The organism is Micromonospora sp. NPDC049240, from assembly GCF_040647835.1.
Lineage (GTDB): Bacteria > Actinomycetota > Actinomycetes > Mycobacteriales > Micromonosporaceae > Micromonospora.
In genome coordinates this window covers 1-56,454 of record NZ_JBEZCX010000018.1, presented here as the reverse complement: position 1 = coordinate 56,454, position 56,454 = coordinate 1, and the positions used below count along the sequence as shown (strand labels likewise).

Sequence of the window (56,454 nt, the reverse complement as noted above, 5' to 3'; positions counted from 1 at the left end):
GGCGAACCCATGGAAACCCGAATCAACCTGTTCGAGAACCCGATTTCCGCCAAGTTCTTCAAGCGGTTCGCCAACGCGGGTCTGGTGATCCAACAGTCGTCGCTGCCGCACTCCGTTCAGGAGTTGGTGTCGCTGCGGGCCAGCCAGATCAACGGCTGCGGCTGGTGCATCGACATGCACACCAAGGAGGCCACCGCCGCCGGGGAGAGCGCGGTCCGGCTGCACCTGGTTGCCGCCTGGCGCGAGTCGACCGTCTTCACCGATGCCGAACGCGCCGCCCTGGCGTTCGCCGAGGAGGGCACCCGGCTGGCCGACGCCCACCAGGGGGTCTCCGACGAGACGTGGGCGCAGGTGCGCAAGCACTTCGACGACGACCAGCTCGCGGCGCTGGTCTGCCAGGTCGGGCTGATCAACGCGGCGAACCGGGTCGCGGTGATCGCGCACCAGCCGGGCGGCTCGTACGAGGCCGGCATGTTCGCCGCCGCGCTCGGCTGAAGAACGGGGGATCGGCCCGGTCCGGGGATCGTCTCCGGGCCGGGCCGCTACCGGTCGCTGCCGGGGTGCGGCGAGCCGTCCAGGCGAGGAACCGCTCGAACAACTCGACCGGCGACGGCCCCGGGTTGTCATTGAGTTTCATCAGGTCGGCGGTGGCATCGAACAGGCAGCCGGCCATGTACATCGACAAGGCCTCGCCCAACTAGGGTACGCCCTAGTGAGGGAGTGTCTAGCGTCCCGAGCATGGGACGCCGTCTGATGGGTGCGTACGAGATCCGTACCCGGCTGGGCGTCAGCCGTGAGCGCGTGGAGCAGTTGATGAAGCGCCCGGACTGGCCGGAGCCGTACGAGACGCTCGCGACGGGGCGCGTGTGGCGCACCGAGGACATCGAAGCCTGGATCCGCGAGTACCGGCCACACCTCGACGAGCAGGAGTAAGGAGCCCCGGAACCCCAGTGAGGTCCGGGGCACTGTCGGTTTGCGGTCAGTGCGACAGCCTGGCGTGGTCCGAATCGGATTCGTACCCTGATCCGGGACGTCTCGGTCGACGGTGGGGAGGGCTGGCGCTGCTGTCCAACCGGAGCCTCGCCGACGTCCCCACCGATCGCGTCGTCGCCCTGCCCGACGCGGAGACCGACGCGCTGGCCATGCTGATCGCCCGCGACCATCCGGACCTGGCCGCCGTAGTGCACCGCCCGGCCACTCGACCCGTCATGCCGGCGGACGTCGTGCACGCCGCGCTGGACCGGCTCGAACAGGTCGCCGTCGAGTTGCTGCCGGCCTGGCTGCCCGAGATCGCCGAGGGGGTCCGCCCGGACACGGCCGGGCTGGCGGCGGTCCGGGCCGCGGCCACCGCGCGGGCCCGCCGCGAGCGGTATCCCGGCACGTTCCTGCCCGACCTGGCCCGCTACGCGGTGACCGGCCGACGGGCCACCACCAACACCACCACGCCGCTTCCGGTGCGTACCCGGGCGGCGGCGCTGGCCCGCCTCGTCGCCGGCGCGTTCGGGCGGCGGCGGGTGGTGCTGCTCGTCGAACCGGCGGCCGCCGACGGCGCGGTGGTCGCGGCCGGGGCCACCTGGCTCGGGCAGCACGGCGGTCCGGCCGTCTGGCTGGTGGGGGCCGGCGCGGCCGGGCCGGAAGGGTTGCCGGCGTTCCGGCTCGCGCCACCGCGCGCCCTGCTCCCCGGCGGCCCGGCGGTGGGGAAGCCACATCCGGGCAGCGACGTCGAGAAACGGCTGGAGGCGGCACTCGCGGCCGAGAGCTGGGCGGCCGGACGACGGTGGAACCAGAGCTTTCAGTCGCACGGCTTGGCCACGCCGGTGCGACTCGATCTACTGTGGCCGGACGAACGGTGCGTGGTGGAGATCGACGGGCCGGAGCACTGCCGTCCGGTCCACTACGAGGCGGACCGGCAGCGCGACGTCCAGCTCCAACTGGACGGCTACACGGTCCTGCGCTTCACGAACGCCCGGGTGATCCACGACGTCGGCGCCGTGGTCCAGCAGATCGGCACGTATCTGCGGGCCCGTCGCCGGGACATGGCGGAAGGACGGCAGCATGGCCGGCGATGAGCTGACCGCATCCGAGAGCGCGATCCTCGTCGTGCTCATGGCCGAGGCGCGGGAGGTGTTGAACACCGAACTCCGCGACCGTTACCAGCTTGACGTACGTAAGCCGCAGCGGGACAAGCTCACCCGTCTGCAGTACGTCGCCAGCCGCCGGAGCGGGTCGACGTACGCCCTCCAGCTCGACGACAAGGGCTGGGTACGCATGCAGACCGACCTCGACTTCACGCTGCGCGGCGCGTCCGCGCTCGGTGCCGCGTTGGCCGCCCTCCAGACCAACCTGCGTGAACGCGTCCTGGCGCGGAGCGGCTGCGCCACGCTGGCCGAGCTGTTCGCCTTGACCGACGTGCGCGCTCCGGCATCCGCTCCGGCGGCCGGGCCGACCAGGTCGATGGAGGCGCGCGTGGTCAGCGCCTACCGGGCGCTCGCCGACGAGCCGGGGGCCTGGGTGAGCCTGCGCCGGCTGCGCCCGTTCTTCGCCGACGTGTCGCGGGAGCACCTGGACGAGGCGCTGCGCGGGCTCAGCCGGAGCGACGGCGTGAGCATCGCACCGGAGTCGAACCAGAAGACGCTCACCGAGGCGGACCACGCGGCGGCGCTGCGACTCGGCGGGCAGGAGAACCACCTGTTGGCGATCGGCGTGTGATGGACGAGGCGGAACGGGCCGCGCTGGCAGCGCTGCGGTTCGACTGGGCGCCGGTGCCCGACGACGTGTGGCGACCGCTGCCCTTCCACGTCGACGGCCTGCACCTCCCGGTCGTCCGGGACGTCCTCGCCGGCGTGGACGAGGCCGCGTCGAACCCACACGGCAGCCCGCTCGGCCTGGTCGTCCAGGGTCAGCGGGGGTCCGGCAAGACCCACCTGCTGGGCGTGATCCGTGAACGGGTGCAGCAGCGGGGCGGCTACTTCTTCCTGGTCGGTCTGCTCGACGCCGAAAGCTTCTGGGACGGGGTGCTCGCCGCGATGCTGGACGGCCTGGCCCGGCCGGTGCCCGGCAGCCCGGAGACGCAGCTCAAGCTGCTGCTGCGGCGGCTGTCGGCGCTGGTGGGCGCGCCCCGGACGGCCCGCCGGGCGGTGATGGGCGACACCGAGCTCACCCGCGCCGCACTCGACGCGTTCCTGGAAGGGCTGGGCGACTTCGACCGGCACGCGGCCCGTACCTGCCAGGAGACGGCGCGGGCGCTCGCGCTGAGCGCCTCCGAGAACATCTCCCACCGGGACGTCGCGGAGAACTACTTCCTCTCCGGCGAGGAGATGACGCCCGGCGAACGCGCGGCCTGGGGGATGCGTCGGGTGCCGCGCCCGGCCCAGCAGATCGTGCAGGACCTGTCCTGGCTGCTGGCGCTCACCGGCCCGTCCGTGGTGGCGATCGACCAGATCGACACGCTGATCGCCCAGTTGGCGATCCAGAGCGACCCGGCCGTGGTGGGCGCCGCGATGAGCCCGGAGCAGGCGCTGACGCTGGCCCGGATGGCGGACGGCCTGATGTCGCTGCGCCAGACGACGCGGCGCACGCTGACCGTGCTCGCCTGCATCCCGAACTCGTGGACCATCATCCGGTCCACCGCCGCCGACACGGTGGCCGACCGGTTCCGGGAGACGCCGATGCTGCGCCGCATCGACGACGCCGACCTGGGCCGGGCGATCGTCGAGAAGCGGTTCGCGCTGCGCTACCAGGGGGTCGGGTTCTCCCCGCCGTACCCCTCGTGGCCGGTGTCCCCGGGCGCCTTCGCCGGGGCCGGATCGTTCACCCCGCGCCAGTTGCTGATCGAGATCGACGGGCACATCCGGGCCTGCCTCGCCGACGACGAGGTCCGGGAGATGACCGGCCTGGGCGAGCCCTCCGCCGCGCCGTCCCGGATGCCCCGGCCCACGCCGGCGACGGCCACCGCCGAGGAGACGGACCGCTACGACGCCCGCTTCGCGGAGCTGCGAGCGGCCGCCGATCTCGTCGCGCCGCGCGATCGTGCGTCGGAGGACGTGACGATGCCTGCACTGCTGACCGCCGGGCTCACCGCCTGGATCCTGGAACGCGGTGACGCCGGGGCGGCCTTCAGCGTCGATCCGCCGCCGAGCACGGACCCGCCGCTGCACGCCCGGCTGCGCCTGACGCTGAACGAGCACACCGAGGACCAGGTGCACTGGTGTTTCCGGGCGGTCAGCGACAACCACCACGGCAACGCGGCGCTGGCCCGGCTCCGCAAGGCGTGCGTGGCGTCGGCCCTCGACACCGGGCTGACGAAACGCAAACTGTTCCTGCTGCGCAACCGCGACTGGTCGACCAGCGCGGCCACCCGGAGGACGCTCGACGCGTTCCACGCGGCGGGCGGCCGGACGATCGGCCTGGACGACGAGGACCTGCGGACCCTTTCGGCGCTACGGGCGATGCTCACCGAGACCACCATGGACCTGCGAGGCTGGCTGGCCGATCGGCGTCCGACCCGGAGCCTGACGTTCCTGCGGCACGCGCTGGCGGACGTCGACGGGTGGACGGCGGCCGACGGGCCGCCACCGGCGCCCGCATCGACCCGGCCCGCGACCCGGCCCACGCCGCCCTCGGCCGCGAGCGGTCCCACGGCGGCGACCGGGTCGGCGTTCGTGGTGGGACACGGGTACGACGACGACGCGCCGGTCCCGCTGGCCCTGGAAGCGCTCCGGAAACACGCCACGATCTTCGCCGGCTCCGGGTCGGGCAAGACCGTGCTCATCCGCCGCATCGTCGAGGAGTGTGCCCTCGCGGGTGTCTCCGCCATCGTGCTCGACCCCAACAACGACCTCGCCCGGCTCGGGGAGGCGTGGCCCGACCCGCCGCCGCAGTGGCGGTCGGGCGACGCGGACCGGGCGGCGGACTACCTGGCCCACACCGACGTGGTGGTCTGGACACCGCGCCGCAGCGCGGGCCGACCGTTGAGCTTCCAGCCGCTGCCCGACTTCACCAGCGTGCGCGACGACCCGGACGAGTTCGGCGAAGCCGTCGAGGCGGCCGTCGCGGCGCTCGCGCCACGGGCCATGGTCACCGGACGGGCCACCCGGGCGCACCTGGGGCTGGCGGTGCTGCGCAAGGCCGTCGAGCACTACGGCCGGCGCGGCGGTTCCCGGTTGAAGGGCCTCGTCGACACGCTCGCCGACCTGCCGGACGGGATCATCGACCTGGAGGACGCCGACAAGATCGGTCTCGGCCTCGCCCAGACGCTCACCGCCGCCATGGTGAACGACCCGCTCTTCGGTGGCGAGGGCACGCCGATGGACCCCGGCGTGCTGCTCACCCCCGCCGCCGGCAAGCGTTCCCGGGTCTCGGTCGTCAGCCTGGTGGGGCTGCCGTCCGACGACGTCCGCCAGAGTTTCGTCAACCAGCTCCAGATGGCGTTGTTCGCCTGGATCAAGAAGCACCCGGCCGGTGACCGGCCGCTGCTGGGACTGCTCGTGATGGACGAGGCGCAGACGTTCGCCCCGTCCGGGGCGATGACCGCCTGCACCCAGAGCACGTTGGCGCTGGCCGCCCAGGCCCGCAAGTACGGGCTCGGGTTGATCTTCGCCACGCAGGCGCCGAAAGGGCTGCACAACCGCATCCCCGGCAACGCGGCGACCCAGGTGTACGGCCTGATGAACAGCCCCATCCAGATCGAGGCGGCTCGCGAGATGGCCCGGGCCAAGGGCGGGGACGTGCCGGACATCTCCCGGCTGACGGTGGGCGAGTTCTATCTCGCCGCCGAGGGCGCCGCGCCGCGGAAGATCCGGACGCCGCTGTCGTTGAGCCACCACCCGCGCAGCCCGCTCACTGTCGAAGAGGTGCTGGACCGGGCGCGCGGGACCGGCCGTGGTGGTTGACCGGTAGCCGAGAGTGACGGAGAGCTACGCGCAAATTGCCCCCATGGGATTGTCATGACCACTTCGCGCAGCGTTCCGATGAGATGACTTTGTGCTTTATGTACTGCCAGAAGCCTTGATCATCGATCTTCGAGAACATTGTGGACGCGGAGGCGTCTACATCCGCTGCCCGCCACGGATAGTAATTGGCGACCGAAGGGGGCAGGGGAACGATGAACGAAGCGCTGGCGGAACCGCTCACCGGCTATCAGGTGATGGCCGTGGCTGTGGCCGTCGCGGGGGCGGTGGCCGGACTGGTGCGCGCGTGGGTCGCGTACCGGGCACGCATACAGGAGGAACGCGAGGCGACGACACGTACCACAGCCCGGGTCACCTGGTTGATCAGGCTCGCGGAGACCGACCACGACATGGTGCGGATCGTGGAGCGCGACCGCGACGGGCACCGCGAGGTGGAGTTGGGTGGCCGCGGCGTGGCGAAGGCCGAGGCCGTCGAGGAGGCGGCGTGATGGAGTTCGAGGGCACCGCCGCCCTGACGACGGACCAGGCCGACCGTGAGACGGCGCGGAAGGCTGAGGCCGCTCGCGTGAAGGCCGCGCACGACCAGGAGTTCGCCGTGTTCGCCGAGGCCTCCTACCACCAGGTGGAGCGGATCCTCAGGTCGGCGTGCCGGGACCGCGAGGTGGTCGAGGACGCGCTCAACGAGGCGTACCTGCACGGGCGGGTCAAGTGGTCCGAGCTGCGGGCCCACGACCGGCCGATCGGCTGGATCGTGGTCACCGCGCGGTTCAAGATCATGAAGGACCGTCAGCGGTGTCAGCGGGAGGCCGCGATGGCCCCGGAGGACCTGCCGCCGATGCCGCGCTCGAACATCGCCGACGTGTGGGAGGCGCAGGAGACGCTGCGGGGCTGGTTGCACCAGCTCCCGACGCGGCACGCCGAGGTGTTCCAGATGGCGCAGGAGGGATTCTCCAACCAGGAGATCGCCCGCATCCTCGGGCTGACCGAGAACAGCGTCCGCTCCTACAAGGTGGCCGCCCGGCGAGGGCTGCGCGAGTTGGCCGAGGAGGCCGGCTACACCGGCCCGGACGGCCACCGGCGGCAGGGGGAGAGCCGTGGATCTCGATGACATCCTGGCCCTGGCCGAGACCACGCCCAGTCCGCTGGAACTCGCCCGGGCGCGGCGGGTCGCGCGCGCCGCGCAGAGCCAGTACGAACTCTCACTCGCCGAGGGCTACAAGATCCTGGTCGACGCCGACCTCGTCGACCCGTTGACCTGCGACGCAGACGAGGCGGCCCGGGTCGCGCGCGTCGCCCAACTGTCGAAGTTGGGCACCGTCACCTGGACGGCCGGTGGGACCGAGGGCGTCGGGCGGATCTTCTGGTCGGACGAGATGGCGCGGATCTTCGGGCACGCGCCAGGAACGTTCCGGCTCACCCCCGACACGCTTCTCGGCCTCGTGCATCCCGGGGACGCGGGGCGGGTCCGTGCGGCGGTCCGGGCCGTATGGGAGCGGAAGCGTCCCGGCGAGGTCGGCTTCCGGGTGATCCGCCCCGGCGGCAGCATCCGCCACGTGCACTGCCACCTGGAGATCACGACCGACCAGGGCGAGCCGTCCGGAATCGTCGCCACCGGTGAGGACGTCACCACGCTCGAACTCGCCCGGCGCGAACGTCGCCGGCTCGCCGTCCGCAGCCGCATGCTCTGCGCCGACCCGGCCGCGCGGGACGCCCTCACCGGGCTGGCGACCCGCGGCTACGTCATCGACAAGGTCGATCGGGCCCGCCGCACCACCGGTGGCGCCGTCGTCGTCGTGGCGACCGAACCCGCCACCCGGCTGCCGGAGGCGCTCACCGACGAGGACCGCGACCAGCTGACCGCGGCGGTCGCCCGTCTCCTGCGTACGGTCGTCGGGAGCGAGCTGACGGGGGGACTTGTCGGCTCCGGCCTGTGGGGAGTGCTCCTCACGCCGGCCGGGGACGACGCCGAGCGCCTGGCGGCTCGGATCGTCGAGCGGTTCCGGAACCACCTGTTCAGCGTCCGGCAGAAGACGGTGCGACTCAACACCTCGGCGGGCGTGGTGCATTTCGGCGGTGGGATCAGTGCGAGCGGATTCGACCTGCTCGTCGACGGCGAGCACGCGGCCCGCGACGCCCGCCGCAACGCGGCCTCCATCACCGTGCTCGACCAGCCGGTCGCCGACGGCGAGCGGGCGGACCGGTGCCGTTCCCGGGTGCGGCACGCGGTCTCGGCGAACAGATTCGCCCTGTACGCGCAGCCCATCGTCGATCTCCAGCTCAACCAGGTCACCCGCCACGAGATCCTGCTGCGGGTGCGGAGTGACACCGGTGAGCCGGTCGCACCCTGGGCCTTCCTCGACATGGCCGAGCGGGTCGGGGAGATCCTCACGGTGGACAAGTGGGTCGTCGACCACGCCCTGGAGTTGATCGGCCGGGGTGCCCAGACCTCCCACTACCAGGTCAACCTCTCCGGCAGGTCGCTCGCCGACCCGGGGCTGCTCGCCTTCGTGACCGAGGCGATCGACCGGCACGGCGTCAAGCCGGAGTGTCTGACGTTCGAGATCACCGAGACCGCCCTCATCGAGAACCGGAACGAGGCGCTGGCCTTCGCGACGGGGATCAGAGAGGTCGGCTGCCACCTGGCACTTGACGACTTCGGCACCGGCTACAGCACGCTCACCCATCTGAAGCAACTCCCGGTGGACCTCGTCAAGATCGACGGGACGTTCATCGTCGACCTCTGCCAGTCGCCGGCAAGTCAGGCCCTGGTGTCCATGCTGGTCAAGCTCTGTGAGGCGCTCGGCATCCGGGTCGCCGCCGAGTACGTCCAGGACGAGCAGACCATCGAGCTGCTGCGGAACCTCGGGGTCGACTTCGCCCAGGGTTACCGGACCGGACGACCCGAGCCGATAACCGTCAGCCGGACGGAGGCGCAGACGGTGGAGCTGGAACTGCGGTTCCCGCCGCAGTACACCGCGCTCGGCTGATCGTCGTCGGGCGCGGTGCGAGCCGCGGTCCGGACGAGTTGACGGATCTCGGTCGGTCCCCGCGTCGCCTGACGCGTGGCACCCGGGGACTGGAAGTTTCGGCGACTGTGCCGAGCCAGCTTCTGGGCTCATTGACGTTGACCGATCAACTTGTCGCGAGTATGTTGCGGTGAAGTTACCGGTAGTCTTCCGGAAGTTTCGGGGCCGGTGACCCGGACCGCGCACCACCGTCCCGGTGGTGTCCCCGCCAGGTGCGCGGTCCGTGCACACAGCCTTGCGCATCCTCATCCGATATGTAGAGGAGTGTCATGAAACGTCTACTAAGGCGTGGCCCCTACCGCCTGCTGCTGGCCGCCACCGCCGGCTCGCTGGCCCTGGCCGGGGCCGCACTTGTGGTGCCCGGCCCGGCCCAGGCCGCCAGCACGCTGGGCGCCGCCGCCGCGCAGTCGGGCCGCTACTTCGGCACCGCCATCGCGGCGAGCCGGTTGAACGACTCGACGTACAGCACCATCGCGGCGCGTGAGTTCAACATGATCACGGCCGAGAACGAGATGAAGCCGGACGCGACGGAGCCGAACCAGAACCAGTTCAACTTCAACTCCGGTGACCAGATCTACAACTGGGCCACCCAGCGTGGCCTGAAGGTGCGCGGTCACACGCTGGCCTGGCACGCCCAGCAGCCCGGCTGGATGCAGAACATGCAGGGCAGCACGCTGCGCAACGCGATGATCAACCACATCAACGGCGTGATGGCCCACTACAAGGGCAAGCTCGCCGCGTGGGACGTGGTGAACGAGGCGTTCAACGAGGACGGCAGCCGCCGTAACTCCAACCTCCAGGGCACCGGCAACGACTGGATCGAGGTGGCGTTCCGCACCGCGCGGGCGGCCGACCCGTCGGTGAAGCTCTGCTACAACGACTACAACATCGAGAACTGGTCGTACGGCAAGACGCAGGGTGTCTACCGGATGATCCAGGACTTCAAGTCCCGGGGCGTGCCGATCGACTGCGTCGGTCTCCAGACCCACTTCACCGGCGGCAGCTCGCTGCCGAGCAACTTCCAGACCACGCTGTCCAGCTTCGCCGCGCTCGGCGTGGACGTGGCGCTCACCGAGGTCGACGTCACCAACTCGTCGACCTCGCAGTACCAGGGTCTGACCCAGGCGTGCCTGAACGTGCCGCGTTGCATCGGCATCACCGTGTGGGGCGTGCGCGACAGTGACTCGTGGCGCTCCAACGAGAACCCGCTGCTGTTCGACGGCGGCGGCAACAAGAAGGCCGCGTACACCTCGGTCCTGAACGCGCTCAACGCGGCCGGCCCCGGGCCGACCACCTCGCCGACCGCGACGCCGACCTCCGGGCCGACCACGCCGCCGCCGTCCGGCGGCGGCAGCCGGATCGTCGGCAGCCAGTCCGGCCGGTGCGTCGACGTGCCCAACTCGTCGCAGACCAACGGCACCCGGGTGCAGCTCTACGACTGCCACGGCCAGACCAACCAGCAGTGGACGTACACCAGCAGCAAGCAACTGACCATCTACGGTGGCAGCCGCTGCCTGGACGCGGCCGGCTCCGGCAACGGCGCGGCGGTCCAGATCTACGCCTGCAACGGGCAGGCCAACCAGCAGTGGAACGTCAACTCCAACGGCACCATCAGCGGCGTGCAGTCCGGCCGCTGCCTCGACGTCTGGGGCACCGCCAACGGCCAGCAGGTCCAGCTCTACGACTGCAACGGCCAGGCCAACCAGCAGTTCCGGCTCGTCGCCAACTGACCGACAGGCGGTGGCTCACCGTGGTGACGGTGGGCCACCGCAGTCGTCGGGCAGGTCGTCGTCCTCGCAGGTGCGGCCGTGCGCCATCAGGTCGCGGAAATCCGCCATCTTGTGCCGCATCACCCGCAGGTCCTCGTCCAGCTCGGCGCGGCGGCGGTGCAGCCGTTCCTCCTGCTCCTGAAGGATCCGCAGCCGCTGCGCGGAGTGCTCCGGGGTGCCGGGGCCGAGCGCCACGAAATGGCCCGGCGGGGCGTCCGCGGTCAGCGCCTCGGCCGCGTGCAGGTCGGTGTGGCAGACCCCGCACCAGGTGACGCGGACCGCGAGGTCGTCCGGGCGCAGAGCCCGGCGTTCGAACGTGTACGGCGTCCAGCTTCCGCCGGGCGACGTCAGTGCCATGCCTGTCGTCTGTGCCATGGCGGCGACGCCAGGCGCTGGAGTTCGCTCCAGCGCAAGCCTCCGCTCAGCCGGCGGTCTCCAGCGTCGACCCGATCGTGGCGAAGCCGCCGCCGGTGCGGGCGGTGTCGGCGATGGCGGTGAGCACCTCCAGCACGTGCAGCCCGCGGTTGCCCGTCGCCTGCGCCGGTCTTCCGGTCCGGATGGCCTCGGCCATGTCCACCAGCCCCATCCCCATGAACCCGTCGGACCCCCGCGGGCCGGGGAGCACCTCGACGAAGTCGGTGCCCGGCCCCTTCAGCAGCACCGGGCCACCCCACGAGTTGGCCTGCGCGGCGACGATGGTGCCCTCGGTGCCGTGGATCTCCAGGTGCGGCGTACGCGTCGCCGCGACGTCGAAGCTGGTCACCAGCGTGCCCAGCGCCCCGCCGGCGAACTCCAGCACGGTGTTGATGTGGGTGAGGGTCTCCACCCGGAAGGTCGACCCGGCGCGGGGCCCGGTCAGCACCTCCCGCTGCGCCCGCGCCGTGCCGCCCAGCGCCCCCACCCGGACGACGGGACCCATCAGCGCGGTCAGCACCGTGAGGTAGTACGGCCCGATGTCGAACAGCGGGCCGGCGCCCTCCTGGTAGAGGAACTCGGGCTCCGGGTGGAACCGCTCCGGCCCGGGATTCATCATCGCGGCGGCCACCGAGGTCGGCGTGCCGATCGCGCCCCGGGCGACGAGCGCCGCACAGGTCCGCGCCCCGACGCCCAGGAACGTGTCCGGCGCGGTGCCGACCCGTAACGACCGGGCCCGCGCGGCGTCGAGGACGCGGCGACCGTCGGTCATGGTGGTGGCCAGCGGCTTCTCCGTGTAGACGTGCTTGCCGTGCGCCAGCGCGCGCAGGCTCACCTCGGCGTGCGCCCGGGGCGGGGTGAGGTTGAGCACCAGGTCGAGACCCGGATCCGCCAGCAGGTCGTCGACCGGGAGCACCGCCGGCACCCGGTGGGCGGCGGCGAGCGCCCGGGCCCGCGCCGGGTCGGCGTCGGCGCAGGCGGCGACCGTGACGGCCGGCTGGCCGGCCAGGTTGGCGAGGTACCGGGAACTGACGTTGCCGCATCCCACCACGCCGACCCGGACCGGTCCCCGTGCGTCGGCCATGTCAGGAGAGCCTGATCTCTCGACCGGTCCGCGCTGACTCGTAGATCCCGTCGAGCATGCGCATCACCTCCGCGCCGTGCGAGACGGGCGCGACCTCCTCGGCCTCGCCGAGGCAGAGCGCGACGAAGTGCGCGATCTCGTTGGCGAACCCCTCGGCGAAGTCGAACGACAGATGGTCGATCTGGGGTGCCACGTTCAGCACAGTGTCCTGCATCTCGGTGGCGATGCGCAGCGCCGGTTCGAGTTCCGCGCCGCCGCGCTCGCCGAAGACCGCCACTTCGAGGCGGTCCTCCAGCGCGTGCAGCGAGTAGCTGGTCTCCAGCATCAACGACGCGCCGTTGTCGAACCGGATCAGCGCGGCGGCGAAGTCCTCCACGTCGCTGCGCGTCGGGTCGTAGTCGGCGACCTTGTAGCGCGACAGCGAGGTGACGTTCGCCCGGTTGCCGAGCGGCGAGTGGGTGACCGCGCTGACGGTGACCGCCCGCGGCGTGCCCATGAAGTACCAGCAGAGGTCCAGGACGTGCACGCCGATGTCGATGAGCGGCCCGCCGCCGGACCGCGCCCGGTCGGCGAACCAGCCACCCGGGTTGCCGAGCCGTCGGATGTTCGTCGCCCGCGCGTGGTAGACGTCGCCCAGCATCCCGGCGTCGACGAACGACCTGAGCACCAGCGCGTTCGCGCCGAACCGCCGGACGAAACCGACCTGGAGATGGCGGTCGTTGCGCGCGACCGCGTCGACGAGCGCCTGCGCCTCCCCGGCGGTACGACTCAACGGCTTCTCCACCAGGACGTGCTTGCCGGCGTCCAGCGCCGCGGTGGCGATCTCCGCGTGGGTGTCGTTCCAGGTGCAGATGCTCACCGCGTCGATCTCCGGATCGGCGAGCAGGCCGTCGAGCGTGGGATGGACGCGGGTCACGCCGAACGTCTCCGCCTTCTGCGCGCTCCGCTCCTGGTTGACGTCGAACACGCCGGCGAGATGGACGTCCGGGTTGGCGGCGTACGCGCCCAGGTGCATGTCCGCGATGCTGCCGACGCCGATCACGCCCACGCCGAGCCGGCTCATGAGGGGGCCCCCGCCTCGGCGAAGAGCCGCTTCGCGTTGGCCAGGCCGATCGGGTTCGCCATCAGGCACTCCTCGATGCCCTCGAACTCGATGGAGACGAAACCGTCATAGCCGGCGTCGAGGATCCCCCGCACGATCCGGCGCATGTCCAGGTCGCCGTAGCCGACGATGGAGCCGAGCAGGTACGTGCCGCCGGGGGTGTGGTGCCAGCCGTCGCCGGGGAACTGCGAGCGGACGTAGAAGTCCTTCAGGTGCACGATGCTGGCGTACGGCGCGTTGCCGGCGACCGCCACCACCGGGTTGTCGTCCACCGACATGAAGTTGCCGACGTCGAGCGTGGTCTTGAAGTTCGGCTCGTCGACCAGGTGGATGAGCCGTCGGACCCGCTCGCCGCCGTTCATCAGCAGCCCGTGGTTCTCCACGCTGGTGGTGATGCCGTACTGCGCGGCGTAGCGGGCGATCTCCTGGCACGCCTCGACCATGCGGGGCAGCAGCGCCTCGAACTCGGCGACGTCCCTGGCCCGGTGCGCCCACTTGGCGACGTCGTGGCGGAAGAGCGTGATGCCCAGCTCGGCGGCCACGTCGAGGTGCCGCTTGACCCGCTGCATGTGCCGGTCGGCGTCGGCGCCGAGCAGGTCGGCCGGGACGACCAGGTTGGACAGCGTGACGCCCTGGTCGGCGGCGCGGGTCTTGATCTCGCGTACGAGATCGGGGTCCTGGTCGAGGGTGGAGGTGTCGTTGGAGATCTCCGGGGAGAGCGACACGGTCGCGATCTCCATGTGGGTGGCGTCGCTGGCCGCGATCCAGTCGATGACCTCGAAGAGGCTCATCCGGCCGGTACGCAGGTGCTGGTAGAAGGAGTAGGAGCTGAAGCCGAATTGCACGATGTTTCCTTTTCCTAGAGGGCGGCGTACCGGCGGCGTCGTTCGGCCTGGCGGACCGGGTCGGGAATGGGGGACGCCATGAGGAGCCGGTTGGTGTAGGGATGCTCCGGCCGGGACGTGACCACGTCGCCGTCGCCGGTCTCGACGATCCGGCCCTTGAGCATCACCGCGACCCGGTGGCAGACGTAGCGGACCACCGACAGGTCGTGGGAGATGAAGAGATACGCGACGCCGGTCTTCTCCTGCACGTCGATGAGCAGGTCGAGGATGCGGGCCTGGGTGGACAGGTCGAGCGCGCTCACCGGCTCGTCGCAGACGATGAGCCGGGGTTTCAGCGCCAGGGCGCGCGCGATGGCGATGCGTTGCCGCTGCCCGCCGGAGAACTCGCGCGGATACCGGCGGCCGGCGTCCGCCTCCAGGCCGATCTGGCGCAGCAGCTCACCGATCCGCGCGGTGGCCTCGGCCCGGGCCACGCCCTGGGCCCGCAACGGCTCGGCGAGGATGGTCTCCACGGTCATGGCCGGGTTGAGCGACGAGTACGGATCCTGGAAGACGACCTGGATGTCGCGGCTCAACGCGCGGCGGGCGCGCCGGTTCGCGCGGGTGATGTCGACGCCGTCGAACGTGACCGTGCCGCCGGTGATCGGGGCGAGGCCCAGCACGGCACGGCCCAGCGTGGTCTTCCCGGAGCCGGACTCGCCGACCAGACCGACCGTCTCGCCCGCGCCGACCCGCATCGAGACGGCGTGCAGCGCGTGGAACGACGGGCGACGCCAGCCGGCGCCGCGGTAGACGACGTCGACGTCGCGGATGTCGAGCAGGGGCGTGCCGGTGTCGTCGGGGGCGCTCACGACCCCACCTCCTGGAGGTCGCCGCGCTCCCGCCGGGGCGGCGCGTCTTCGAGGGTCGCGTTCAGGAGCATGCGGGTGTACTCGTGTCGCGGGTTCGCGAAGAGGCCGGCGACCGGCTGCTGCTCGACGATGAGGCCGTCGCGCATGACCGCCACCCGGTCGCAGATGTCGGCGACCACACCCAGGTTGTGGGTGACCAGGACGAGCCCCATGTCGCGCTCGCGTTGCAGGCCGCGGAGGAGTTCGAGGACCTCGGCCTGGACCGTGACGTCGAGCGCGGTGGTCGGTTCGTCGGCGATGAGCAGCTCCGGGTCGCAGGAGACGGCACCGGCGATGAGCACACGCTGGGCCATGCCGCCGCTGAGCTGATGGGGATGGGCGGCGAGGGTACGCGGGGGGTCGGGGATGCCGACGCGGTCCAGCAGGTCGAGCGCCCGCGCGGTCGCGGCCTTCCGGGACAGGCCGAGCCGGTGCCGCATCGGTTTCGTGAGCTGGGCGCCGATCGTGAAGGACGGGTCGAGGTTCGACATCGGCTCCTGCGGCACGTACGCCATCCGGGTGCCGCGCAGCTTGCGCAGCTCGCTCTCGCGCAATCCCACGAGCGACTGCCCGTCCAGCGCGAGTTGCCGGGCGGAGACGGTGGCGTCGGGTGGCAGGAGCCCGAGGATCGCGAACGACGTCTGGGACTTCCCGGAGCCGGACTCCCCGACCAGGCCGAGGACCTCGCCGCGCGCGACGTGCAGCGACACGCCGCGTACCACCTCCTTGGTGGTGCCGTCCTCCGCCACGTACCGGACCGCCAGGTCCTCGACGCGCAGGAGGGTGTCGGCGGGCGGCGCGTCGCCGAACGCGGCCCGGTCGACCGGCGTCTCGCCGGTCTCGGCCCGGTCGACCGGGGTGTCGCCGGTGCGGGCGGGGCGGGCCGCGCGCTTGGCCTTGCGCCGCAGGCTGATCCCGAGCGAGTCGGCGAGCGCGGTGCCGAAGAGCACCAGCGCCATGACCGTGAGGCCGATCGCCACGCCGGGCGCGATCACCAGCTCGGGGGCGCGGTGGAAGTTCTGGAACGCGTTGCTCAGCTCGCCGCCCCAGCTCGGGCGCTGCGGGTCACCGAAGCCGAGGAACTCCAGCCCGGACTGCACGATGATCGCCATGCCGAAGATGAACGAGGACCGCACGAGCACCGGCCCCAGCACGACGGAGAGCACGTGCCGGAAGATGATCCGGACGTCGGACAGCCCGGCGACGCGGGCGGCGTCGAAGTACAGCTCCTCGCGTACGCCGATCACGGCGCTCCGGGTCAGCCGGAAGATGTCCGGCGAGGCGAGCACCCCGAGCGTGATCATCGTGGGGGCGAGGCCGCTGCCGAGCGAGGCGATCACCACGATGATGATCAGGATCTCGGGCAGGGACATCAGCATGTTGAAGAGCCAGCTCGACACCCCGTCGAACCACTTCGCGCGGTAGCCGGCGAGCAGGCCGGCGGGAATCCCGCACAGCAGCGCGACGGTCACCATGATCGCGCCGGCCTGGAGGCTCACCCGGCCGCCCCACAGCAGCCGACTGAGGATGTCCCGGCCGTTCCCGTCGGTGCCCAGCGGGTGGTCGCCGCTCGGCGGCCGGAGTGCCTCGGAGAGCACCACCAGGTTGGGGTCCTGCGGGGCGAGGAGCGGGGCGAGGACGCTCGCGGCGACGATGGCGAGCAGCACGGCGCCGGCCACCACGCCCATCGGGTTGCCGAGGAAGGCGCGGAGTCTTCTGGAGGTGCGGCCCGCACGGACCGTCGTGTCGGCGCTCATGCGTTGCGTACCTTCGGATTCAAAGCGGCGTAGAGGATGTCGACCGTCAGGTTGACGAGCACGACGACGAGCACGGTGAAGAGCAGGACGCCCATGATGACGGGGATGTCGCTGTTGCCCGAGGTGTTGATGGCGACCGCGCCGATGCCCTGGAGGCCGAACACCCGCTCGATGATGGCGGCGCCGCTCATCGCGGCGATGAACTGCAACGAGAGCATGGTCAACGCCGGCGGCGACGCGTTGCGCAGCACGTGCACCAGCAGGATGTGGCGTTGCGACAGGCCCCGGCTGCGGAGCGTCCGGACGTACGCCTGGCCGTTGACGGTGATCACGGAGTTGCGCAGTTGCTGGGCGATGGCGGCGATCGACCCGATCGACAGCGCGATGATCGGCAGGGTGATGGACCAGAGCCAGCCGCTGGGTGAGTCGCCCAGGTGGACGTAGCCGGTGGCGGGGAACCAGCCCAGCCGTACGGCGAAGACCAGCGCCAGGATGATCGCCACCCAGAAGTTCGGCAGGCTGAAGCCGAGCACCATGACCACCTGGAGCGCGCGGTCGAACGTCCCGGGCCGGGTCGCCGCGAGCAGCCCGAGGACGACGCCCAGGACGGCGGCCACCAGGACGGCGCCGAGCGCGAGGGACACGGTGACCGGCAGGCGCGAGACGATGAGGTCCATGACGTCGGCGTTCTGCGCGGACGAGACACCCAGATCGCCCCGCGCGACGTGTCCCAGCCAGTCCAGGTACTGCTGGACGACCGGCCGGTCGAGGCCGAGCTGCGCGCGCTTGACCGCGACCTGTTCCTCCGTGGCGTAGAGGCCGAGCGCGCCCCGGGCGGGGTCGGAGCCGGTGAGCATGAGGAAGAAGAACATCCCCGTCACCACCGTGAACGCCAACAGCAGGCCCGTGGCCAGTCGCCGGCCGATGAAGCCCAACATGCCTGCTACCTCCTAGCTGACCTGGGGTGGTCCGCCGGGTGGGCCGGTGGTGACCGGCCCACCCGGGGATCGACGGGCGGGTTACTTGGCCGGGGCGAAGAAGCGCAGGCTCGGCATGAGCTGTGCCTGCTGCATGGTCACGTCGATGTCCGGCTTGAACAGGTAGACGTTCTCCTGCGTGACGATCGGGGCGAACCAGGCCTGCTCCACCAGGTGGGTGTTCAGCTCCTTGTAGAGCGCCGCCTGCTTGTCGCCCTGCGCCGCGGGGATCTCCTTGAGCAGCCGGGTGACGGTGTCGTCGGTGTACTTGAAGTTGTTCCACAGCGACGTCGGGGTGAGCTTGTTCAGCACGTCCGTCCAGGCCGGGATGTTGGTGGAGAAGGAGAGCATGAACGCCGGCTGGCCCTTCAGGGTCTCCAGGCCGCCGTTGGCGAAGCCGTTGACCGGCACCTGCTCCACCGTGATGCCCACGTCGGACAGGTACTGCGCGACGATCGGCACCAGCGGGGACATGAAGCCCTCACTGAACGAGATCTTGATTTTGAAGCCGTTGCCGTAGCCCGCCGCCGCCAGCAGTTCCTTCGCCTTCGCCGGGTCGTACGGGTAGCGCTCGTTCAGCTCCGGCACCCACGCCTCGCTGGCCGGGTTGAACGTCTGCGTGGAGACCTGGCCGAACCCGCCGTAGTGGGTCTCCAGGATGGCCTTGCGGTCGAGCGCGTGGTTGATCGCCTGCCGCACCCGCACGTCGCCGAGCGCCGCCGACGCCTTGCCGGCCCGGTCCTGGAGGATGATGCCCTGCCACTCGCCGGGCACCGTCTTGACGGTGAGCCCGTCGGTCTTCGCCTTCGGCACCATGTCGGAGGTCCCGTACATGAACTGGATCTGACCGGTCGCGAGCGCGTTGTAGCGGGCGGTGAACTCCTCGTACGGACGGATCACCACGGTCTCGAACGGGAACGCCTCGCGGTTCCAGTAGCCCTCACGCGCGGTGAACTTGTAGCTGACGCCCTTCTCGGACGCGCCGGCGTCGAGCAGGTAGGGCCCGGAGCCGACCGGGGTGGTGGCGATGCCGCCCGCAGCGAGCGCCTTGGGGCTCACCATGTATCCCAGGTACGTCGCCAGGCCGGCGAGCAGGCCGGGGCTGGGCTCGCTGAGGTGCAGACGGACCGTCTTCGGGTCCACGACCTCGACCCGTTCGATCGCCCGGGCCGCCTCGGACGCGCTGCCGGCGCCCTTCTTCCGCGCCTCGATGTTGACCTTCACCGCCTCGCCGTCGAGTGCGGTGTCGTCGCTGAACGTGACGCCGTCGCGCAGCTTCAGCGTGAGTTCGGTGAGGTCGTCGTTGTACGCGTACTCGGAGGCGAGGTTGCCTTCGATCTTCGAGTCGGCGGTCTTGCGGAGCAGCGGGTCGTAGACGGCCTCCGCGTAGTGGATGACCGCGCCCTCCTTCATCTCCGCCGGGTCCCAGGTCAGGACGTCGCCGTTGTTGCCGAGGACGAGTTGGGCGGAGCCGGCCTCACTGGCCTGCCCGCCACCGCTACAACCGGCGAGGGCGAGAGCGACTGCGGCAAGCGCTGCCGTCAGCGTGCGGGGTAGTTGCACCATGTTCCCTTCTGTTGCTGCAAAGCCAGCGCCGGTCGGCGTCGGGTCAAGCGATTCCGAGCTGTTGGCTCATGACCATGGCGGTCGCGCCGCGCAGGACGATGTCGTCGCCCAGCTCGGAGAGCCGGAGGACGATGTCGCCGTGGACCTCGGTCAGGGCGCGCCGGCGGATGGTCTCCATCGCGGCCGTGGCCAGCGGCCCCTCCAGCACCCGGTGCGGTCCGCTGAGGACGATCTCGGAGATGTTGAGCGCGGCCACGATCGGTGCCAGCACGGAGCCGAGCGCCTCGCCCGCGACGGTCAGCACCCGGGCGCGCTCCGCGTCGGTGCGGGCCCCGGACAGGTCCTCCTGGATGCGCCGGGTCGACAGCCAGGTCTCCAGGCAGCCGGTCTTGCCGCACACGCAGGGTCGCTCGCTGCCGGCGTCCACGACCACGTGGCCGATCTCGCCGGCCGCGAACCGACTGCCCAGGATCGGGGTGCCACCGAGCAGCAGACCCGCCCCCACGCCGACGCCGACCCGGACGAGGAGCGTGTCCGCGGCGCTCTCGCCGTAGCTGCGTTCGGCGAGCGCGGTGGCGTTGGCGTCGTTGGACACGACCACCGGGCAGGCGAAACGCTCGCTGAGCAGCGCCTGGAGGTGGATGTCCTGCCAGCCCAGGTTGGGTGCGCTGAGGACGACGCCGCCGAGGTCCACGATGCCCGGCGTGCCGATGCCGATGCCGAGGAGCGGCGCGGTCACCTGCCGGTGTAGCGCCTCGACGAGACCGGTCACCTTCGCCAGGGCGTCGGCGCCGGTGCTGCCCTCGATCTCGACCTGCTGGCGGGCCACCACGGTGCCGCCGAGGTCGAGGACGGCCCCCCGGTAGAGCGTCGAGTGGCTCAGGTCCAGGGCGACGGTCTGGTAGGCGCGCTCGTTGAATTCGAGCATCATGGCCGGCTTGCCCGGCCGGGTCCCGGCCCGCGTGCCGACCTCGACCACGAGGTCGTCGGCGAGGAGGTCGCTCACCACGTCCGAGACGGAGACCCGCGTCAGCCCGGTGCGGCGCGCCAGATCCGCCCGGCTGTGCGGTCCTTCCCGGTACAGCATCCGCAGCAGCAGTTCCCGGTTGTGCACGCGTGCCTGCTCCGGGCGCACCTTCTCGCCGGTGCGGACCCGGGCCGGAACCTGGTCCCGTCGAAGGGTGCCCACCGCCTGTCCCGGCTGCTCGGGCGGCGTTGCTCCGGAGGTATCAATGCACGTCACCCGGTTAGTACAGGGGGCTAACAAACTCCGGGACAAGAACGCGGCTCGCCTTGATGCCAAGTCGTTATCTTCGCCCTACGTCACCGCCAAGATCGAATAAGGTGGGCAAATGCCCTGGTAGCGACGCTGTCGCTCGCGCGCGCGGGAGAAGGGTGGTCAATTTGGCGGCGAACGGGGTCACCGTTGCGGGTGGACCTCCGGTACGGTCCGTGGGGGACTATCCACGCTTGGTCAGGCAAGCGTCGCCTTCGGGTTGTCGAGCGCGGCAGCCGTCGTCGGCCGTCCCCGTCCCACCGGTGCCAGGCCGCCGCCGCGCCCGCGCCGCCCCCTCCACCCGTCACCTGAGCGTGCACGCCGACACCGCGACCGCAGGGCCGACACCGTCCGATATTGATCATTCTCGCCGCCCAACTCGACCGCCCCGCCGCCCGCCCTACCAATCGTCGATCTTGCACTTTGGGCCCACAAAGCGCGGCTTATGCGCCGTTCGTCGGGGCGGCAAGTGCAAGATCGACGCGCTGGGGGTGGGGTGGGGGCGGGGTGGGGGTTATGCGAGGCGGTGGTTTAGGGCGGTGTGTCGTCGTCCGGCGCCGACGGTGCGGACGGCGGCGGCGAGCGCGCGGCGGGAACCGACCAGGACGACCAGTTGTTTGGCGCGGGTGACAGCGGTGTAGAGCAGATTGCGTTGCAGCATCATCCAGGCGCTTGTGGTCAACGGGATCACCACGGCCGGATACTCCGAGCCCTGGGACCGGTGGATGGTCATGGCGTACGCGTGGCTGAGTTCGTCCAGCTCGTCGTAGTCGTACGCGATGTCCTCGTCCTCGTCGGTGCGGACGGTGAGTGTCTGGTCCTCGGGGGAGAGGGCGGTGACGATGCCGAGCGTGCCGTTGAAGACGCCCGCCTGACCCTTGTCGTAGTTGTTGCGGATCTGGGTGACCTTGTCGCCGATGCGGAACACCCGCCCACCCATCCGCCGTTCCGGCTGCCCCTCGCGGGGCGGGGTGAGTTTCTGCTGCAACAGCGTGTTCAGCGCGCCGGCGCCGGCCGGGCCGCGGTGCATGGGGGCGAGCACCTGGATGTCGCGTCGGGCGTCCAGGCCGAACCTGGCCGGGATGCGGGTGCAGGCGACGTCGACGGTCAGGGCGGCGGCGGCCTCGGTGTCGTCGCAGGCGAAGAGGAAGAAGTCCGGCAGCCCCTGGAGGAGGGGCGGGCGGCCGGCGTTGATGCGGTGGGCGTTGGTGACGACACCGGACTCGGCGGCCTGGCGGAAGACCTGCGTCAGCCGCACCCGGGGAATCGACGGGGCGGCGAGCAGATCGCGGAGCACCTCACCGGCGCCGACCGACGGAAGCTGGTCGACGTCACCGACCAGTAGCAGGTGCGCACCGGGCGGGACCGCCTTGACGAGTTTGTTGGCGAGAATGAGGTCGAGCATGCTCGCCTCGTCGACCACCAGCAGGTCGACGTCGATCGGGTTGTCGCGGTCGTAGGTCGCGTCACCGCCGGGGCGTAGCTGCAACAGCCGGTGCACGGTGGCGGCCGGATGGCCGGTCAACTCGGCAAGACGCTTCGCGGCCCGGCCGGTCGGCGCGACGAGCGTGACCTTCGCCTTCTTCGCGGCGGCCAGCTCGACGATCGAGCGTACGGTGAAGCTCTTGCCGCAGCCCGGACCGCCGGTGAGCACCGCGACCTTCGAGGTCAGCGCGAGCCGGACGGCCTGCTCCTGTTCCGGGGCGAGGTCGTTGCCGGTGCGCGCCTTCAACCACTTCTGGGCCTTGGCCCAGTCGACGTCGTGGAAGTGGGGCAGCCGGTCGACCCGGTCGCGCAGCAGCCGGGTCAGGGACGTGGCCAGCGACTGCTCGGCGCGGTGGAAAGGCACCAGGTACACCGCCGGCACCGGTTCCCCGTCCCGGCCGGGCAGCGCCTCGCGGACGACCCCCTCGTCGGCCGCCAGGTCGTCGAGGCAGCGGGCCACCAGGTCGGCGGGCACGTCGAGGATCTTCGTCGCGTCCGCGACCAGCTCCGGTTCGGGCAGGTAGCAGTGCCCGTCGTCGGTGGCCTCGGAGAGCGTGTACTGGAGGCCGGCCATCACACGCTGCGGGCTGTCGTGCGGGATGCCCACGGATCGGGCGATCGTGTCGGCGGTCTTGAAGCCGATGCCCCACACGTCCGCCGCCAGCCGGTACGGCTCCTTGGTCACCACGTCGACGGAGGCGTCGCCGTACTGCTTGTAGATCCGTACCGCCAGCGAGGTGGACACGCCGACGCCCTGGAGGAAGACCATCACCTCCTTGATGGCCTTCTGCTCCTCCCACGCGGCGGTGATCTTCGCCGTACGCTTCGGGCCCAGCCCGGCCACCTCGACCAGCCGGGCCGGCTCGTCCTCGATGACCCGTAACGTGTCCAGGCCGAAGTGCGCGACGATCCGCTCGGCGAACACCGGCCCGATCCCCTTTACCAGGCCCGAACCGAGGTAACGCTGAATGCCCTGGATCGTGGCGGGCAGCACGGTGGTGTACGACTCGACCTCGAACTGCCGCCCGTAGCGCGGGTGCGACGACCAGCGTCCGTGCAGGCGCAGGCTCTCGCCGGGTTGCGCGCCGAGCAGCGCGCCGACCACGGTCAGCAGGTCACTGCCCCGCTCGGTGGCCACCCGGGCCACCGTGTAGCCGGTCTCCTCGTTGACGTACGTCAGGCGCTCCAGGACCGCTTCCAGCGTGGCCAGCGGAGGACGGGGTGCGGCGGTCACGGCCACCATCCTGCCTCCAACCGGCGCGGCTCTCCCAGGCCGGCTGCCGTGGTTCGTCGTTGTGCACGACGATGTCCGCATGCTCGGTCGGGCGGGCCGTGGCGAAGTAGAGCTGCTGGGACGGGATGTAGCGCTCGCGCCAACGTCGCTCGATGTCGGCCCGGGACGCCACCCGGCGCTCCCGGATCACGGCACGATCCACGGTCCTGTCGAGCGCGGTCGACACGAAGACGCGTAGGTCCCATCGGCCGATCAGTTCCGGGCGCAGGAGGAAGACGCCGTCGAAGACCAGCACGGCGTCGACGGAGGCAGTGGTGACCGGCGGGGACAGAACAGCATCCCTGGTGTGGTCGTAGACCGCGGGTTGGAAGCGTCGGTCCCCGCTCGGGCCCAGCGGATCCAGCAGCACCCGGTTCAGGGCGTGGTAGTCGTGGGTGTCGTAGTAGCAGCCCTCGGCCGAGTACTCGCCGCGCGGATAGCGCTGTGCCCGGGGGAAGAGGAAATCGTCGATCGTCGCCCGGATGACGTCGCGGCCCTGCCCGCGCAGGACGACGGCCAGCTCGTCGGCGAGGGTGGTCTTGCCGGCGGCGGGCGGGCCGTCGACGGCGACCCGGGTCGGATGGGTCACGGTGACGGACCCGACGGCCTCGGCCAGACGGCCGAGCATCTCGTCGCGGGTGCCCTGGTGCATGTCCTGCCCCGTTCTGGTCTCGCGAAGGCGCCGACTCGAGTCGACCCGATGCGCGCCTGTCATTCTCCGGAGATCACGTCTGCGCTTGGAGAATCGGCTGTTCGTCAGGCGTCGGTCCAGCGCGATGACGTCGCCGGGCCGGTAGTCGTGCAGGTGCCCGGCGAAGTCGATGCCGGCCTGCCAGGTGGCCACGTCGATGCCGGAGACCGTGCCGGCCGGCGCCGCCGCGACGGTGGGCGCCGCCTCGACCGGCGCCGCCGCCATGCTCACCGGTACCGCGAACGCGACCACGGCCGCCATCGCGAGCCGCCCGAGAAAAGCGGTCATGCCAGCCTCCTTCTGAAGATCCGCAGTGTGACCGACCCGTCAGGCACGCCGACGGGGATCTATTTCAACCCCTATCTCCGACATTGATGCACATAGTTTTGAGGGCTAACCTCTGCTCGCCATGGTCAGCACCGACCGCACGGAGGACCGCGCATGAACCAGGAAAACCCGTCCCGCTGCTGCGGCGGCGACGCAGGGCAGCCGCAGGCGGGGCTCAGCCGTCGTACGTTGCTGCGTGGCACGGCGCTGACCACCGGCGCCCTCGCCGTCGGCGGCGTCGTCGGCCTGCCCGGGATCGCCCACGCCGCGCCCTCGATCTACAACCCGTTCTCCGGCTACCGGATCACCGGGACCTGGCAGGACCACCTCAACAGCGGCTCGCTGGGCGGCATCGACTTCGGGATGGGCGTCGGCACCAACCTGCCGGCGTGCGGCGCCGGGACGATCCAGAACATCCCGAACAACGGCACGGGCGGGCACACCGTCACGATCTACCACGCCGACGGCTACCGCAGCCAGTACATGCACCTGTCGCAGTTCCTGCTGGCCAACGGCACCGCGGTCGGCGCCGGAACGATCGTGGGCCGCTCCGGCGGCGCCGTCGGCGCCCCCGGCTCCGGCAGCTCCACCGGACCGCACCTGCACTGGCACATGATCAACCCGAGCGGCGTGCGGATCAACCCGCTGACCTACGTGGGCCAGAACCCGGGTGGCGGTGGCCTGCCGAAGACGTCCACCGAGCAGGACGGCATCCCCGGGCCGATCTTCTACAAGCGGATGCAGAACTGGTTGCGGATCACGTCGGGGTACACCGGGCCGATCGACGGGGTGCCGGGGGTGAACACGTACGCGGCCCTGCAACAGGCCATGCGCGGCTACGGCTACACCGGCCCGATCGACGGGGTCCCGGGCACCAACACCTGGAAGGCGGTGCAGCGACTCGCCTCCGGCTACGGCTACACCGGCCCGATCGACGGCGCGATGGGCCCGAACTCCTGGCGCGGCTTCGCCCGCTTCCTCAACGAGGACCGCTGGAACTGACCCACCGTCGCACCGCAGGGGGCACCGTCCAGGTTCTGTCTCACGAATCATGAGTGGGCTGCGCTGGCACCGTTGTTGCCGGCGCAGCCCGCCGGGTCGCCGTGGCAAGACCTGCCCGAGCGGTACGGGTCCGGATATCTCCGTAGTCCCACGGCGATGGGCAGGAAGCGGGCATACCGTGCCCCGTATTCCGCCTCCGACGCCGCCGCCGAAGCGACGGCCGGCTGCGTTGCCGGCTCAGCGATCCTCGCCGTCAAGGCGGACCTCAACCCGAGAGCCGGTGATCGGGTAGCCTCATGGCCCAGCGGGCCGTTAGCTCAATTGGCAGAGCTGAGGACTTTTAATCCTTAGGTTCTGGGTTCGAGTCCCAGGCGGCCCACCGTCACCGTGTCCGCCCGGACGCAGCGAGGTCGTCGGCCGTCGCGCGGTCGGTCGCCTCCTGGCCCGCCCGGATGCTCCCCGCGGCCCCCACGTCCCCGGTGGCCGCCGCCGTTCACCTCGATCCCGCCACCGCGCCCCGCCCTGGCTCGCATCGATCCGTTAGGGCCTCTGGCTGAGTGATGACGCTGCTCGATAACTTCTTGACCGGTATAGAAGACTCCATTACTGTACCGGTATAGAAAGCAGCGCCGATGAGTCAGGAGTTCGCCATGGAGATGCCCGCCGCCTTCGTGACCGCCGTCAACGCCGTCGACTTCGAATTCGCCAGCGCCCGCCCCGACGCCCCGGTCGTCCCGTACGTGGAGAAGCCGCCGCGCACCAGGGCCGTCCGCGCGGCCGTTGCCAGGCGTCTCGCTCGCGTCGCCAAAGTGGTCAGGCTGGCGTGACCCCGGGCTTTGATAGCCTCGTACCAGCCGGTAGGCATCGGCGTCCGCCGACCCGCACGGCGGGTGTCGGACGACAGGACCGGTCCGCCGTCAGGGCTCCCTGGCCCTCCGGCGGCGGACACATCTGGAACGACTGGTGGTGGCGTGGCGTCCCGGGTGACACTGCAGACGATCGCTGACCGGGTCGGCGTCAGTCGGATGACCGTGTCGAACGCCTTCTCCAAGCCCGACCAGTTGTCCGCGGCGCTGCGCGAGCGCATTCTCACCGCCGCCCAGGAAGTGGGCTACGTCGGCCCTGATCCGGCGGCCCGAGCCCTGGCCAAGGGCACCACCGGAGCCGTCGGTATCGTGCTGACCTCCTCGCTCCGGTTCGCCTTCACCGACCTGGTCGCCACCAGCTTCCTCGGCGCGGTCGCGGAGGAACTCGGCCCGACCGGCCTGTCCCTCACCCTGCTGACGTCGTCCGACGACGGCGCGATCATTCCGGCGCGTGACGTGGCGATCGACGGTGCGCTGGTCTACTCGTGCGATCCCACGTCCACCGCCGTCCAGTTCCTCACCCGCCGCAAGCTGCCCCTGGTGTACGTCGACCAGGTGCCGGCCGACGGGATCCCCGCCGTCAACGTGGACGACCGCGCCGGCGCTCGGGCCGCCGCCCAGCACCTGATCGACCTGGGGCACCGGCGGATCGGCCTGCTCCTGTCCGGCCTGCACGGCACGCACGGTGTGGTCACCGCGGCCGACCTCACGGTGGAGGGGCACGCCTCCACACAGCGGCTGCTCGGGTGGCGCGACGCGCTCGACGCGGCCGGCATCGATCCCGTGATGGCTCGGCAGAGCGGCGCCGATCTGGAGCAGGCGAAGGCGGGCGCCCGGCTGCTCCTGGACCGACCCGACCGGCCCACCGCGCTGCTCTGCTTCTCCGACGCTGTCGCCTACGGCGCGCTCCGGTGCGCCGAGGATCTCGGCATCGACGTGCCCGGCCAACTGTCGGTGGTCGGCTTCGACGACAACCCACTCGCCGTGCAGATCCGCCCCACCCTGACCACCGTCCGTCAGGACGTGCGGGCCAAGGGGCGGCTCGCGGCGGCAGCGCTCAGCCGCGCGATCCAGGACCGTCTCGCCGGCCGTCCGATCACCGCCGAACACACGCTGCTCCCCACCGAACTCGTCGTCCGGGACAGCACCGCCCCACCGGCGGCGGGCTGATCACTCCGCGATTCACCGGCCACCGCGCACGCCGGCGTCCGCATCGGTGGTCCGCCTCGTCCGTCCAGCCCTCCGCCCCGGACGCACCGCCCGTCGCGCGTGCGTAACCCGGCGTCGCGTCCCCCTGACGTGGCGCTGACCTGCCGTCGAGCCGCTGGACATCGATCGGCCGTCTCCTGTTGTGCAGTCGCGGGAACGGGTCTAACCTCCGTTGCTTAAACCGGTTTAGTCGCCCGTCCGACGAGGGAGGTGCCGGTGACCCGGCCAGGTCGACCGACGATCCGCGACGTCGCCCGCGCGGCCGGCGTGTCGAAGGGTCTGGTGTCCTTCGCGCTCAACGGCCGCCCCGGGGTGGCCGACGAGACGCGGGAGCGGATCCTCACCGCCGCCCGCGCCCTGGGCTGGGAGCCGAGCCACCGGGCCCGCGCCCTGTCCGCCTCGCGGGCGTTCGCGGTCGGCCTGGTGATCGCCCGCCCGCCCGAGCTGCTCGGCGCGGACCCGTTCTTCCCCGCCTTCATCGCCGGGGTGGAGCGGACCCTGTCCGACCGGGGCCAGGCGCTCGTCCTCCAGGTGGTGCCGGAGTCGACCGAGGAGGCCGGCTACCGGAAGCTGGCCGCCGACGGCCGGGTGGACGGCGTCTTCCTGCTCGACCTGCGGGTGGACGACCCACGGCTCGCGCTGCTGGAACAGCTCGGGCTGCCGGCGGTGACGATCGCCCGCCCGATGGCGCCGACCCGCTGGCCGGCGCTGCTGATCGACGACCGGCCGGGCATCGCCGCCGCGGTCGCCCACCTGGTCGAGTTGGGGCACCGGCGGATCGGGCACGTCGCCGGGCCGGACCACTTCCTGCACGGCCGGGTCCGCCGGCTGGCCTGGGAGCGGGCGCTGGCGGACGCCGGCCTGCCCGCCGACCTCTGCGTGGCGTCGGACTTCTCGGCGGCCGGCGGCGCGCAGGCCACCCGCGTGCTGCTCGACCGGGCCGAGCGGCCCACCGCGATCGTGTACGCCAACGACCTGATGGCCATCGCCGGGCTCGCGGTGGCCCGGGAACTCGGTGTCGACGTGCCCGGGCAGCTCTCCGTGACCGGGTTCGACGACGCGGAGCTGGCCGGCTACGTCAGCCCACCGCTGACCACCGTGCGGACCGACCCGTTCGAGTGGGGGCGGGCCGCCGCGCACGTCCTGCTCGAACTCATCGACGGCGAGCCGGTGGCCGACGTGCCCACGCCGCCCGCGCAGCTCGTTCTCCGTGCCTCCACCGCACCACCACCACCGGCGCCGCCCGCCGAGCGGCGTCGTTCCCCCGCACCGTCCCGATCGGAGCAGACATGAAACGTACCCTTCCGGCCCTGCTGCTGACCGCCGCGCTCGCCGTCACCGCGGGTTGCGACGGCAGCGGCGGTGGCGGCGACGCCGCCGAGGCCAACGCCGCCCGTGGACCGATCGACATCTGGCTCTCCAACAACCAGGAGGAACTGGCCTGGGGCAAGGCGATGGTCGAGGCGTGGAACGCGGAGCACGCCGACCAGAAGATCACCGCCCAGGAGATCCCGGCGGGCACCAGCTCGGAGGAGGTGATCGGGGCCGCCATCACCGCCGGCAACGCGCCCTGCCTGATCTTCAACACCGCGCCGGCGGCCGTGCCGCAGTTCCAGAAGCAGGGCGGGCTGGTCGCCCTGGACTCGTTCGACGGCGGCGCCGCCTACATCGCCGAGCGCACCGGTCAGGCGGCGGACCAGTACAAGTCGCCGGACGGCAAGTTCTACCAACTGCCGTGGAAGTCCAACCCGGTGATGATCTTCTACAACAAGACGGTCTTCGCCAAGGCCGGCCTGGACCCGGAGCGGCCCCCGCTGGCGACGTACGACGAGTTCCTCGCCGCCGCCCGGAAGATCAAGTCGTCGGGCGCCGCGCAGGCCGCCATCTACCCGGCCCCGACCAGTGAGTTCTTCCAGTCCTGGTTCGACTTCTACCCGCTGTTCGCGGCCGAGACCGGTGGCAAGCAGCTCGTCGACCAGGGCAAGGCCCAGTTCGACTCGCCGGAGGGCCAGCGGGTCGCGGAGTTCTGGAAGACGCTCTACGCCGAGGGCCTCGCCCCGAAGGAGAAGTACAACGGCGACTCGTTCGCCGACGGCAAGGCCGCCATGGCCATCGTCGGCCCGTGGGCGATCTCGGTGTACGGCAGCAAGGTGAAGTGGGGCGCGGTGCCGGTGCCGACGTCCACCGGCAAGCCGGCCGACCAGATCCGCACGTTCAGCGACGCGAAGAACGTCGCCATGTACTCCGCCTGCAAGAACCGCGCCACCGCCTGGGACGTGATGCGCTTCGCCACCAGCAAGGAGCAGGACGGCGCGTTGCTGGCCAAGACCGGTCAGATGCCGCTGCGCACCGACCTGGCCGCCGCCTACCCGGACCACTTCGCCAAGAACCCGGCCTACCAGGCGTTCGCCGACCAGGCGGCCCGGACGGTCGAAGTGCCGAACGTGCCGAACTCGGTGGCCGTCTGGCAGGCGTTCCGCGACGCGTACTCCGAGTCGGTGATCTTCGGTAAGAAGCCGGTGCCCGACGCCCTCGGCGCCGCCGCGGACAAGGTCGACCAGCTCGCCACCGGCTCCTGATGTCCACCGCCCACACCGCGGCGGCCCCCGCCCCCGGGGCCGCCGCGCGAAGCCCGAAACCGGCCGGCCGGGGCCGGGTGGCGGCCGTGCTGGGCCGCCACCCGGTGGGCATGGTGCTGGCCGCGCCGTACGCGGTCTTCATCGCCGTGGTGTTCGCCTACCCGCTCGGGTTCGCGATCTGGATGAGCTTCCACGACTACTTCTTCGCCGCGCCGGGCGCGGTGGTGGACCGGCCCTTCGTGGGGCTGGACAACTACCGCGCGGTGCTCGCCGACCCCGCGGTCCGTCAGTCGTTCGGCAACATCGGGATCTTCCTGGTCATCAACGTGCCGCTGACCACGGTGCTGGCGCTGCTGCTGGCGGTCGCGCTGAACCGGGTGGTGCACGCCCGGACGTTCCTGCGGGTCGCGTTCTACGTGCCGTACGTGACCGCAAGCGTGGCGGTGGTCGGGGTGTGGTTGTTCCTGTTCAACGCCGACGGCCTGGTCAACTCCGTGCTCGGCCCGCTGGCGCCCGACCCGTCCTGGCTGGTGAACGCCGGTCTGGCGATGCCGGTCATCGCGGTGTTCGTGGTCTGGAAGCAGCTCGGCTTCTTCATCCTGCTCTACCTCGCCGCGCTCCAGAACGTGCCGAAGGAGCTGTACGAGTCGGCGTCGGTCGACGGCGCGGGCTGGTGGCGGCGGTTCCGGTCGGTGACCGTGCCGGCGGTCCGCCCGGCGACCGCCCTGGTGGTCATCCTGGCCACCATCACCGGCGCCAACCTGTTCACCGAGCCCTACCTGCTCACCGGCGGGGGCGGCCCGAACGGCGCGTCCGCCTCCCCGGTGCTGGTGATGTACCAGCGCGGCATCCAGCAGGGCCAGCCGGACGTGGCCGCCGCCATCGGTGTGCTGCTGGTCATCGGGGTGCTGCTCATCTCGTTGGTCAACCGCCGGCTGATCGAGAGGGACTGACGTGACACCGACCTCCACCGCCCGCTGGCCGGGGCTGCTGCGCCACGTGGTGCTGTTCGCCGGGGCCCTGCTGTTCCTCTTTCCCTTCTACTACATGCTGATCGGCAGCCTCCAGGCCGAACCGGACACCTCGGTCGCCGGGGCGTTCCCCACCTCCGGCCTCACCCTGGACAACTACCGGGACATCAACTCCCGGGTCGACCTGCTCGGCTCGCTGATCAACTCGGGCGTCTTCACCGGCGGCGTCATCCTCGGCACCGTGGTCTTCGGGGTGCTCGCCGGCTACGCGCTGGCCCGGCTGCGGTTCCGCGGCCGGGGCACGCTGTTCGCGCTGGTGCTGCTGGTCCAGGTGATCCCGTTCCAGCTCCTGCTGATCCCGCTCTACGTGCTGATCGTGCGCGGGTACGGGCTGGCCGACTCCTACCTCGGGATGATCCTGCCGTTCGCGATCAACACCACCGCGGTCTTCGTCTTCCGGCAGTTCTTCCTGCAACTGCCGGACGAGCTGTTCGCCGCCGCCCGGATCGACGGCGCCGGGGAACTGCGGGTGCTCTGGTCGGTGGCGTTGCCGCTGGTCCGCCCCGCGCTGCTGACCGCGGTGCTGCTCACCTTCATCGGGCCGTGGAACGAGTTCCTCTGGCCGTTCCTGATCACCAAGCAGGCGGACATGCAGCCCCTCGCGGTCTCCCTGGCCAACTACATCAGCAACGTCGCGGCCCGCGCCGCCAACCCGTACGGCGCGGTGCTGGCCGGGGCCTGTGTGCTCGCCGCGCCGGCCGTCGGCCTCTTCGTGGCCTTCCAACGCCACTTCATCTCCACCGACGTCGGATCCGGAGTGAAAGGTTGACATGCGATCCCTCTCGACCACTGTCCCGTACACGCTGACCCGGCTGGGCGTGCTGATGGCGCCCGACCCGGCCGAACCCTTCGAGGCCGCCGGCGTGCTCAACCCGGCGAGCGGGCGGACCCCGGACGGCCGGCTGCACCTGCTGCCCCGGCTGGTCGCCGACGGCAACGTGTCCCGCGTCGGGCTCGCCGAGGTGGAACTGCGCGACGGCGTACCGGTCGGCGTGCGCCGGCACGGCGTCGTGCTGGCCCCGGACGAAGGCTGGGAGCGCGGCCTCAACAACGCCGGGGTGGAGGACCCGCGCACCACCTGGGTGCCGGACCTCGGCCAGCACCTGATGACGTACGTGGCGTACGGGCCGCTCGGCCCCCGCCTCGCGCTGGCCGTCTCCACCGACCTGCGCTCCTGGCGGCGGCTCGGCCCGGTGCAGTTCGCCTACCAGCCCGACCTGGACACCGATCTCAACCTGTTCCCCAACAAGGACGCGGTGTTCTTTCCCGAACCGGTGCCCGGCCCGGACGGCCGGCCCTGCTACGCCATGCTGCACCGGCCGATGTGGGACCTCGGCTGGTTCCGCCCCGGCGAGGGCGTGCACCTGCCGGCCGGCACCACCGACGAGCGACCCGGCATCTGGATCTCGTACGTGCCGGCGGACGAGGTGCACGCCGACGTCACCGCGCTAACCCGCCCTCGCGACCACCGCTGCGTGGCGCTTTCCGAGTTCCCCTACGAGGAGCTGAAGATCGGCGCCGGCCCGCCGCCGCTGCGGGTGCCGGAGGGCTGGCTGCTGCTCCACCACGGGGTGACCGGCCACGTCCCCAGCGGCTGGGACCCGACCACCCAACGCGTCGAGTACGCGGCCGGGGCGATGCTGCTGGACCCGGCCGACCCGGCCCGGGTGCTGGCCCGCACCGCCGAGCCCATCCTCGTGCCGGACACCGAGGACGAGAAGGCCGGCACCGTGCCCAACGTCGTCTTCCCCACCGCGATCGAGGAGGTCGACGGCGTGCGGTTCGTGTTCTACGGAATGGCGGACACGAAGATCGGCGTCGCCCGGCTCGACCACACCCCCTGACGCCCCGAGGAGACCACCATGAAACGCCGATCCCTCCTGCTGGGCGGCGGCCTCGCCCTCGGCGCCCCGCTGCTGGTGGCGGCCCCGGCCCGGGCCACCACCGGAACCGCGTTGACGAACCTGTCCCACCTGGACTTCTTGGGTGACCGGGTCACCCCGCCCGCGCAGGCCGGGCACACCACGTACCGGCTCGCCGACACGCCGACGGTCGGGGTGCTCTGGACGTACGCCGAGCCGAACCCGGACGGCACGTTCCGGCGCGTCGGCGGCGGGGCGTACGACCCGGCGACGGACACCTGGGGGCAGGGCGCCTACAACGCCGACGACATCGCCCGCGCCGCCGTGGTCTACCTGCGACACTGGCGGTCCACCGGTGCCACCACCAGCCGCGACGCCTCGTACGCCCTGCTGCGGGGCCTGACCTATCTCCAGACCGCCACCGGGCCGGACGCCGGGAACGTGGTGCTCTGGATGCAACCCGACGGCACGCTGAACCCGAGCGCCGAACCGGTCGAGCTGCCCGACCCGTCCGACAGCGGCCCGTCGTACTGGCTGGCCCGCACGGTCTGGGCGCTGGGCGAGGGGTACGCCGCCTGGCGTACCGCCGACCCCTGGTTCGCGTCGTTCCTGCGCGAGCGGCTCGACCTCGCGGTCGGCGCGTTGGAACGCCAGGTGCTCGTCCGGTACGGCACGTGGCAGGTCGTCGACGGTGAGCGGACCCCCGGCTGGCTGATCGCGGACGGCGCGGACGCCACCGCGGAGGCCGTGCTGGGGCTGGCCGCGTACGTGCGGGCCGGTGGCGGCGCCGGGGCGCGGCGGGCGCTCAGCCGGTTCGCCGAGGGCGTCGCCGCGCTGGCCGACGGGGACGTCCGGGAATGGCCGTTCGGCGCGGTCCGCCCCTGGGCGCTGTCCCGGTCGGTGTGGCACGCCTGGGGTTCGCAGATGCCCGCGGCGCTGGCCGTCGCCGCGCGGGTGCTCGGTGACCGGCGGTTGCTGCCGGCGGCGGTCGCCGACGCGGCGGTCTTCACGCCGTGGCTGCTCACCTCCGGTGGCCCGGACAACGGGCGGCAGCCCACCCCGACGGACCGGTCGCAGATCGCCTACGGCGTGGACTCCCGCGTGCAGTCGCTGCTCGCCGTCGCCGACGCCACCGGGCGCGACGGGTTCCGGCAGCTCGCCGGCATGACGGCCGCCTGGTACTTCGGCGCCAACGCGGCCGGCGTGCCCGGGTACGACCCGGCGACCGGGCGCACCGTCGACGGCATCGCCGGCGACGGAACGGTCAACCGCAACGCCGGCGCCGAGTCGACCATCCACGGCCTGCTCAGCATGCTGGCGTTGGACGCCCACCCCGAGGTGGCGGCGCTGGCCCGGCAGGGCCGGATCGTGGCGCGGGTCGGCGGCACCGTGGTGGAGGCCGAACAGGCCACGCTGACCGGCGGCGCGGACGTGGTCACCCCCGACTCGACGTGGACCGGCGAGTCCGCGTTCAGCGGCGCGTACGCCCTGCTGCCGGCCGGCGCGACCGCCCGCTGGCGGTTGCCGGCCGCGGACCAGCCCCGGCTGGTGCTGCCGGTGGTCGAGTTGCGGCCGGGCAGCCGGGCCGTCACCCGGTGGTCCACCGCCTCGCCCGACGGCCCGGCGCGGACCGTGGGCACCGTCCGACACGGGCGGGTCGGCGCGCAGGGGACCTCCCCGGCGCCCGGCGCGCTGCTGCCGGTGACGCCGAGCGGCCCGGCGGAGGCACCGGCCGACGCCGTCGACCTCGTCGCGGTCTCGGCCGGCGGGGACGCGGTGGTCGACGCGGTCCTGCTCGAACCGCTCGTCTCCCGGTACGTGATCGCCGGCACCGGATCGACGACGGCGTTGCTGCGCAGTGCCGCCCGCACGCCCCGGACCGTCCCGGTCACCGTGCCCGGCGCGGGGACGGCGTGCGTCGAGACGTACGACGCGCAGGGCGTGCGGCGCTCCCGGACCCGGACCCGGGGTGGCACGGTGCCGGCGGAGGTGCTGCCCGGCGGCTTCACGCTCGTCCGGCGCTGACGGGCGCGGCCCGGGCGGTCTTCCCCGCCCGGGCCGGAAGTCGCGCTCCCGCGCGGTTGCTGGCCGGTTCAGCGGGTACCGGACCGGGCATGCGCATCGTGATCGTGGGGGCGACCGGAAACGTGGGAACGGCGGTCCTGCGTCGGTTGCGGCAGGAGTCGGGGGCGGAACTGGTCGGCGTGGCCCGTCGGCTGCCCGGGCCGGACGCCGGTGAGCCGTACGACGACGTCGAGTGGCACTCCTGCGACATCGGCGCGCCCCGCGCGGCCGACGAGCTGGTGCGGATCTTCGCCGGGGCGCGGGCGGTCGTGCACCTGGCCTGGCAGATCCAGCCCAGCCACGACCGGCGCACGCTCTACCGGACCAACGTCGGCGGCAGCCGCGCGGTCATCGAGGCCACCGTCCGGGCCGGCGTTCCCGCCCTGGTGTACGCCTCATCCGTCGGCACCTACGCGCCCGGCCCGAAGGACCATCCGGTCAGCGAGAACTGGCCGGCGACCGGGGTGCGGACGTCGTCGTACAGCCGGGACAAGGCGGAGGTGGAGGCGCTGCTGGACGACGTGCGGCGGGAGCACCCGGAACTGCGGGTGGTCCGGCTGCGGCCGGGTCTGATCTTCCAGCGTGACGCCGGCACCGAGATCAGCCGCTACTTCCTCGGCCCGCTGGTGCCGGTGCGGCTGCTGCGCTACGGCCGGATCCCGCTGGTGCCCTCGCACAGGCGGCTCCGGATGCAGGCGGTGCACGCCGACGACGTGGCCGACGCGTACGCCCGGGCGGTCCTGGGCGACGCGCGCGGCGCGTTCAACGTGGCGACCGACCCGGTGTTGACGCCAGCGCTGGTGGCGCGGCACTTCCACGGCTGGACCGTGCCGGTGGCGGTGCCGGTGCTGCGCGCCGCGGCGGCGGTGACCTGGCGGGCCCGGCTGCAACCGGTCGACACCGGCTGGGTGGACCTGGCGCTGAACGTCCCGCTGATGTCCGCGCAGCGGGCCGAGACGGACCTCGGCTGGGTGCCCCGGGTCGACACGGTGACCGCCCTGAAGGACCTCATCGCCGGCATGTCGACGAGGTCGGGAACCAAGTCCCCGCCCCTGTCGACGGACCCCACCCTCCCCGGCCGCGCGGCTGCCGTGCCGAAGGGCCACCTCCCCGGCCACCCCAACCCCTACTGACCAGCGGGGTGAGAAGGTGCCCCTTCTCTACCGGAGGCGTTAAGCAGGGGCCCGGCCTTCAGCCTCGGGTGAGGCGGGCGCCGAGGAAGAAGATGCCGGGCTTCGTCTCGAAGCCTCGGCTGGGGTTGCGGCGCAGCGTCGAGCTGGTGATCGACAGGGTGCCGGTGCGGTTGTTGCTGACGAAGAAGATGGCGCCGCCGCCCTCGTTGGCGCTGTTGTCCTCGACGACCGTGCCGGCGAGCTTCACCGTGAACTCGTTGCCGTCGCAGTAGATCGCGCCGCCGCTGCCGCCGCCCGGCGTACCGCCCCGGGCCGGGTTCGCGCCGGTGCCGACCGCCTGGTTGTCGCGGAAGACGCTGTTCAGCACCGTCCAGGAGACGCCGATGCTGCTCAACGCCGCGCCGTTGGCGCACACCCCGCCGGTGAACGTGCTGCCCACCACGTACACCGGCTTGTTCTCGAACTGGCTGAGCACCCGCAGCGCGGCGCCGCCCAGGTCCGGCCCGGTACGGTCGCAGCGGTTGTCGACGAACCGGGAGTTGACCACCTTGACCCGGCCGCCACGGACGAAGATCGCGCCGCCCCCGCCGCCCTCGGTCTTCTCGCCCGTCGAGTTGCCGTTCGCGAACGTCAGGTTCTGCACGGTGAGCTGCGGGTGGTCCTGGTTCTGGCAGTGCGAGGTGGTGAAGCCCTGCGCCGGGTCGCAGGTGTTCAGGTAGAGGATCCGTCGGCTGCCGCCGCCGCTCAGCGTGACCTTGCCGCCGCCGTCCAGCACGATGCGCGGACCGTGCGCGTTCACCACCTTGGCGGTGGCCTTCATGGTGATGGTCACCGGCGCCGGGCCGCAGTCGAACGTGATGATGCCGCCGGCCGCCACCGCCTTCACCACCGCCGCCGAGGTGCAGCTCGCCGGCGTGCCGGTGCCGACGGTACGGGTCGGACGCGACGTGTCCACGGCCCGCGCCTCGGCCGGCACGGTGGCCCGCCCGTCCGGGTTGCCGGCGCGGAACGCGACAGCGGCCGGGCCGGGGCTCGGCTTGGCGGTGCCGAGGCCGGCGCGGGCGCTCGGCGAGACGGCCGGGGCAGCGGCATCGGTGGCACCGGAAGGTGTGCCGGCCGGGGTGGCGGCGGCCGGGGCGGTCCGGTCGGACGGCTCGCCGCCGCACCCGGGCAGCGTGGCGGTGGCCAGGGCGAGGACGAGGAGGGAGACAGCGGACTTCACGCGCACCCGCCGATGCTAGGGGGACCGGCCGCCCCGGCACGACTCCGCCGGCGATCCTTAACCCGCGGCTAAGCCGGCGGTCAGGCGTGCGAGAGGGCGAACGCGACCAGGAAGCCGAGCACCGTGATCAGGCCGACCAGCAGGTGGGCGTCCTCGAACGCCTCCGGGACCATGGTGTCGGTGATCATGGCCAGGATCGCGCCGGCGGCGAGCGCGGTGATGGTGGCCAGCACCTCCGGCGGGGCGCCGCCGAGCAGCGTGTACCCGGCCAGCGACGCGGCGCCGGAGATCAGCGCGATGGCCGCCCAGAGCCCGAACACGTAGCGCCGGGACCGCCCGGCCTGCCGCATGCCGGCCGCGCTGGACAACCCCTCCGGCACGTTGCTGAGGAAGACCGCGATCACGGTGACGAAGCTGACCGGGCCGCCGGCCAGCAGGCTCGCGCCGATCACCACCGATTCCGGTACGCCGTCGAGCAGCGCGCCGACCGCTATCGCGTTACCCGAACCGGGCTGCTCCTGCTCGGAGGGCTGCTCGTCGCCGGAGCGCTTGCGGTGCCGCGCCCCGTGCCGGGCCAGCAGCACGTTCGCCCCGGTGTAGGTGAGCGCGCCGGCCGCCGCGCCGATCGCCACCGGCAGCAGGCCGCCCTGCTCGTGCGCCTCCTCGATCAGCTCGAACGAGACGGCGGAGAGCAGCACGCCCGCCCCGAACGCCATCACCGACGCGGTGGCCCGGCGCGGCACCCGCGCGAAGAACCCCACGGCCGCCCCGATCAACAGGGCGGACCCGGCCAACAGACCCCAGAATCCCGCTTCCAACCATCCCGGCACCCGCAGGAACCTACCCCGCGTCGATGCCGGCAACCCGATCAGAAGTCGGCGAACAGGTACGGCAGTTCACGCGGGAAGAGTCGGCGCAGCTCGGCGGCGGCGTCCACCGGCACCTCGCCCAGCCCGCGTACCACCACCTCGACCGGGTCGAGCACGCCGTACGCCAGGGCGGACAGCCCGGCGGCGGTCAGCCGGGCCGCGGGCACGGTGCCCTCGGCGGCGCTGTCGGCCGGCAGCACCGCCAGTTTGCCGGTGGTCCCGTCGAGCAGGTGCCGGCCGGCGAGCCAGCGGTCGCCGACCAGCTCGACGAGCACCCGCCCCACCCCGACCGGCTGCTCGGCCAGCGCCTCCAGGCTGAGCAGCCGGGCCATCGGCGCGGAGGAGTCGGGCCGGCGCGCCCGCGTCTCGACGTGCACGTCGAAGTCGGTGAGCCACAGCTCGGGCAGCTCGTCGGGGCCCAGCTCGACGCTGACCCGGTTCACCTGGTCGACGTGCCGGGCGAAGAACTGGAGCAGCGACGCCCGGGCGTACGGGTCGTCGAAGAGCAGGTCGTCGGCGACCAGCGTGCCGGCGTGGTCGTCGATCCGGTAGGTCACCGCGCCGACCGTCTCGCCGTCGCGTACCACGCTGAGCAGCCAGCGGTCGTCCCGCTCGCGCAGGCCGACCGCCCGGAAGTCGGGGAAGACCGCGAAGCCGTGGCGCTCGCGCAGGCACCGGTCGGTGTAGGCGCGCCACCGCGGGTAGCCCGCCCCGATCCGCTCCCAGACCAGCTCGTCGGGCAGCTCGGCGCGCAGCAGCGGCGCCAGCTCCGCGGGGGCGAACACCGCGGTACGCCGCCGGGGCAACCCGGCGTAGCCGAAGCGCTCGTAGAACGAGGGCCGGAACGGGTACAGCGCGCTGAGCTGGTGCCCCTCGTCCCGCATTCCGTCGAGGAGCTGGTGCATCAGCGTCCGGACGTGCCCGCGCCGGCGGGCCAGCGGGTGGGTGGCCACCCCGGCGACACCGGCCATCGGCAGCACCGCGCCGCGCAGGTTCTGCCGCATCGGGATCGCCGAGGCCGCGGCCGTGGCGACGCCGTCCTCCTCGACCACCAGCGTGGTGTTCCCCGCGTTGGTCGGCAGGTAGGCGCGGAACTCGTCGGTCCGGGCCGGCGTCATCGGCGACGCCTCGAACGCGTACGCCTGGAGCGGGAAGCTGGTGGTCGGGCGTTCCTCGGCGCTCAGCCGGCGAATGTGCATCCGTTCATCCCAACGTGCCCGCCCCCGGGTCGCAACCCGAATGGGTCGCCGTCAGGCCTCGGCGACGTCGGAGATGACCACCGTGACGTTGTCCGGTGCGCCGGCCTGGTGGGCCAGCTTCACGAGCTGCTCGCCGCACTGCTGCCGGTCGCCGTAGGTGGCGAGCGCGGCGGCGATGGCGGCGTCCTCCACGTAGTCGGAGAGGCCGTCGCTGCACAGCAGCAGCCGGTCGCCGGGGAAGACGGTGAGCGCCCCCACCGCCGGCGGCGCGTCCTGACCCTGCACCGCGCGGGTGACGAGCGAGCGCTGCGGGTGGTGCCGGGCCTGGTCGCGGGAGAGCGCGCCCTGGTCGACGAGCGCCTGCACGAACGTGTCGTCGCGGGTGAGCTGGGTCAGCTCGTGGTCGCGCAGCAGATAGCAGCGGGAGTCGCCGACCTGGGCGAGGACCAGCCGGTCACCGGCCAGCAGTGCCGCGGTCAGCGTCGTGCCCATGCCGTCGCGGGCCGGGTCCACCGTGATGGCCGCCCGGATCCGCTGGTTGGCGGTGCTGACCACGGCGCGCAGCGCGTCGGCCGCCTCCTCGGCGCCGGTGGGCGGCGTCAGCTCGTCCAGGATCCGGATGACGATCTCGCTGGCCACCTCGCCGGCCGGGAGGCCGCCCATGCCGTCGGCCACCGCCACCAGGCGGTCACCGGCGAGGGCGGAGTCCTCGTTGTTGGTCCGGACGAGGCCGACGTCGTTGAGGATGGCCGAGCGGAGGATGAGCGTCATGGGGACAAGCTTGCCAAGAAGACCCGCTCCGCGTCTCTACGCGCTGCCGGGTCGGTGGAAAGAAATGTCACCGACTTGCATCCCGGGTATCCGTCAACCGTCCTTCCCGGATGGACGCGGATAGCGCAACAGCAGGCTGGCCCGGACCTGCTCCTCGCCCACCGCGGCGTAGCTGTGCGGCACGTCGGAGGTCCAGCGCAGATACTCTCCGGGGCCGCCGGTGAGCGGGGCGTCCACCGGGCCGGCCAGGAGCACGCCGGAGAAGACGGTCACGTGTTCGGTGACGCCGGTCTGGTGGGCGGGGGAGAGCTGCGCCGGCCCCGGGCTGACCCGCATCCGGTACAGCTCGTACGTCGCGTCGCGGTCGTGGAAGACCTCCAGCAGCGTCGCGCCGACCGCTGCGCCGCGTACGGTCGGCGTCTGCTCGGGGGCGGAGAGTACGGCGGTCAGCGGCACCCCGAGCTGCGCGGTGATCGCGTACAGCGTCTCCAGGGTGGGGTTGCGGACGCCGTTCTCCAGGCCGGAGAGCGTGGCCTTGCCGACGCCGGCCAGCCGCGCGAGTTCGGAGAGTGAGAGCCCCCGTTCCATCCGGAGGGCGCGGATCCGCGGGCCGACGTCCATGGGGCTATCGTGCTACATCATGTCGTTCCGTAAACGGAACACCGGAGGAGGAAGCGTGGCCGGTCGACTCCAACCCGTACTGGCCGGCGTGGTGACCGCCCTGGTCGGCTTCGCCAGCTCGTTCACCGTCGTGCTGGCCGGGCTGCGCGCGGTCGGCGCCGACCCGGCCCAGGCCGCCTCCGGCCTGCTCACGCTCTGCGTGGCCAGCGGCGCCTGCGCGGTCTGGCTCGGTCTGCGGCACCGGCTGCCGCTCGCCATCGCCTGGTCCACGCCGGGCGCGGCGCTGCTGGTCGCCACCGGGCCGGTACCCGGCGGCTGGCCCGCCGCCGTGGGCGCCTTCCTGCTCACCGGTCTGCTGATCATCGCCGCCGGGCTGATCCCCGCGCTCGGCCGCGCGGTCGCGGCGATCCCCGCCCCGGTCGCCTCCGCCATGCTCGCCGGGGTGCTGCTGCCGCTCTGCACCGCGCCGGTACGCGCCCTGGTGGAGGTGCCCCGGCTGGCCGGGCCGGTGGTGCTCGTCTGGCTGCTGCTGCACCGGTTCGCGCGCCGCTGGGCGGTACCCGGCGCGCTCGCGGTGGCCGTGGTGGCGATCGCGCTGACCACCTCCGGCCCGGCCCGGCTGGACGTCGCCCCGGTCGTCACGCTGACCGCGCCGACCTGGACGCTGCCCGCCGTCGTCGGGCTCGCGCTGCCGCTGTTCCTGGTCACCATGGCCGCGCAGAACGTGCCCGGCACCGCCGTGCTCGCCGGCTACGGCTACCGGGCGCCGCTGGGCTCCGCGCTACGGGTCACCGGGCTCGCCACCACGCTCGGCGCGTCGGCCGGCGGCCACGCGGTGAACCTGGCCGCGATCACCGCCGCGCTCGCCGCCGGCCCGGACGCCCACCCCGACCCGGACCGGCGCTGGATCGCCTCGGTCACCGCCGGGATCGGCATGGCGTTGCTCGGCCTCGGCGCCGGCGTGGCGACCGCCCTGGTGCTGCTCTCCCCGCCGGTGCTGGTCGAGGCGGTGGCCGGGCTCGCGCTGCTCGCCGCGCTGGCCGGCGCGGTGTCGGCGGCGGTCGCCCAGCCGGACACCCGGGAGGCCGCCGTGGTCACGCTGGTGGTCACCGCGTCCGGGGTCAGCCTGCTCGGCATCGGGGGCGCGTTCTGGGGCCTGGTCGCCGGCTGCCTGATGCTCCTGCTCTTCCGCCGCCGCCCGCCCGCCGCGCCGCCGGCTGCCGCGCCGCCGGTCGAACCCGACAGCCGTACCGCATTGGGGCCGGATCTGGCCGCCGCGCACCGGCAGGGCTGACTGTGAGCATGGCGGGGTCGGCTCAGCAGTGGTGCTGCTGCCGGCGCCGACCCGGCGGGAGACGTTTGGCCTGATAGGAGCCCCGCCTCCTGGCCCGGCGGCGGGGTGTGCCCGAAGTGCCTACGAGCTTGATGGCGTGAACGGTTCACCGGTCGTGACCCATCGGCGCCATCAAGTTCGTAGGGGCTGCCGGCATCTGCCCGGGACCGCTGGCCGGTGACGGGTCAGGAGTGGCATCGGCGGGCCGGGAGGTGACTCACCGGGCGGGGAGACGGCTCGACAGGCCAGGAAGTGCCCTGGTCGAGCCGGTGGTCACTCCTCGGCGGGCAGTTCAGCGGCCGGGACGGTGAGGCGGACCGCGCCGTCGGCCACGGCCGCGATCCGGTCGGCCAGCACGTAGACCGCGCCGGTGTCGGCCAGCTCGGTGGAGACCTTGAGGTAGCCCTCGCGCAGCAACCGGGCGGCCAGGTCGGCGGGCACGTCCGGCTCGTCGACGGCGGCCGACTCGATCAGCTCGTCGAGGCTGCTGCCCGGGTCGACCGGGGCGGGCGCCTCCACGGTCACCGCGGCGGGGTCGCCGCGCTGGACGAGATCCACGGTGCCCACCTCGACGCCGGTGGAGTCGACCACCCGCATGCCGGTGGTGACCCGGGAGACGGTGTCCTGCTGCTGGCTCATGCCGAAGCGGTTCCCGGGGCGCGCGGGCGCTAAACGGAGGGGGCCCAGCCGCCCGGCGGGCGGGGGGACAGCTCGCGCCAGGTGTCCGGCCCGTCGAGCAGCGCGCGGACCGTCTCCTCGGCCTCCTCGACACTGATGTGCTCGTAGAAGCGGGAGACGCCCTCGGCGCCACCGGCGCGCTGCTCCACGTGCCAGCGGTCGCCGTCCACCCGGAGGAAGACGTCCCGCCGGGCGAGCCGGCCCCATTTCCCGTTCCACCAGTGCCTACGCTGCTCCATGCCGGGACTCTATCGAACATGTGTTCGATTCGGGTCGGCCCCCGCGGAATCTCCGCGGGGGCCGGTGGGCTATGGCGTCAGCGCGGGGCCGGCGGCTCCTGCCGGCGGCCGAGCACGTCGTCCAGCGCGCCGCGCTGGGCAGGCGTGCCGGGGTTGCCGGCGAGCAGCGCGTCCCGGATCTCGGTGAGCAGCTTCACCTCTTCGCTGGGCGCGGAGGGTGGCGGCTCCTCGCCGCGCTTGCGCCGCTCGGCGAGCCGGTTCATCGGGTAGACGACCAGGAAGTACAGCGCCGCCGCGGTGAGCACGAACGTGATCAACGCGTTGATGAACGCCACCCAGTCGAACGGGATGCCCCGGAAGCTCGGGGTCGAGCCGGTGAGCCCGTTCTTGTTGCCGGTGATCAACACGATGAACACGCGAACCAGTGGTTCCAGGAACGACTTGGTCAGCTGCGTGACCACGCCGGTGAACGCGGCACCGATGACGACGCCGACCGCGAGGTCGACGACGTTGCCGCGCATGATGAAGTCTTTGAAGCCCTTGAGCATCCGCTCTCCCGTGCTGTCCGAATCTGCGTCCGGCACAACCTATGCCTCGGTCGGCCCCTCGAGAAACGCACCGGCCTCGATCGCTGCCCGCGTGGGATCGCCGGCCCGGATCGCCGCCACCAGTCGACCGTGGTCGACGTACCGCTCGGCGGTCAGCGCCGGCCCCATGGCCTGCGCGACGGTGCGGCGCAGCGCGGCGCCGACGGAGGCGTACAGCTCGGCGAGCATGGGGTTGTGCGCGGCGGCCACCACCACCGTGTGCAGCGCGGCGTCCGCCTCCACGAACTCGTCCACCCGCCCGGAACGCCACGCGGCCTCCCGGGCGGCGAGCGCGGCGTCGAGCGCCGCCAGGTCCTCGGGGGTACGCCGCAGCGCGGCGAGCCGGGCGGCCTCCACCTCGAACGCGCGCCGGACCTCGATCACCTCGGTCATCCGGTCGTCGGTGAGCTGGCGGGCCACCACCGGGGCCAGCTCGTCGGTCGACACCACGTAGGTGCCGGAGCCCTGTCGGCACTCCAGCACGCCGGCGTGGACCAAGGCCCGGACCGCCTCGCGGACCGTGTTCCGCCCCACGCCGAGCGCGGCCACGAGCTGCGGCTCGGTGGGGATGCGTGCGCCCACCGGCCACTCGCCGCCCAGGATGCGCGCCCGGAGCTGCTCGATCGTCCGGTGGACCCGGTGGCCGCGCGGCGGCACGACGACGGAATCCACGGCGGGTGTCACCGGTTACACCTGCTGCCGAAATTCATCCCATGATTGTAGGTTCGAGGTCATGACGCCGCCACCCCCGCCCACCGCGACCGCGCCCACCGCCGACGTCACCCCCGGGCCGGCGCCGGCGGCCACCCCGGACCCGCCGGCCGTCTCCCCGGTGCGCGGCGGGCTCCTGGTGCTGGTCGGGATGCTGCTTGTCGCGTTGAACCTGCGGGCGGCGGTGACCAGCCTCGGCGCGCTGCTCGACGAGATCCGCGTCGGGCTGGGCCTCTCCGGCACCATGGCCGGCCTGGTCACCACGCTGCCCACCATCGCGTTCGCCGGGCTCGGCGCGCTCACCCCGTGGCTGGTTCGCCGCTGGGCGGCGCCCCGGGTGCTGGTACTGGCCATGATCGCGCTCACCGCCGGGCAGGTGCTGCGCGCGGTCACCGGCTCGGCGGCCGTCTTCGTGCTCACCAGCGCGCTCGCGCTGGCCGGCATCGCGGTGGCGAACATCCTGCTGCCGATGCTTGTCAAACAGCACTTCCCGCACCGCACCGGGCTGGTCACCGGGGCGTACACGATGGCGCTGACGGTGGGCACGACGGTGGCCGCCGCCTCCGCGGTGCCGGTGGCCCACGCCTTCGGCTCCTGGCGGGCCGGCCTCGGCGTCTGGGCCGGGCTGGCCGCGCTGGCCGTGATCCCGTGGGTGCCGCTGGCGCTGCGGGCGCGCGCCGCGCGCCGGGCCGCCGACCGGACCGCGACCCCGGCGGTCGTCGCCGCCCCGGCGCGGGTGCGGCCCGGCCGGACCCGGCTCGGCTGGGCCATGGCGGTCTACTTCGGGGCGCAGTCGCTCAGCGGGTACGCGATCATGGGCTGGCTGGCCCAGCTCTTCCGGGACGCCGGCTACCGGCCCGAGGCGGCCGGCCTGCTGCTCGCCGGCGTGACCGCGCTCGGCGTGCCGGTGGCGCTGACGATGCCGGCGCTGGCCGGCCGGCTGGCCACCCTGCGTCCGCTGGTGCTGTCGCTGACCGCGTTCTCCACCGCCGCGTACGTCGGGCTGGCGCTCGCCCCGCGCGGCCTGGCGCCGCTCTGGGTGCTGCTGCTCGCGCTCGGTCAGGGCGCGTTCCCGCTCATCCTGACCACGATCGGGCTGCGGGCCCGGACCGCCGAGGGCACCGTGGCGCTCTCCGCCTTCGCGCAGAGCACCGGGTACGTCATCGCCGCGCTCGGCCCGCTGCTGGTCGGCATCCTCTACGAGGCGACCGGCGGCTGGACCGCCCCGCTCGGCTTCCTGCTGGTGGCACTCGCCGTGCAGACGACCGCGGGCATGGTGATCGCTCGTCCCCGCTACATCGAGGACGAGCGCTGAGCGGAGTCGGTCAGGAGGAGGCCGGGGTGGGGTCGCCCGCGACGGCCTCGTCCACCGTCGGGTACGTGTGCAGCACCTCGACCAGGCCGCTGACCTCGAGGATGCGCAGCACGCCGCGCTGCGGGGCGGCCAGCCGAACCACGCCACCGGCCTCGTCGCAGCTGTTCTTGGCGCGGACGAACACCGACAGCCCGGTCGAGTCGCAGAACGACACCTCGGCCAGGTCGAACACGAGGCGGCTGCGCCCCTTGTCGAGCAGGTCGGTGATCTGATCCTGGAGCTGCGGTGCGGTGGCCATGTCCAGCTCGCCCGCGACCGACACCACGACCACGTCGCCGCGCTGTTCCGTGTGCACCGTCAGGGACATTCGTCGACCTCCTGTGTTCGGGGGAACGGTATCCCACAATGACCGCGCCGCGCAGAACGGGAGCCGGCACAGGTGCTGTCGATCATTTCTTTGTCCCGTGGCAAGTAGTGCGGCGACCCCCGGTGATAGAGTCCGCCCGTCCAGATCTGGGAGGTCAACGTGGCATTGGGCGCAGAGCAGGGCGGTCGGCTCGCCGAACTGCTGAGTCAGCACGCGGACCGGTTGACCAACCGCTGGATCGAGATCGTCGCCGGCTCGTTGCGCGGCCGACTCAGCCGGGCCGAGCTGGCCCGCCAGGTGCAGGAGCTGCACCGCGCGGTGGCCGACGCCGGCCGGCAGGGCATCGGCGACCTGGCCGACGAGCACGGCGGGGAGCTGCGGGCGGTGCTCGCCGAGATCTCCACCAACCGGGCCCGCCAGGGATTCAGCGCCACCGAGACCGCGATCAGCGTGTTCGCGATCAAGGACGCCCTGCTGGAGCTGATGGAGCAGGAGCGGGGCGAGGACACGCTCCGCGACTTCGTCGCGTTCTCCTCGCTGATCGACCAGATGGGGCTGTTCACCTTCGAGACGTTCGTCCGGGCCCGGGAGAGCCTGATCGCCGACCAGGCGGAGCAGCTGCTGGAGCTCTCCACGCCGGTGGTCAAGCTCTGGGAGGGCGTGGTCGCCGTCCCGCTGGTCGGCACGCTCGACTCGGCCCGTGCCCAGGTGGTGATGGAGCGCCTGCTCCAGACGCTCGTCGACACGGGTTCGCCGTACGCGATCATCGACATCACCGGCGTGCCGGCGGTGGACACCCAGGTCGCCCAGCACATCCTCAAGACCGTGGTGGCCGCCCGGCTGATGGGCGCCGACTGCATCATCTCCGGCATCCGCCCGCAGATCGCCCAGACGATCGTCGCGCTCGGCATCGAGTTCGGCGACATCGCCACCAAGGCGAGCCTGGCCGACGCGCTCCGTCACGTGCTGCGCCTGACCGGGGTCGAGACCGCCGCCCGCCGCGCCCGCCGGGAGTCGTGATGGAGCGGGTGCCGATCCTCAAGATCGGCGACATCCTGCTGGTCTCCATCCAGGTCGACATGTCCGACCAGACGGCGATCCAGCTCCAGGAGGACCTGGCCGAGCGGATCGTCGCCACCGGCTGCCACGGCGTCATCATCGACATCACGGCGCTGGACATCGTCGACTCCTTCGTCGGCCGGATGCTCTCCACCATCGCGTCCATCTCGAAGGTGCTGGACGCCGAGACGGTGGTGGTCGGGATGCGTCCCGCCGTCGCCATCACGCTGGTCGAGCTGGGGCTGTCGCTCAACGGCATCCGGACCGCGCTGAACGTCGAGCGCGGCATGGAGCTGATCGCGGCGAGCCGCGCCGACGACTGGGACGCGGCGCTCGTCGACGACGAGGACACCGAGACGACGGCGACGCCATGACCACGGGCGTCGACCTGGGGGTGCCGGCGACGCAGGCGATCCGTAGCGACGAGGACGTGGTGCGGGTCCGGCAGTTGGTGCGGACCACCGCGGTCGCGGTCCGGCTCTCCCTGGTCGACCAGACCAAGCTGGTCACCGCCGCCAGCGAGCTGGCCCGCAACACGCTGATCTACGGCGGCGGGGGCAGCGCCGAGGTGACCACCGTCTCCGACGGCCGCCGGCGCGGCGTCCGGATCGTCTTCGCCGACCAGGGCCCGGGCATTCCCGACCTCGACCTGGCCCTCACCGACGGCTACACCACCGGAGGAGGGCTGGGCCTCGGCCTCAGCGGCGCCCGTCGGCTCGTCGACGACTTCGACATCCGGACCGCCGTCGGCCAGGGCACGGAGATCACCATCACCAAGTGGTCGCGATGAGCACCGACGTGGTCCCCGACCACGGCGTGTGGTTCCGGGTCGACAACGGCGCGACCGCCGGTGGCGTACGCCGGGTGGCCGAGCGGCTCGGGGGGCAGCTCGGGCTCAGCACGGAGCGCATCGCGGATCTGGCCATCGTCACCGCCGAGATCACCAGCAACCTGGTCAAGCACGCCCGCGAGGGTGCCCTGCTGCTTCGTCCGGCGCGTCGGGACGGGCGGGCCGGGGTGGAACTGGTGGCCATCGACTCGGGTCCGGGCATGGCCGATCTCACGGTCTCCTCGGCCGACGGGCACTCCACGGTCGGCACGCTCGGCATCGGTCTCGGCGCGATCGCCCGGCAGTCGAGCCGGTTCGACGCCTACTCGCGGCTCGGCCGGGGCACGGTGCTGACCGCCCAGGTCTGGGACGGGCCGCCACCGGCGCCGGACTGGGCCGGCGGGTTGGCCCGGCCGATCACCGGCGAGCAGGACAGCGGCGACGGGTACGCGGTCCGGGTGGTCGAGGGCCGGCGGCAGGTGCTGGTCTGCGACGGGTTGGGGCACGGGCCGCTGGCCGCCGCCGCCACCGGTGCCGCGGTCGCCGCGTTCCGTTCGGCCCCGGCCGGCCCGCCGGACACCGTGGTGCGGCACCTGCACGCCGCCATCTCGCACACCCGTGGCGCGGCGCTCGCGGTGGCCGAGCCCGACGCCGGGACCGGGCAAGTGCACTACGCCGGCCTGGGCAACATCGCCGCCATGATCGTGGCCACCGGCGAGCGGCGGCGCGGCCTGGTGTCGCTGCCGGGCATCGCCGGGCACCAGCGCCCCACGGTTCGTGGGTACGACTACCCGTTCCCGCCCGGCGCGACGCTGGTGATGCACAGCGACGGCGTGGTGGACCGCTGGGACCTGGACGACTACCCCGGGCTGGTCGCCCGCACGCCGCTGCTGGCCGCCGCCGCGTTGCTCCGCGACGCCGGGATCCGCCGTGACGACGCCTGTGTCCTGGTCGCCCGGGCGGCCTCATGAGTGAACCGCTCCTGCACCTGGCGCTCCGGGTCGAGCAGGACATCTTCCTGGTCCGGCAGCGGGGCCGGGAGGTGGCCGCGGCGATCGGGCTGGAGCACCAGGACCAGGTCCGGATCGCCACCGCGCTCAGCGAGGTGGCGCGGGAGCTGCTGCACGGGGTGGCCGGCGCCGACGTCACGTTCGCCGTCGATCGGACCGGCCCGGCCGGTCGGGCGGAGCTGCGGGTGGACCTGTCACCGGTCCGTCCGTTCCCCGGTGGCCGGTACGAGCCGCAGTCCGGCGCGGTCGCTCGTCTCGTGGACTCGTTGCGGGTGATGTCGGTCGGGGGCGTTACCGTCGTGAGGATGTCCCGACGAGTACCGGACCACGCCGCGGAGCTGACGCCGGAACGCGCTGACCAGCTCCGCGCCGAGCTGGCGGAGCGCGCTCCGGGTTCCGCGCTGGACGAGTTGGCCGCACAGAACGCGCAGCTCATCGCCGCGCTCGACGAGGTGCGCTCGCAGCGGGACGAGCTGGCGGTGCTCAACGCCGAGCTCCAGGAGACCAACCAGGGCGTGATGGCGCTCTACAACCAGCTCACCGAGGAGCTGGAGGAGACCAACCGTGGCGTGGTGGCGCTCTACGCCGAGCTGGACGAGAAGTCCGCCCAGTTGCGGGCCGCCAGCGAGTCGAAGAGCCGGTTCCTGGCCAACGTCAGTCACGAGCTGCGTGCCCCGGTCACCGCGATCATCGGTCTCGGGCGGCTGCTCGCCGACTCCGCCTCCGATCCGCTGACCAGCGAGCAGGCCCGCCAGGTGGGGCTGATCCGGTCCTCCGCGGGTGACCTGCTGGCCCTGGTGAACGAGCTGCTCGATCTGGCGAAGGCCGAGTCGGGCCGGATCGAGCCGGACTGGTCCGAGGTCGACCTGCGGGCCGTGTTCGGGCAGCTTCGCGGCACGCTGCGGGCGTTGGCCACCCGACCCGGGGTGGAGTTGGTGGTGGAGGAGCCGCCGGCCCCGGCGACGGTCCGCTCGGACGAGGTGCTGCTCGCCCAGGTGCTGCGCAACCTGCTGCACAACGGCCTGAAGTTCACCGAGCGGGGCGAGGTGCGGCTGCGCGCCGAGCGTCGCGACGAGGTGTGGTCGCTGACGGTCACCGACACCGGCGTCGGCATCCCGCCCGAGTTGCACGAACGGATCTTCGAGGAGTTCTACCAGGTGCCGGGCACGACCCGGGTCGGCGGCACCGGTCTCGGCCTGCCGTACGCCCGGCGGCTGGTCGCCCTGCTCGGCGGCACGCTGAAGCTGACCAGCGAAGCGGGCCGGGGCAGCACGTTCACCGTGGTCCTACCCGTGGGCGGAGCGTGACGGTGGAGGGCGGGCCGGCGACAGTGCTGGTGGTCGACGACAGCGGCCCGAAGCGTTACCTGCTGGTGAACTGGCTCACCCGGGCCGGGTTCGTGACCGTGGAGGCCGAGAACGGCACGGCGGCGCTGGAGCGGGTGGCCCGGGAGCCGGTCGACCTGGTGGTGCTCGACGTGCGGCTGCCCGACATGAGCGGCTTCGAGGTCTGCGAGCGGATCAAGGAGGCGTACCCGTCTGTGCCGGTCATCCACGTGTCGGCGCACGCGGTGGACGTGGTCGACCGGGCGCAGGGGCTCACCCGGGGCGCGGACGCGTACCTGGCCGAGCCGATCGAGCCGGAGGAACTGGTCGCCACCGCGCACGCGGTGCTGCGCTACTACCAGGCCCGGCGGCGGGCCGAGCAGCTCGCCGAGCGGTTGGCCGCGCTGGCCGACGCCACGGTGGAGATGCACGCGTCGCCGAACTTCGTCCGGCTGCTGGAGGCCGCCGCGTCCGGCGCCGCGCGGATCTTCCGGTCGCCGGCGGCGGTGGTCGCCGAGACGTTCGACGGGGACTGCCTGGCGGGCGTGGCCGCCGACCCGCACACCCCGGCCGGGATCGTGCCGTGGGTGGTGGACGACACCGGCGTGCCGATCGGCACCCGGGTGTGGGTGGACCAGCCGGGCAACTGGCCGTTGACCGACTGGCCGGAGGGGGACACGGTGACCGTGGCCGCCGCGCGGCTGCGGGAGGACCGGGCCCCGCTCTACGTGGTGGTGCCGACGTCCACCCAGACCGTGCAGACGCCGGTGCTGGTGCAGCTCGCCCAGGCCGTGGCGTCGGCGGTGGAGGCGCAGCGCTCCTTCGACGAGGAACACCGGATCGCGGTGACGCTCCAGCGCAGCCTGCTGCCCCGGCGGCTGCCCGAGGTGGCCGGCCTGGACCTGGCCGTCCGCTACGAGCCGGCGAGCGCCCAGACCGAGGTGGGCGGGGACTTCTACGAGCTGGTGATGCTCGACGGGCACCTCCTGGTGGCGATCGGCGACGTGGCCGGGCACTCGCTGCACGCCGCCACCGTGATGGCCGAGCTGCGGCACGCGGTCCGGGCGTACGCGGTCGAGGGGCACCAGCCGGGCATGATCCTGGACCGGGTCAACGAGCTGATGCGGACGCTGCTGCCGAACGAGCTGGCCACCATCTGCGTGCTGCTGCTCCACCCGGGCACCGGGCTGATCCGGATGGCCAGCGCCGGGCACCTGCCGGCGCTGTTGAGCCGGGACGGGCGGGTCGAGTTCGTCTCGCAGTCCGCGGCGTTGCTCGGCGTGCGCGCGCCCCGCCCGCCCGACCTGGAGTTCGTGCTGCCGGCCGGCGCCACGCTCGTCCTCTACACCGACGGGCTGATCGAGCGTCGGGACGCCACCATCGACGACGGGATGGCCGCGCTCGGCGTGGTGGCCACCCGGGTGGACGACGACCTCGACCAGTTCTGCCAGCGGCTGCTGACCGAACTGGCGCCGCCGGAGATCCACGACGATGTCGCGGTGGTGGCGGTCCGCCGCCGCTGATCCCCGGCCGCCCGCCCGCTGCGGTTCGGGTGTCGCATTTCTGCAAGACCGCCCTCATACCCTGGGTCCTATGAGTACGAAGACTAGTGAGCTGCTGTCCCTCGCCGAGCCGGGCACGGTGGCGGTGGTGCGGGGCATCTCCGACGACCACCTCGACCGACCCACGCCGTGCCGTGACTACACGGTGCGTGACCTGCTCAACCACCTGTTCGACGTGGTGGTCAACTTCGAGGCGCTGGCCCGGCGCGAGGAGGTCGACTGGTCGGTCCGGACCGACCACCTGACCAGCGGCTGGCGGGACCGGTTCCCGAAGGAGGCGGCGCGGCTGGTCGAGACGTGGTCGGATCCGGCCGTGCTGGAGGGCGTCTCGGCGGGTATGGGCGTGCCCCAGAAGACGATCGGGTCGATGGCTCTGATCGATCTCACCGTGCACGGCTGGGACCTGGCCCGCGCCACCGACCAAGGGTTCACCGTGGACCCGTCGGTGGTGGCGGCCCTGCACGAGTTCCTGGACGAGCGGGGCGACATGGGTCAGCGGATGGGCGTGTTCGCCGCGCCGGTGCCGACCGACGCGGCCCCGGGCACGGTGGACGCACTGCTGGGCCGGACCGGGCGCGACCCGGCCTGGCCCCGCTGAACCGACCGGCCCGCGTCGGTCCCGGCCGGCGCGGGCCGCTCTTGACACTGCTATTCGCTCAGCGAATAGTAGGCCCGTGTCCACACAGCACGTTCTGCTCGGGCTGCTCGCCGCCGGGCCGCGCCACGGCTACGAGCTGAAGCGCGCCCACGACGAGCGGCTGCCCCGGGCCCGCCCGCTGGCCTTCGGCCAGGTCTACGCCACGCTGGCCCGGCTGCACCGGGACGGCCTGGTGACGCCGTCCGGCCAGGGCCGGGAGGGCGGCCCGGACCGCACCGCCTACGCGCTCACCGACGACGGACGGGCGACGCTCGACCGGTGGCTGGCCACCGTCGAGCCACCGATGCCGTACGTGGCCAGCACGCTCTTCGCCAAGGTGGTGGTCGCGTTGCTGGTGGCCGACGCCGACCAGGCCCGCGCCTACCTGATCGCCCAGCGCCGGGCGCACACCGCACGGCTGCGCGAGCTGACCGCCGTCAAGACCACCCCCGGTGCCCACCTCGACGAGGTGGTCGCCGCCGACTTCGCCATCGCTCACCTCGACGCGGACCTGCGGTGGCTGCACACCACCCTGGACCGGGTCGCCGACTGGCACCGGGAGGTGCACTCGTGACGTTCCTGGAAGCGCGCGGCGTGGTCCGGGCGTACGGCCCGACACCGGCGCTGCGCGGCGTGACGCTCGACGTGGCCGAGGGCGAGATCCTCGCGGTCACCGGCCCGAGCGGCTGCGGCAAGTCCACGCTGCTGCACTGCCTCGCCGGCATCCTGCGCCCCGACGCGGGCCAGGTGACCTGGCGGGGCGAGCGGATCGACACGTGGTCGGAGACGGCCCGCTCCCGGCTGCGCCGTACCGAGTTCGGGGTGCTGTTCCAGTTCGGTCAGCTCGTCGCCGAGCTGACCGCGGCGGAGAACGTCGCGCTTCCGCTGCTTCTCGCCGGCACGGGACGACGGGCGGCGCGAACGGCGGCGCTCACCTGGCTGGAACGGCTCGGCGTGGCCGAGGTCGCCGACGTCCGGCCCGGCGAGATGTCCGGCGGGCAGCAGCAGCGCTGCGCGCTCTCCCGGGCGCTGGTCACCGAGCCGCGGGTGCTCTTCGCCGACGAGCCCACCGGCGCGCTCGACACGCTCGCCGGCGAGCAGGTGCTCACCCAGTTGGTCCGGCTGGCCCGGGAGCAACGCACCACGGTCGTGCTGATCACGCACGAGCCGCGGATCGCCGGGTACGCCGACCGGGAGGTCAGCCTGCGCGACGGCATGGTCGACCACAGCGGGCTGGGTCTCGATCCGGCGTTGCCGGGCGGCACGCGGTGAGGCCGGGCACGCTGCTGCGGCTCGCGCTGGCCGGCACCCGCACCGACGGCGCGCGGGTGGCACTGACCGCGTTGAGCGCCGCGCTGGCGACGTTGGCCGGGCTGGCCGCGCTGACCGTGCTGACGGTGGCGAAACCGCCGGGTAACGAGTGGACGCAGTCCGAGCAGTACACCAACGGGCTGCTGCGCGAGCCCGGCCTGCGCCCCGGCGTCGCGTTCGCGTTGCTGCTGCTCTGCGTGCCGGTGCTCGGGCTGGCCGGGCAGTGCGCCCGCCTCGGTGCGCCGAGGCGCGACCGGCGGCTGGCCGCGCTGCGGCTGGCCGGGGCCACCCCGGGCCAGGTCACCGGGCTCGCGGTCGCCGAGACCGGGGTGGCGAGCCTGCTCGGCACCGGCACCGGCCTGGCCGTGTTCGAGGTCGGCCGCCGGCTGCTGCACCGGCCGGACGCCGACGGGCGGCTGCCGCTGCCCACCGACGTGCACCCGGGCCCGGTGGCCGTGGCCGCCGTGGTGCTCGGCCTGCCGCTGGTCGCCGCGTTGGTCAGCGCACTCCTGCTGCGTCGGGTCACCACCACCCCGTTCGGCGTGGTACGCCGGGTCCGCACGCGGGCGCCGTGGCCGTGGCCGGGCCTGCTCATCCTGGTCGCGTTGGCGTCGTTCGCCGCGATCCGGCCGATCGGGCTGTGGTACGAGCGGCGCGACCAGGCGCCGCCCGACTCGGTGGCGCCGCTGCTGCTGACGCTCGGCGGGCTGACCGCCATGATCGGCGTGGTGTCGGGCACCGGCTGGATCTCGTACACCACCGGGCGGCTGCTGCACCGCCACGGGCGCGGTCCGGCCGCGCTGCTCGCCGCGCGCCGGCTCACCGCCGACCCCTGGGCCGGCAGCCGCACGTTCGCCGCGCTGCTGGCCGCGCTGATCTTCGGGGCCGGGGCCGCCGGGGTACGGGCCGACTTCCAGGCCGAGGTGGAACTGTTCCGTCGCACCGGCGGCGGCCTGTCCAACCCGGACTTCTATCTCGGCGCGATGGACCTGGTCGACCTGGCCGTCGCGGTGGCCATGGCGATCGCCGCGGGTGGGCTGCTGGTGGCCGTGGTCGAGGGCATCACCAGCCGACGGCGGGCGTACGCGGCCCAGGTGGCCACCGGCGTGCCCCGCGCCACCATCGGTCGATCGCTGCTCTGGGCGGCGCTCGCCCCGGCGGTGCCGGCGATCGGGCTCGCGCTGGCCGTCGGCTACCTGCTGGTCGCCGGCCTGATGCCGGCTCCCAGTGGCGGCGGCTTCGTGCAGCAGGTCTGCGCCGCCGGCACACCGGGGTGCGGCACGAGCGGCGGAGAGCCGCGTACCGAATGGGTGCCGAAGGTGACGGTCACGCCGGACGTACCGTGGGAGCAGCTCGCCTGGTTCGCGGCGGGCGGGCTGGCGGCGGTGCTGGTCACGGTCGTGGCCGGCCTGCTCTTCCTGCGCGCTGCCACCTCGGTGGAGGAGCTGCGCACCACCTGAGTCAGCGGCCGAGCAGGCCGGCGGGGCCGGCGACGGCCAGGCCGATCGCGGTCGAGCAGCAGCAGACCACCAGCCCGGCGGCGACCACCGCGAGGATCAGCCAGGTCGACCCGCGTCGCGCCGCCGGCTGCTCCTCGTCGCTCACCCGGGCAGTGTAGGCGGGAGGCAGGATGGTGCGATGAAGCTGATCTCGATCGACGACGTCCGGGCCGCCGCCGACGACGTGGCGGGCACCGCGCTGCGGACCCCGCTGCTGCCCGCCGCCTGGGACGACGGGCTGTGGCTCAAGCCGGAGAGTCTGCAACCGGTGGGATCGTTCAAGCTGCGCGGCGCCACCCACGCGGTGGCCCGGCTCGACCCGGCCGCCCGGTCCCGAGGGGTGGTCACCCACTCCTCGGGCAACCACGGGCAGGCGCTGGCGTACGCGGCCCGCACGTTCGGGGTGCCCTGCACGGTGGTGGTGCCGGACGGGGCGCCGGCGGTCAAGGTGGACCGGATGCGGGCGCTCGGGGCGGACGTACGGCTGGTGCCCCGGGCCCGCCGGGTCTCCGAGGCGGAGCGGATCGTGGCGGAGAACGGCGCGGCGTTGGTGCCGCCGTTCGACCACCCGGCGGTCATCGCCGGGCAGGGCACCATCGGGCTGGAGATCGTCGCCGACCTGCCGGACGTGGACGTGGTGCTGGTGCCGGTCGGCGGCGGTGGGCTCGGCTCGGGCGTGGCGACGGCCGTCAAGGCGCTGCGCCCGTCGACCGCCGTGATCGGCGTGGAGCCGGCGCTGGCCGCCGACGCGGTGGAGTCGCTCGCCGCCGGCGAGGTGGTGGTGTGGGATGTGGAACGCACGTACCGGACCTGCGCCGACGGGCTGCGCACCAACCTGTCCGCGCTGACGTTGGCGCACCTGCGGGAGCGGCTCGACGGCATCGTCACGGTGACCGAGGACGAGATCATGTCGGCCGCCGGCCGGCTGCTGCGGGACGCGCGGTTGGTGGCCGAGCCGAGCGGCGCGGTCGCCACGGCCGCCCGGCTGTTCCACCGCGACGAGCTGCCGGCCGGGCGGACCGTCGCGGTGGTCACCGGCGGGAACGCCGACCCGGCGGTGCTGTCCGCAGCGCTCGGGGCGTAAGGAGGGGCCCCTTGTTAACGCTGGGCGTTAACAAGGGGCCACAGGTCCAACACCGCGTCGAGCCAGTCGAGGGGGTTGTGGCCGGGGGC

Annotated in this window: 53 protein-coding genes, 1 tRNA gene and 1 pseudogene; 33 read left to right on the top strand and 22 right to left on the bottom strand. The window is 72.6% G+C overall.

Features of this window, described 5'->3' with window-relative positions; translation table 11 throughout:
- The first annotated feature begins 9 nt into the window (after positions 1–9).
- The 9 genes from AB0B02_RS25100 to AB0B02_RS25060 all read left to right on the top strand — a co-directional run bounded on the left by AB0B02_RS25100 (position 10) and on the right by AB0B02_RS25060 (position 10,665).
- Entirely contained in the window at positions 10–495 is a 486-nt protein-coding gene (locus AB0B02_RS25100) for a carboxymuconolactone decarboxylase family protein (protein WP_281933478.1), read from the top strand.
- Positions 496–738: 243 nt separating this feature from the next.
- The gene (locus AB0B02_RS25095; RefSeq protein WP_357304092.1) at positions 739–933 is read left to right on the top strand and encodes a DNA-binding protein; all 195 of its coding nucleotides are present in this window, start codon (positions 739–741) and stop codon (positions 931–933) included.
- Positions 934–950: 17 nt separating this feature from the next.
- Positions 951–2,069 carry a DUF559 domain-containing protein gene (locus tag AB0B02_RS25090; protein WP_357304089.1) on the top strand — a complete coding sequence of 373 codons (1,119 nt, stop codon included), beginning with the start codon at positions 951–953 and terminating at the stop codon, positions 2,067–2,069.
- Positions 2,056–2,709: a hypothetical protein gene (locus AB0B02_RS25085; RefSeq protein WP_357304086.1), complete on the top strand. Its 654-nt coding sequence runs from the start codon at positions 2,056–2,058 to the stop codon at positions 2,707–2,709. The genes AB0B02_RS25090 and AB0B02_RS25085 overlap by 14 nt, the downstream gene beginning before the upstream one ends.
- The gene (locus AB0B02_RS25080; protein WP_357304083.1) at positions 2,709–5,891 is read left to right on the top strand and encodes a DUF87 domain-containing protein; all 3,183 of its coding nucleotides are present in this window, start codon (positions 2,709–2,711) and stop codon (positions 5,889–5,891) included. Before AB0B02_RS25085 ends, AB0B02_RS25080 begins: the two co-directional genes overlap by 1 nt.
- Before the next feature lie 212 nt (positions 5,892–6,103).
- Complete coding sequence (locus AB0B02_RS25075; RefSeq protein ID WP_357304080.1) at positions 6,104–6,397, top strand: hypothetical protein; 294 nt, start codon at positions 6,104–6,106, stop codon at positions 6,395–6,397.
- Positions 6,397–7,017 carry a sigma-70 family RNA polymerase sigma factor gene (locus AB0B02_RS25070; protein WP_357304232.1) on the top strand — a complete coding sequence of 207 codons (621 nt, stop codon included), beginning with the start codon at positions 6,397–6,399 and terminating at the stop codon, positions 7,015–7,017. The genes AB0B02_RS25075 and AB0B02_RS25070 overlap by 1 nt, the downstream gene beginning before the upstream one ends.
- On the top strand, positions 7,004–8,896 hold the full coding sequence (locus AB0B02_RS25065) for an EAL domain-containing protein (protein WP_357304077.1): 1,893 nt from the start codon (positions 7,004–7,006) through the stop codon (positions 8,894–8,896). Before AB0B02_RS25070 ends, AB0B02_RS25065 begins: the two co-directional genes overlap by 14 nt.
- A gap of 308 nt (positions 8,897–9,204) precedes the next feature.
- Positions 9,205–10,665 (top strand): endo-1,4-beta-xylanase, encoded by a 1,461-nt coding sequence (locus tag AB0B02_RS25060; RefSeq protein ID WP_357304074.1) that lies wholly within the window; start codon positions 9,205–9,207, stop codon positions 10,663–10,665.
- Between the two features lie 15 nt (positions 10,666–10,680).
- Here the strand turns inward: AB0B02_RS25060 and AB0B02_RS25055 are convergent, their stop codons facing one another.
- From AB0B02_RS25055 to AB0B02_RS25005, 11 genes and pseudogenes are all read right to left on the bottom strand, one after another.
- On the bottom strand, positions 10,681–11,079 hold the full coding sequence (locus AB0B02_RS25055) for a hypothetical protein (protein ID WP_357304071.1): 399 nt from the start codon (positions 11,077–11,079) through the stop codon (positions 10,681–10,683).
- A 46-nt stretch (positions 11,080–11,125) separates the two neighbouring features.
- Complete coding sequence (locus AB0B02_RS25050) at positions 11,126–12,202, bottom strand: Gfo/Idh/MocA family oxidoreductase (RefSeq protein ID WP_357304068.1); 1,077 nt, start codon at positions 12,200–12,202, stop codon at positions 11,126–11,128.
- A gap of 1 nt (position 12,203) precedes the next feature.
- The gene (locus tag AB0B02_RS25045) at positions 12,204–13,265 is read right to left on the bottom strand and encodes a Gfo/Idh/MocA family oxidoreductase (RefSeq protein WP_281933462.1); all 1,062 of its coding nucleotides are present in this window, start codon (positions 13,263–13,265) and stop codon (positions 12,204–12,206) included.
- Positions 13,262–14,149, bottom strand: a complete 888-nt coding sequence (locus AB0B02_RS25040; protein WP_281933460.1) for a sugar phosphate isomerase/epimerase family protein — start codon at positions 14,147–14,149, stop codon at positions 13,262–13,264. Before AB0B02_RS25040 ends, AB0B02_RS25045 begins: the two co-directional genes overlap by 4 nt.
- A 14-nt stretch (positions 14,150–14,163) precedes the next feature.
- A complete protein-coding gene (locus tag AB0B02_RS25035) occupies positions 14,164–15,000 on the bottom strand; it encodes an ATP-binding cassette domain-containing protein (RefSeq protein WP_281933458.1) in 837 nt (278 codons plus the stop codon).
- Entirely contained in the window at positions 14,997–16,796 is a 1,800-nt protein-coding gene (locus tag AB0B02_RS25030) for a dipeptide/oligopeptide/nickel ABC transporter permease/ATP-binding protein (RefSeq protein ID WP_357304065.1), read from the bottom strand. Before AB0B02_RS25030 ends, AB0B02_RS25035 begins: the two co-directional genes overlap by 4 nt.
- The gene (locus AB0B02_RS25025; protein ID WP_357304061.1) at positions 16,793–17,734 is read right to left on the bottom strand and encodes an ABC transporter permease; all 942 of its coding nucleotides are present in this window, start codon (positions 17,732–17,734) and stop codon (positions 16,793–16,795) included. The genes AB0B02_RS25030 and AB0B02_RS25025 overlap by 4 nt, the downstream gene beginning before the upstream one ends.
- Positions 17,735–17,815: 81 nt before the next feature.
- Complete coding sequence (locus AB0B02_RS25020; protein ID WP_281933455.1) at positions 17,816–19,339, bottom strand: ABC transporter substrate-binding protein; 1,524 nt, start codon at positions 19,337–19,339, stop codon at positions 17,816–17,818.
- Positions 19,340–19,382: 43 nt separating this feature from the next.
- Entirely contained in the window at positions 19,383–20,528 is a 1,146-nt protein-coding gene (locus tag AB0B02_RS25015; protein WP_281943774.1) for an ROK family transcriptional regulator, read from the bottom strand.
- 601 nt (positions 20,529–21,129) lie between these two features.
- Positions 21,130–23,343, bottom strand: coding sequence for an ATP-dependent RecD-like DNA helicase (locus AB0B02_RS25010; RefSeq protein WP_357304056.1), 2,214 nt, complete (start codon positions 23,341–23,343; stop codon positions 21,130–21,132).
- A gap of 13 nt (positions 23,344–23,356) precedes the next feature.
- A pseudogene (locus AB0B02_RS25005) lies at positions 23,357–24,025 on the bottom strand (uridylate kinase); the annotation flags it as partial.
- Between the two features lie 480 nt (positions 24,026–24,505).
- Between AB0B02_RS25005 and AB0B02_RS25000 the strand changes: the two are divergent.
- The 11 genes from AB0B02_RS25000 (at position 24,506) to AB0B02_RS24950 (ending at position 36,137) form a co-directional block, all read left to right on the top strand.
- Positions 24,506–25,393 (top strand): peptidoglycan DD-metalloendopeptidase family protein, encoded by an 888-nt coding sequence (locus AB0B02_RS25000; protein WP_357304053.1) that lies wholly within the window; start codon positions 24,506–24,508, stop codon positions 25,391–25,393.
- 306 nt (positions 25,394–25,699) lie between these two features.
- Positions 25,700–25,772 (top strand) — tRNA-Lys (locus AB0B02_RS24995).
- 253 nt (positions 25,773–26,025) lie between these two features.
- Positions 26,026–26,220: a hypothetical protein gene (locus AB0B02_RS24990; protein ID WP_281943769.1), complete on the top strand. Its 195-nt coding sequence runs from the start codon at positions 26,026–26,028 to the stop codon at positions 26,218–26,220.
- Positions 26,221–26,376: 156 nt separating this feature from the next.
- Positions 26,377–27,429, top strand: coding sequence for a LacI family DNA-binding transcriptional regulator (locus AB0B02_RS24985; protein ID WP_281943767.1), 1,053 nt, complete (start codon positions 26,377–26,379; stop codon positions 27,427–27,429).
- Between the two features lie 255 nt (positions 27,430–27,684).
- Positions 27,685–28,761, top strand: a complete 1,077-nt coding sequence (locus AB0B02_RS24980; protein WP_357304048.1) for a LacI family DNA-binding transcriptional regulator — start codon at positions 27,685–27,687, stop codon at positions 28,759–28,761.
- Positions 28,758–30,047 carry an extracellular solute-binding protein gene (locus AB0B02_RS24975; RefSeq protein ID WP_357304044.1) on the top strand — a complete coding sequence of 430 codons (1,290 nt, stop codon included), beginning with the start codon at positions 28,758–28,760 and terminating at the stop codon, positions 30,045–30,047. Before AB0B02_RS24980 ends, AB0B02_RS24975 begins: the two co-directional genes overlap by 4 nt.
- Positions 30,047–31,000, top strand: a complete 954-nt coding sequence (locus AB0B02_RS24970) for a sugar ABC transporter permease (protein ID WP_357304041.1) — start codon at positions 30,047–30,049, stop codon at positions 30,998–31,000. The genes AB0B02_RS24975 and AB0B02_RS24970 overlap by 1 nt, the downstream gene beginning before the upstream one ends.
- Position 31,001: 1 nt before the next feature.
- The gene (locus AB0B02_RS24965; protein ID WP_281943759.1) at positions 31,002–31,847 is read left to right on the top strand and encodes a carbohydrate ABC transporter permease; all 846 of its coding nucleotides are present in this window, start codon (positions 31,002–31,004) and stop codon (positions 31,845–31,847) included.
- Between the two features lies 1 nt (position 31,848).
- Complete coding sequence (locus AB0B02_RS24960; RefSeq protein ID WP_357304038.1) at positions 31,849–32,922, top strand: hypothetical protein; 1,074 nt, start codon at positions 31,849–31,851, stop codon at positions 32,920–32,922.
- Between the two features lie 18 nt (positions 32,923–32,940).
- Positions 32,941–34,965 carry a hypothetical protein gene (locus AB0B02_RS24955; RefSeq protein ID WP_357304035.1) on the top strand — a complete coding sequence of 675 codons (2,025 nt, stop codon included), beginning with the start codon at positions 32,941–32,943 and terminating at the stop codon, positions 34,963–34,965.
- Between the two features lie 89 nt (positions 34,966–35,054).
- Positions 35,055–36,137, top strand: coding sequence for an NAD-dependent epimerase/dehydratase family protein (locus AB0B02_RS24950; protein ID WP_357304032.1), 1,083 nt, complete (start codon positions 35,055–35,057; stop codon positions 36,135–36,137).
- 58 nt (positions 36,138–36,195) lie between these two features.
- Here AB0B02_RS24950 and AB0B02_RS24945 read toward each other — a convergent pair whose 3' ends face one another.
- The 5 genes from AB0B02_RS24945 to AB0B02_RS24925 form a co-directional block, all read right to left on the bottom strand.
- Complete coding sequence (locus tag AB0B02_RS24945; protein ID WP_357304029.1) at positions 36,196–37,365, bottom strand: hypothetical protein; 1,170 nt, start codon at positions 37,363–37,365, stop codon at positions 36,196–36,198.
- A 74-nt stretch (positions 37,366–37,439) separates the two neighbouring features.
- Positions 37,440–38,153 (bottom strand): ZIP family metal transporter, encoded by a 714-nt coding sequence (locus AB0B02_RS24940; RefSeq protein WP_357304026.1) that lies wholly within the window; start codon positions 38,151–38,153, stop codon positions 37,440–37,442.
- A gap of 74 nt (positions 38,154–38,227) precedes the next feature.
- Positions 38,228–39,427 carry a GNAT family N-acetyltransferase gene (locus AB0B02_RS24935; RefSeq protein ID WP_357304023.1) on the bottom strand — a complete coding sequence of 400 codons (1,200 nt, stop codon included), beginning with the start codon at positions 39,425–39,427 and terminating at the stop codon, positions 38,228–38,230.
- Positions 39,428–39,478: 51 nt separating this feature from the next.
- Positions 39,479–40,198: a protein phosphatase 2C domain-containing protein gene (locus AB0B02_RS24930; protein ID WP_107154591.1), complete on the bottom strand. Its 720-nt coding sequence runs from the start codon at positions 40,196–40,198 to the stop codon at positions 39,479–39,481.
- Between the two features lie 93 nt (positions 40,199–40,291).
- Positions 40,292–40,819 carry a helix-turn-helix domain-containing protein gene (locus tag AB0B02_RS24925; RefSeq protein WP_357304019.1) on the bottom strand — a complete coding sequence of 176 codons (528 nt, stop codon included), beginning with the start codon at positions 40,817–40,819 and terminating at the stop codon, positions 40,292–40,294.
- A gap of 55 nt (positions 40,820–40,874) precedes the next feature.
- Between AB0B02_RS24925 and AB0B02_RS24920 the strand changes: the two genes are divergently transcribed.
- Positions 40,875–42,113 (top strand): benzoate/H(+) symporter BenE family transporter, encoded by a 1,239-nt coding sequence (locus AB0B02_RS24920; RefSeq protein ID WP_357304016.1) that lies wholly within the window; start codon positions 40,875–40,877, stop codon positions 42,111–42,113.
- Positions 42,114–42,425: 312 nt separating this feature from the next.
- Here the strand turns inward: AB0B02_RS24920 and AB0B02_RS24915 are convergent, their stop codons facing one another.
- The 4 genes from AB0B02_RS24915 to AB0B02_RS24900 all read right to left on the bottom strand — a co-directional run bounded on the left by AB0B02_RS24915 (position 42,426) and on the right by AB0B02_RS24900 (position 44,340).
- Positions 42,426–42,791, bottom strand: a complete 366-nt coding sequence (locus AB0B02_RS24915) for a hypothetical protein (protein ID WP_107154594.1) — start codon at positions 42,789–42,791, stop codon at positions 42,426–42,428.
- 29 nt (positions 42,792–42,820) lie between these two features.
- A complete protein-coding gene (locus tag AB0B02_RS24910; RefSeq protein WP_281943739.1) occupies positions 42,821–43,069 on the bottom strand; it encodes a hypothetical protein in 249 nt (82 codons plus the stop codon).
- 77 nt (positions 43,070–43,146) lie between these two features.
- Positions 43,147–43,617, bottom strand: coding sequence for a large conductance mechanosensitive channel protein MscL (gene mscL / locus AB0B02_RS24905; protein WP_281943737.1), 471 nt, complete (start codon positions 43,615–43,617; stop codon positions 43,147–43,149).
- Positions 43,618–43,656: 39 nt separating this feature from the next.
- Positions 43,657–44,340: an FCD domain-containing protein gene (locus AB0B02_RS24900; RefSeq protein WP_357304011.1), complete on the bottom strand. Its 684-nt coding sequence runs from the start codon at positions 44,338–44,340 to the stop codon at positions 43,657–43,659.
- 49 nt (positions 44,341–44,389) lie between these two features.
- On the opposite strand from AB0B02_RS24900, the gene AB0B02_RS24895 reads away from it, so the two are divergent.
- The gene (locus AB0B02_RS24895; RefSeq protein WP_357304008.1) at positions 44,390–45,682 is read left to right on the top strand and encodes an MFS transporter; all 1,293 of its coding nucleotides are present in this window, start codon (positions 44,390–44,392) and stop codon (positions 45,680–45,682) included.
- Between the two features lie 10 nt (positions 45,683–45,692).
- Here the strand turns inward: AB0B02_RS24895 and AB0B02_RS24890 are convergent, their stop codons facing one another.
- The gene (locus AB0B02_RS24890) at positions 45,693–46,049 is read right to left on the bottom strand and encodes an STAS domain-containing protein (protein ID WP_067310147.1); all 357 of its coding nucleotides are present in this window, start codon (positions 46,047–46,049) and stop codon (positions 45,693–45,695) included.
- Between the two features lie 159 nt (positions 46,050–46,208).
- Between AB0B02_RS24890 and AB0B02_RS24885 the strand changes: the two genes are divergently transcribed.
- The 10 genes from AB0B02_RS24885 to AB0B02_RS24840 all read left to right on the top strand — a co-directional run bounded on the left by AB0B02_RS24885 (position 46,209) and on the right by AB0B02_RS24840 (position 55,242).
- Positions 46,209–47,069 carry an STAS domain-containing protein gene (locus tag AB0B02_RS24885; RefSeq protein ID WP_357304005.1) on the top strand — a complete coding sequence of 287 codons (861 nt, stop codon included), beginning with the start codon at positions 46,209–46,211 and terminating at the stop codon, positions 47,067–47,069.
- Positions 47,069–47,482, top strand: coding sequence for an STAS domain-containing protein (locus AB0B02_RS24880; RefSeq protein WP_281943728.1), 414 nt, complete (start codon positions 47,069–47,071; stop codon positions 47,480–47,482). The genes AB0B02_RS24885 and AB0B02_RS24880 overlap by 1 nt, the downstream gene beginning before the upstream one ends.
- Positions 47,479–47,898, top strand: coding sequence for an ATP-binding protein (locus tag AB0B02_RS24875; RefSeq protein WP_281943726.1), 420 nt, complete (start codon positions 47,479–47,481; stop codon positions 47,896–47,898). The genes AB0B02_RS24880 and AB0B02_RS24875 overlap by 4 nt, the downstream gene beginning before the upstream one ends.
- A complete protein-coding gene (locus AB0B02_RS24870; protein ID WP_357304001.1) occupies positions 47,895–48,908 on the top strand; it encodes a SpoIIE family protein phosphatase in 1,014 nt (337 codons plus the stop codon). Before AB0B02_RS24875 ends, AB0B02_RS24870 begins: the two co-directional genes overlap by 4 nt.
- Positions 48,905–50,254, top strand: coding sequence for a sensor histidine kinase (locus AB0B02_RS24865; protein WP_357303998.1), 1,350 nt, complete (start codon positions 48,905–48,907; stop codon positions 50,252–50,254). Before AB0B02_RS24870 ends, AB0B02_RS24865 begins: the two co-directional genes overlap by 4 nt.
- A gap of 2 nt (positions 50,255–50,256) precedes the next feature.
- A complete protein-coding gene (locus tag AB0B02_RS24860) occupies positions 50,257–51,795 on the top strand; it encodes a SpoIIE family protein phosphatase (RefSeq protein WP_281943719.1) in 1,539 nt (512 codons plus the stop codon).
- Positions 51,796–51,865: 70 nt separating this feature from the next.
- Positions 51,866–52,432, top strand: a complete 567-nt coding sequence (locus AB0B02_RS24855; protein ID WP_281943717.1) for a TIGR03086 family metal-binding protein — start codon at positions 51,866–51,868, stop codon at positions 52,430–52,432.
- A gap of 76 nt (positions 52,433–52,508) precedes the next feature.
- Positions 52,509–53,045, top strand: a complete 537-nt coding sequence (locus AB0B02_RS24850) for a PadR family transcriptional regulator (protein ID WP_281943715.1) — start codon at positions 52,509–52,511, stop codon at positions 53,043–53,045.
- Positions 53,042–53,743, top strand: a complete 702-nt coding sequence (locus AB0B02_RS24845; protein ID WP_357303993.1) for an ABC transporter ATP-binding protein — start codon at positions 53,042–53,044, stop codon at positions 53,741–53,743. The genes AB0B02_RS24850 and AB0B02_RS24845 overlap by 4 nt, the downstream gene beginning before the upstream one ends.
- Positions 53,740–55,242, top strand: coding sequence for an FtsX-like permease family protein (locus AB0B02_RS24840; RefSeq protein WP_357303990.1), 1,503 nt, complete (start codon positions 53,740–53,742; stop codon positions 55,240–55,242). The genes AB0B02_RS24845 and AB0B02_RS24840 overlap by 4 nt, the downstream gene beginning before the upstream one ends.
- Position 55,243: 1 nt before the next feature.
- On the opposite strand, the gene AB0B02_RS24835 is transcribed toward AB0B02_RS24840, so the two are convergent.
- On the bottom strand, positions 55,244–55,387 hold the full coding sequence (locus AB0B02_RS24835) for a hypothetical protein (protein WP_357303987.1): 144 nt from the start codon (positions 55,385–55,387) through the stop codon (positions 55,244–55,246).
- Positions 55,388–55,420: 33 nt separating this feature from the next.
- Here AB0B02_RS24835 and AB0B02_RS24830 point away from each other — a divergent pair, with 33 nt between their 5' ends.
- Entirely contained in the window at positions 55,421–56,365 is a 945-nt protein-coding gene (locus tag AB0B02_RS24830; RefSeq protein ID WP_281943707.1) for a threonine/serine dehydratase, read from the top strand.
- The last annotated feature ends 89 nt before the right edge of the window (positions 56,366–56,454 follow it).

Excerpts from the sequence above, each read along its gene's own strand:
- AB0B02_RS25100 (WP_281933478.1), top strand. The coding sequence starts at position 10 with ATGGAAACCCGAATCAACCTGTTCGAGAACCCGATTTCCGCCAAGTTC.
- AB0B02_RS25095 (WP_357304092.1), top strand. The coding sequence starts at position 739 with ATGGGACGCCGTCTGATGGGTGCGTACGAGATCCGTACCCGGCTGGGC.
- AB0B02_RS25085 (WP_357304086.1), top strand. The coding sequence starts at position 2,056 with ATGGCCGGCGATGAGCTGACCGCATCCGAGAGCGCGATCCTCGTCGTG.
- AB0B02_RS25080 (WP_357304083.1), top strand. The coding sequence starts at position 2,709 with ATGGACGAGGCGGAACGGGCCGCGCTGGCAGCGCTGCGGTTCGACTGG.
- AB0B02_RS25075 (WP_357304080.1), top strand. The coding sequence starts at position 6,104 with ATGAACGAAGCGCTGGCGGAACCGCTCACCGGCTATCAGGTGATGGCC.
- AB0B02_RS25070 (WP_357304232.1), top strand. The coding sequence starts at position 6,397 with ATGGAGTTCGAGGGCACCGCCGCCCTGACGACGGACCAGGCCGACCGT.
- AB0B02_RS25060 (WP_357304074.1), top strand. The coding sequence starts at position 9,205 with ATGAAACGTCTACTAAGGCGTGGCCCCTACCGCCTGCTGCTGGCCGCC.
- AB0B02_RS25055 (WP_357304071.1), bottom strand. The coding sequence starts at position 11,079 with ATGGCACAGACGACAGGCATGGCACTGACGTCGCCCGGCGGAAGCTGG.
- AB0B02_RS25050 (WP_357304068.1), bottom strand. The coding sequence starts at position 12,202 with ATGGCCGACGCACGGGGACCGGTCCGGGTCGGCGTGGTGGGATGCGGC.
- AB0B02_RS25045 (WP_281933462.1), bottom strand. The coding sequence starts at position 13,265 with ATGAGCCGGCTCGGCGTGGGCGTGATCGGCGTCGGCAGCATCGCGGAC.
- AB0B02_RS25030 (WP_357304065.1), bottom strand. The coding sequence starts at position 16,796 with ATGAGCGCCGACACGACGGTCCGTGCGGGCCGCACCTCCAGAAGACTC.
- AB0B02_RS25025 (WP_357304061.1), bottom strand. The coding sequence starts at position 17,734 with ATGTTGGGCTTCATCGGCCGGCGACTGGCCACGGGCCTGCTGTTGGCG.
- AB0B02_RS25020 (WP_281933455.1), bottom strand. The coding sequence starts at position 19,339 with ATGGTGCAACTACCCCGCACGCTGACGGCAGCGCTTGCCGCAGTCGCT.
- AB0B02_RS25010 (WP_357304056.1), bottom strand. The coding sequence starts at position 23,343 with ATGGTGGCCGTGACCGCCGCACCCCGTCCTCCGCTGGCCACGCTGGAA.
- AB0B02_RS25000 (WP_357304053.1), top strand. The coding sequence starts at position 24,506 with ATGAACCAGGAAAACCCGTCCCGCTGCTGCGGCGGCGACGCAGGGCAG.
- AB0B02_RS24990 (WP_281943769.1), top strand. The coding sequence starts at position 26,026 with ATGAGTCAGGAGTTCGCCATGGAGATGCCCGCCGCCTTCGTGACCGCC.
- AB0B02_RS24975 (WP_357304044.1), top strand. The coding sequence starts at position 28,758 with ATGAAACGTACCCTTCCGGCCCTGCTGCTGACCGCCGCGCTCGCCGTC.
- AB0B02_RS24970 (WP_357304041.1), top strand. The coding sequence starts at position 30,047 with ATGTCCACCGCCCACACCGCGGCGGCCCCCGCCCCCGGGGCCGCCGCG.
- AB0B02_RS24960 (WP_357304038.1), top strand. The coding sequence starts at position 31,849 with ATGCGATCCCTCTCGACCACTGTCCCGTACACGCTGACCCGGCTGGGC.
- AB0B02_RS24955 (WP_357304035.1), top strand. The coding sequence starts at position 32,941 with ATGAAACGCCGATCCCTCCTGCTGGGCGGCGGCCTCGCCCTCGGCGCC.
- AB0B02_RS24950 (WP_357304032.1), top strand. The coding sequence starts at position 35,055 with ATGCGCATCGTGATCGTGGGGGCGACCGGAAACGTGGGAACGGCGGTC.
- AB0B02_RS24935 (WP_357304023.1), bottom strand. The coding sequence starts at position 39,427 with ATGCACATTCGCCGGCTGAGCGCCGAGGAACGCCCGACCACCAGCTTC.
- AB0B02_RS24930 (WP_107154591.1), bottom strand. The coding sequence starts at position 40,198 with ATGACGCTCATCCTCCGCTCGGCCATCCTCAACGACGTCGGCCTCGTC.
- AB0B02_RS24925 (WP_357304019.1), bottom strand. The coding sequence starts at position 40,819 with ATGGACGTCGGCCCGCGGATCCGCGCCCTCCGGATGGAACGGGGGCTC.
- AB0B02_RS24915 (WP_107154594.1), bottom strand. The coding sequence starts at position 42,791 with ATGAGCCAGCAGCAGGACACCGTCTCCCGGGTCACCACCGGCATGCGG.
- AB0B02_RS24910 (WP_281943739.1), bottom strand. The coding sequence starts at position 43,069 with ATGGAGCAGCGTAGGCACTGGTGGAACGGGAAATGGGGCCGGCTCGCC.
- mscL (WP_281943737.1), bottom strand. The coding sequence starts at position 43,617 with ATGCTCAAGGGCTTCAAAGACTTCATCATGCGCGGCAACGTCGTCGAC.
- AB0B02_RS24895 (WP_357304008.1), top strand. The coding sequence starts at position 44,390 with ATGACGCCGCCACCCCCGCCCACCGCGACCGCGCCCACCGCCGACGTC.
- AB0B02_RS24890 (WP_067310147.1), bottom strand. The coding sequence starts at position 46,049 with ATGTCCCTGACGGTGCACACGGAACAGCGCGGCGACGTGGTCGTGGTG.
- AB0B02_RS24880 (WP_281943728.1), top strand. The coding sequence starts at position 47,069 with ATGGAGCGGGTGCCGATCCTCAAGATCGGCGACATCCTGCTGGTCTCC.
- AB0B02_RS24875 (WP_281943726.1), top strand. The coding sequence starts at position 47,479 with ATGACCACGGGCGTCGACCTGGGGGTGCCGGCGACGCAGGCGATCCGT.
- AB0B02_RS24870 (WP_357304001.1), top strand. The coding sequence starts at position 47,895 with ATGAGCACCGACGTGGTCCCCGACCACGGCGTGTGGTTCCGGGTCGAC.
- AB0B02_RS24865 (WP_357303998.1), top strand. The coding sequence starts at position 48,905 with ATGAGTGAACCGCTCCTGCACCTGGCGCTCCGGGTCGAGCAGGACATC.
- AB0B02_RS24855 (WP_281943717.1), top strand. The coding sequence starts at position 51,866 with ATGAGTACGAAGACTAGTGAGCTGCTGTCCCTCGCCGAGCCGGGCACG.
- AB0B02_RS24830 (WP_281943707.1), top strand. The coding sequence starts at position 55,421 with ATGAAGCTGATCTCGATCGACGACGTCCGGGCCGCCGCCGACGACGTG.